At 66.7% G+C, this 55,799-nt stretch carries 57 protein-coding genes (2 of these 57 running past the window's edge); 27 read left to right on the top strand and 30 right to left on the bottom strand.

The features are described 5' to 3' along the window. Positions 1-228: the 5' portion of a malate dehydrogenase gene (locus ABID97_RS08515; protein WP_354398084.1), read on the bottom strand. It extends 759 nt beyond the left edge of the window; the window shows 228 of its 987 coding nt (coding positions 1-228); its start codon is at positions 226-228; its stop codon lies off the left edge, out of view. 184 nt (positions 229-412) lie between these two features. On the opposite strand from ABID97_RS08515, the gene ABID97_RS08510 reads away from it, so the two are divergent. The 19 genes from ABID97_RS08510 (at position 413) to accD (ending at position 20,074) form a co-directional block, all read left to right on the top strand. Continuing rightward, on the top strand, positions 413-1,171 hold the full coding sequence (locus tag ABID97_RS08510) for a GntR family transcriptional regulator (RefSeq protein WP_354398083.1): 759 nt from the start codon (positions 413-415) through the stop codon (positions 1,169-1,171). Between the two features lie 226 nt (positions 1,172-1,397). Beyond that, positions 1,398-1,844, top strand: a complete 447-nt coding sequence (sdhC, locus tag ABID97_RS08505) for a succinate dehydrogenase, cytochrome b556 subunit (RefSeq protein ID WP_354398082.1) — start codon at positions 1,398-1,400, stop codon at positions 1,842-1,844. A 13-nt stretch (positions 1,845-1,857) separates the two neighbouring features. Next, positions 1,858-2,223 (top strand): succinate dehydrogenase, hydrophobic membrane anchor protein, encoded by a 366-nt coding sequence (sdhD, locus tag ABID97_RS08500; protein WP_354398081.1) that lies wholly within the window; start codon positions 1,858-1,860, stop codon positions 2,221-2,223. A 13-nt stretch (positions 2,224-2,236) separates the two neighbouring features. Next, positions 2,237-4,045, top strand: coding sequence for a succinate dehydrogenase flavoprotein subunit (gene sdhA / locus ABID97_RS08495; RefSeq protein WP_354398080.1), 1,809 nt, complete (start codon positions 2,237-2,239; stop codon positions 4,043-4,045). A gap of 27 nt (positions 4,046-4,072) precedes the next feature. Next, positions 4,073-4,774 (top strand): succinate dehydrogenase iron-sulfur subunit, encoded by a 702-nt coding sequence (locus ABID97_RS08490; protein ID WP_012746572.1) that lies wholly within the window; start codon positions 4,073-4,075, stop codon positions 4,772-4,774. Between the two features lie 18 nt (positions 4,775-4,792). Further along, complete coding sequence (locus ABID97_RS08485; protein WP_354398079.1) at positions 4,793-5,116, top strand: FAD assembly factor SdhE; 324 nt, start codon at positions 4,793-4,795, stop codon at positions 5,114-5,116. A gap of 24 nt (positions 5,117-5,140) precedes the next feature. Further along, on the top strand, positions 5,141-6,451 hold the full coding sequence (gltA, locus tag ABID97_RS08480; protein WP_055804278.1) for a citrate synthase: 1,311 nt from the start codon (positions 5,141-5,143) through the stop codon (positions 6,449-6,451). A 146-nt stretch (positions 6,452-6,597) separates the two neighbouring features. After that, positions 6,598-6,738 (top strand): entericidin A/B family lipoprotein, encoded by a 141-nt coding sequence (locus ABID97_RS08475; protein WP_028259016.1) that lies wholly within the window; start codon positions 6,598-6,600, stop codon positions 6,736-6,738. Between the two features lie 269 nt (positions 6,739-7,007). Beyond that, positions 7,008-7,961, top strand: a complete 954-nt coding sequence (locus tag ABID97_RS08470) for a LysR family transcriptional regulator (RefSeq protein ID WP_354398078.1) — start codon at positions 7,008-7,010, stop codon at positions 7,959-7,961. A gap of 43 nt (positions 7,962-8,004) precedes the next feature. Next, complete coding sequence (gene leuC / locus ABID97_RS08465) at positions 8,005-9,426, top strand: 3-isopropylmalate dehydratase large subunit (protein ID WP_354398077.1); 1,422 nt, start codon at positions 8,005-8,007, stop codon at positions 9,424-9,426. Positions 9,427-9,440: 14 nt separating this feature from the next. Further along, on the top strand, positions 9,441-10,091 hold the full coding sequence (gene leuD, locus ABID97_RS08460; protein WP_354398076.1) for a 3-isopropylmalate dehydratase small subunit: 651 nt from the start codon (positions 9,441-9,443) through the stop codon (positions 10,089-10,091). 40 nt (positions 10,092-10,131) lie between these two features. After that, on the top strand, positions 10,132-11,220 hold the full coding sequence (gene leuB / locus ABID97_RS08455) for a 3-isopropylmalate dehydrogenase (protein WP_028259012.1): 1,089 nt from the start codon (positions 10,132-10,134) through the stop codon (positions 11,218-11,220). A gap of 92 nt (positions 11,221-11,312) precedes the next feature. After that, positions 11,313-12,455 (top strand): aspartate-semialdehyde dehydrogenase, encoded by a 1,143-nt coding sequence (asd, locus tag ABID97_RS08450; RefSeq protein ID WP_354398075.1) that lies wholly within the window; start codon positions 11,313-11,315, stop codon positions 12,453-12,455. A 278-nt stretch (positions 12,456-12,733) separates the two neighbouring features. Then, complete coding sequence (locus ABID97_RS08445; RefSeq protein WP_503012760.1) at positions 12,734-15,424, top strand: FimV/HubP family polar landmark protein; 2,691 nt, start codon at positions 12,734-12,736, stop codon at positions 15,422-15,424. Between the two features lie 27 nt (positions 15,425-15,451). Then, complete coding sequence (gene truA, locus ABID97_RS08440) at positions 15,452-16,264, top strand: tRNA pseudouridine(38-40) synthase TruA (RefSeq protein ID WP_354398072.1); 813 nt, start codon at positions 15,452-15,454, stop codon at positions 16,262-16,264. Next, on the top strand, positions 16,261-16,953 hold the full coding sequence (locus tag ABID97_RS08435; RefSeq protein ID WP_354398071.1) for a phosphoribosylanthranilate isomerase: 693 nt from the start codon (positions 16,261-16,263) through the stop codon (positions 16,951-16,953). The genes truA and ABID97_RS08435 overlap by 4 nt, the downstream gene beginning before the upstream one ends. Positions 16,954-17,015: 62 nt before the next feature. After that, positions 17,016-18,290 (top strand): tryptophan synthase subunit beta, encoded by a 1,275-nt coding sequence (gene trpB, locus ABID97_RS08430; RefSeq protein WP_354401705.1) that lies wholly within the window; start codon positions 17,016-17,018, stop codon positions 18,288-18,290. Further along, positions 18,290-19,135 carry a tryptophan synthase subunit alpha gene (trpA, locus tag ABID97_RS08425; RefSeq protein WP_354398070.1) on the top strand — a complete coding sequence of 282 codons (846 nt, stop codon included), beginning with the start codon at positions 18,290-18,292 and terminating at the stop codon, positions 19,133-19,135. Before trpB ends, trpA begins: the two co-directional genes overlap by 1 nt. A gap of 66 nt (positions 19,136-19,201) precedes the next feature. After that, a complete protein-coding gene (gene accD, locus ABID97_RS08420) occupies positions 19,202-20,074 on the top strand; it encodes an acetyl-CoA carboxylase, carboxyltransferase subunit beta (protein WP_354398069.1) in 873 nt (290 codons plus the stop codon). A 22-nt stretch (positions 20,075-20,096) separates the two neighbouring features. Here accD and ABID97_RS08415 read toward each other — a convergent pair whose 3' ends face one another. Then, entirely contained in the window at positions 20,097-20,654 is a 558-nt protein-coding gene (locus ABID97_RS08415) for a YggT family protein (protein WP_354401704.1), read from the bottom strand. A 49-nt stretch (positions 20,655-20,703) separates the two neighbouring features. On the opposite strand from ABID97_RS08415, the gene ABID97_RS08410 reads away from it, so the two are divergent. The 4 genes from ABID97_RS08410 (at position 20,704) to ABID97_RS08395 (ending at position 24,839) form a co-directional block, all read left to right on the top strand. Then, positions 20,704-21,351 carry an LON peptidase substrate-binding domain-containing protein gene (locus ABID97_RS08410; protein WP_354398068.1) on the top strand — a complete coding sequence of 216 codons (648 nt, stop codon included), beginning with the start codon at positions 20,704-20,706 and terminating at the stop codon, positions 21,349-21,351. A gap of 121 nt (positions 21,352-21,472) precedes the next feature. Further along, the gene (gene lysS, locus ABID97_RS08405) at positions 21,473-23,035 is read left to right on the top strand and encodes a lysine--tRNA ligase (RefSeq protein WP_354398067.1); all 1,563 of its coding nucleotides are present in this window, start codon (positions 21,473-21,475) and stop codon (positions 23,033-23,035) included. 2 nt (positions 23,036-23,037) lie between these two features. Then, complete coding sequence (locus tag ABID97_RS08400; protein WP_354398066.1) at positions 23,038-24,300, top strand: Hsp70 family protein; 1,263 nt, start codon at positions 23,038-23,040, stop codon at positions 24,298-24,300. Further along, complete coding sequence (locus tag ABID97_RS08395; protein WP_354398065.1) at positions 24,297-24,839, top strand: YgjP-like metallopeptidase domain-containing protein; 543 nt, start codon at positions 24,297-24,299, stop codon at positions 24,837-24,839. The genes ABID97_RS08400 and ABID97_RS08395 overlap by 4 nt, the downstream gene beginning before the upstream one ends. A gap of 7 nt (positions 24,840-24,846) precedes the next feature. Here ABID97_RS08395 and nagZ read toward each other — a convergent pair whose 3' ends face one another. The 22 genes from nagZ to ABID97_RS08285 all read right to left on the bottom strand — a co-directional run bounded on the left by nagZ (position 24,847) and on the right by ABID97_RS08285 (position 44,305). Then, complete coding sequence (gene nagZ / locus ABID97_RS08390; protein ID WP_354398064.1) at positions 24,847-25,953, bottom strand: beta-N-acetylhexosaminidase; 1,107 nt, start codon at positions 25,951-25,953, stop codon at positions 24,847-24,849. Beyond that, positions 25,950-26,351, bottom strand: a complete 402-nt coding sequence (gene acpS, locus ABID97_RS08385) for a holo-ACP synthase (protein WP_354398063.1) — start codon at positions 26,349-26,351, stop codon at positions 25,950-25,952. Before acpS ends, nagZ begins: the two co-directional genes overlap by 4 nt. A gap of 13 nt (positions 26,352-26,364) precedes the next feature. After that, positions 26,365-27,129, bottom strand: coding sequence for a pyridoxine 5'-phosphate synthase (locus ABID97_RS08380; RefSeq protein ID WP_354398062.1), 765 nt, complete (start codon positions 27,127-27,129; stop codon positions 26,365-26,367). After that, entirely contained in the window at positions 27,126-27,899 is a 774-nt protein-coding gene (gene recO / locus ABID97_RS08375; RefSeq protein WP_354398061.1) for a DNA repair protein RecO, read from the bottom strand. The genes ABID97_RS08380 and recO overlap by 4 nt, the downstream gene beginning before the upstream one ends. A 1-nt stretch (position 27,900) precedes the next feature. Continuing rightward, positions 27,901-28,866, bottom strand: coding sequence for a GTPase Era (gene era, locus ABID97_RS08370; RefSeq protein ID WP_503012759.1), 966 nt, complete (start codon positions 28,864-28,866; stop codon positions 27,901-27,903). 7 nt (positions 28,867-28,873) lie between these two features. Continuing rightward, positions 28,874-29,560, bottom strand: a complete 687-nt coding sequence (gene rnc, locus ABID97_RS08365; protein WP_354398059.1) for a ribonuclease III — start codon at positions 29,558-29,560, stop codon at positions 28,874-28,876. A 17-nt stretch (positions 29,561-29,577) separates the two neighbouring features. Then, positions 29,578-29,946 carry a DUF4845 domain-containing protein gene (locus ABID97_RS08360; RefSeq protein WP_354398058.1) on the bottom strand — a complete coding sequence of 123 codons (369 nt, stop codon included), beginning with the start codon at positions 29,944-29,946 and terminating at the stop codon, positions 29,578-29,580. 31 nt (positions 29,947-29,977) lie between these two features. Next, a complete protein-coding gene (lepB, locus tag ABID97_RS08355) occupies positions 29,978-30,943 on the bottom strand; it encodes a signal peptidase I (protein WP_354398057.1) in 966 nt (321 codons plus the stop codon). An 8-nt stretch (positions 30,944-30,951) separates the two neighbouring features. Next, positions 30,952-32,763: a translation elongation factor 4 gene (gene lepA / locus ABID97_RS08350; RefSeq protein WP_354398056.1), complete on the bottom strand. Its 1,812-nt coding sequence runs from the start codon at positions 32,761-32,763 to the stop codon at positions 30,952-30,954. Between the two features lie 522 nt (positions 32,764-33,285). Next, complete coding sequence (locus ABID97_RS08345) at positions 33,286-34,782, bottom strand: DegQ family serine endoprotease (RefSeq protein WP_354398055.1); 1,497 nt, start codon at positions 34,780-34,782, stop codon at positions 33,286-33,288. Between the two features lie 95 nt (positions 34,783-34,877). Continuing rightward, entirely contained in the window at positions 34,878-35,945 is a 1,068-nt protein-coding gene (locus ABID97_RS08340; RefSeq protein ID WP_354398054.1) for a MucB/RseB C-terminal domain-containing protein, read from the bottom strand. Positions 35,946-35,966: 21 nt separating this feature from the next. Beyond that, the gene (locus ABID97_RS08335) at positions 35,967-36,632 is read right to left on the bottom strand and encodes a sigma-E factor negative regulatory protein (protein ID WP_354398053.1); all 666 of its coding nucleotides are present in this window, start codon (positions 36,630-36,632) and stop codon (positions 35,967-35,969) included. 17 nt (positions 36,633-36,649) lie between these two features. Next, entirely contained in the window at positions 36,650-37,324 is a 675-nt protein-coding gene (gene rpoE / locus ABID97_RS08330; RefSeq protein WP_354398052.1) for an RNA polymerase sigma factor RpoE, read from the bottom strand. Between the two features lie 9 nt (positions 37,325-37,333). Continuing rightward, on the bottom strand, positions 37,334-37,798 hold the full coding sequence (locus tag ABID97_RS08325) for a hypothetical protein (protein ID WP_354398051.1): 465 nt from the start codon (positions 37,796-37,798) through the stop codon (positions 37,334-37,336). A gap of 31 nt (positions 37,799-37,829) precedes the next feature. Then, the gene (gene fabF, locus ABID97_RS08320; protein WP_354398050.1) at positions 37,830-39,074 is read right to left on the bottom strand and encodes a beta-ketoacyl-ACP synthase II; all 1,245 of its coding nucleotides are present in this window, start codon (positions 39,072-39,074) and stop codon (positions 37,830-37,832) included. Between the two features lie 96 nt (positions 39,075-39,170). Continuing rightward, positions 39,171-39,410 carry an acyl carrier protein gene (gene acpP, locus ABID97_RS08315; RefSeq protein WP_007830471.1) on the bottom strand — a complete coding sequence of 80 codons (240 nt, stop codon included), beginning with the start codon at positions 39,408-39,410 and terminating at the stop codon, positions 39,171-39,173. Positions 39,411-39,509: 99 nt separating this feature from the next. Further along, the gene (fabG, locus tag ABID97_RS08310) at positions 39,510-40,256 is read right to left on the bottom strand and encodes a 3-oxoacyl-ACP reductase FabG (RefSeq protein WP_354398048.1); all 747 of its coding nucleotides are present in this window, start codon (positions 40,254-40,256) and stop codon (positions 39,510-39,512) included. Positions 40,257-40,281: 25 nt separating this feature from the next. Beyond that, positions 40,282-41,235, bottom strand: a complete 954-nt coding sequence (fabD, locus tag ABID97_RS08305) for an ACP S-malonyltransferase (protein WP_354398047.1) — start codon at positions 41,233-41,235, stop codon at positions 40,282-40,284. Positions 41,236-41,282: 47 nt separating this feature from the next. Then, positions 41,283-42,260, bottom strand: coding sequence for a beta-ketoacyl-ACP synthase III (locus ABID97_RS08300; RefSeq protein ID WP_354398046.1), 978 nt, complete (start codon positions 42,258-42,260; stop codon positions 41,283-41,285). Beyond that, positions 42,260-43,357: a phosphate acyltransferase PlsX gene (gene plsX, locus ABID97_RS08295; RefSeq protein ID WP_354398045.1), complete on the bottom strand. Its 1,098-nt coding sequence runs from the start codon at positions 43,355-43,357 to the stop codon at positions 42,260-42,262. The genes ABID97_RS08300 and plsX overlap by 1 nt, the downstream gene beginning before the upstream one ends. A 61-nt stretch (positions 43,358-43,418) precedes the next feature. Then, complete coding sequence (gene rpmF, locus ABID97_RS08290) at positions 43,419-43,601, bottom strand: 50S ribosomal protein L32 (protein WP_007830466.1); 183 nt, start codon at positions 43,599-43,601, stop codon at positions 43,419-43,421. Between the two features lie 146 nt (positions 43,602-43,747). Further along, positions 43,748-44,305 (bottom strand): YceD family protein, encoded by a 558-nt coding sequence (locus ABID97_RS08285; RefSeq protein WP_354398044.1) that lies wholly within the window; start codon positions 44,303-44,305, stop codon positions 43,748-43,750. A gap of 82 nt (positions 44,306-44,387) precedes the next feature. Here ABID97_RS08285 and ABID97_RS08280 point away from each other — a divergent pair, with 82 nt between their 5' ends. From ABID97_RS08280 to ABID97_RS08270, 3 genes are read left to right on the top strand one after another with little or no spacing between them, the layout of a single operon-like run. Then, complete coding sequence (locus ABID97_RS08280; RefSeq protein WP_354398043.1) at positions 44,388-44,969, top strand: Maf family protein; 582 nt, start codon at positions 44,388-44,390, stop codon at positions 44,967-44,969. Further along, positions 44,966-45,727: an SAM-dependent methyltransferase gene (locus ABID97_RS08275; RefSeq protein WP_354398042.1), complete on the top strand. Its 762-nt coding sequence runs from the start codon at positions 44,966-44,968 to the stop codon at positions 45,725-45,727. Before ABID97_RS08280 ends, ABID97_RS08275 begins: the two co-directional genes overlap by 4 nt. A 2-nt stretch (positions 45,728-45,729) precedes the next feature. Next, positions 45,730-46,881 (top strand): MFS transporter, encoded by a 1,152-nt coding sequence (locus ABID97_RS08270; protein ID WP_354398041.1) that lies wholly within the window; start codon positions 45,730-45,732, stop codon positions 46,879-46,881. Between the two features lie 9 nt (positions 46,882-46,890). On the opposite strand, the gene ABID97_RS08265 is transcribed toward ABID97_RS08270, so the two are convergent. The 4 genes from ABID97_RS08265 to ABID97_RS08250 are packed head-to-tail and all read right to left on the bottom strand — an operon-like array spanning position 46,891 to position 50,098. Then, complete coding sequence (locus ABID97_RS08265; protein ID WP_354398040.1) at positions 46,891-47,934, bottom strand: S49 family peptidase; 1,044 nt, start codon at positions 47,932-47,934, stop codon at positions 46,891-46,893. A 1-nt stretch (position 47,935) separates the two neighbouring features. Then, positions 47,936-48,307 carry a Rieske (2Fe-2S) protein gene (locus ABID97_RS08260; protein ID WP_354398039.1) on the bottom strand — a complete coding sequence of 124 codons (372 nt, stop codon included), beginning with the start codon at positions 48,305-48,307 and terminating at the stop codon, positions 47,936-47,938. A gap of 14 nt (positions 48,308-48,321) precedes the next feature. Then, positions 48,322-48,993, bottom strand: a complete 672-nt coding sequence (locus tag ABID97_RS08255) for an HAD family hydrolase (protein WP_354398038.1) — start codon at positions 48,991-48,993, stop codon at positions 48,322-48,324. Next, positions 48,986-50,098 carry an RluA family pseudouridine synthase gene (locus ABID97_RS08250; protein ID WP_354398037.1) on the bottom strand — a complete coding sequence of 371 codons (1,113 nt, stop codon included), beginning with the start codon at positions 50,096-50,098 and terminating at the stop codon, positions 48,986-48,988. The genes ABID97_RS08255 and ABID97_RS08250 overlap by 8 nt, the downstream gene beginning before the upstream one ends. Positions 50,099-50,655: 557 nt before the next feature. Between ABID97_RS08250 and ABID97_RS08245 the strand changes: the two genes are divergently transcribed. Then, complete coding sequence (locus ABID97_RS08245) at positions 50,656-53,928, top strand: Rne/Rng family ribonuclease (RefSeq protein WP_354398036.1); 3,273 nt, start codon at positions 50,656-50,658, stop codon at positions 53,926-53,928. 132 nt (positions 53,929-54,060) lie between these two features. Here ABID97_RS08245 and ABID97_RS08240 read toward each other — a convergent pair whose 3' ends face one another. Both ABID97_RS08240 and ABID97_RS08235 read right to left on the bottom strand, forming a co-directional pair. Further along, a complete protein-coding gene (locus tag ABID97_RS08240; protein WP_354398035.1) occupies positions 54,061-55,344 on the bottom strand; it encodes a heme biosynthesis protein HemY in 1,284 nt (427 codons plus the stop codon). Positions 55,345-55,407: 63 nt separating this feature from the next. Continuing rightward, positions 55,408-55,799: the final stretch of a uroporphyrinogen-III C-methyltransferase gene (locus ABID97_RS08235; protein ID WP_354398034.1), read on the bottom strand. 700 nt of this gene lie beyond the right edge of the window; the window shows 392 of its 1,092 coding nt (coding positions 701-1,092); the start codon falls outside the window, past its right edge; it ends in the stop codon at positions 55,408-55,410.

Here is a 55,799-nt window from a genome sequence, read left to right as displayed (position 1 = left end):
GTCGCCATGGGCTTCCATGCCGGCCAGGAGCGGGAACGCGCAGTCGTCGAGTTCCATCATCACGCCCTTGAGGGCCTTCTGGGCTTTTTCGTCGGGGATTTCGAGCAGCTGGAGGATGACCGGCTGGTCCTTGCCGAGCATTTCGCCGGACGCGATACGGAACAACAGGGCGTAACCGATTTGGCCGGCGGCACCGGTGACGGCAACGCGGACGGGTTTTTTGCTCATGGGAAGACTCCAGAAGGTGGTGAAACGGTATCGGCGGGCGCGCGGGGCGCCGATCTTGCTGCGGGGCGGAAATCCTTTCCGCGGCGCAGGCCGGCCCGCATTTTAAGCCGATTCGATGAGCCCCGTCTTATGTCTTATATAAGATATGCTCGGAGGTTCCGCCAAGGCGCACCCCACCGCTGCCATGAATGCCGCCTCCGTCCTCGAAGATTCCGCGACGCCTTCCTTCAGTCCGCTCTACCAGCAGATCAAGACCTTGATCCTGCAGAGCCTGCAGGCCGGCGAGTGGAAGCCGGGCGAGCCGATCCCGAGCGAGATGGACCTGGCGGTGCGCTATCGCGTGAGCCAGGGCACGGTGCGCAAGGCCATCGACGAACTCGCGGCCGAAAACCTCGTGGTGCGGCGCCAGGGCAAGGGCACCTTCGTCGCCACGCATGCCGAGCAGCACGTGCAATACCGCTTTCTCAAGCTGGTGCCCGATGCCGGCACGCCGAGCACCGAAGGCCCCGCCGAGCGGACCATCGTCGACTGCCGCCGCCAGCGCGCCTCGGCCGACGTGGCGCGCGCGCTGGGCCTGCGCACCGGCGATGCCGTGCTGCAGGTGCGGCGCGTGCTCGCTTACGGCGGCGTTCCCACCATCCTCGAGGATCTCTGGCTGCCCGGCGCGCCCTTCAAGGGATTGACCGCCGAGCGGCTGCGCGCCTGGCCGGGCCCGATGTATGCGATGTTCGAGACCGAATTCGGCGTGCGCATGGTGCGCGCCGAGGAAAAGATCCGCGCGGTGCTGCCCGATGCGGAGCAGGCGGCCCTGCTCGACGTGCCGCTGCAGATGCCCCTGCTCAGCGTGGAGCGCCTGGCGCACACCTACCACGACACCCCGATGGAATTGCGCCGCGGCCTCTACCGCACCGACACGCATCACTACCGCAACCAGCTCGGCTGAGACCAGATGGCCCCACCATTCAACGGCAACGAAGCGTCCGCCCACCGCGTGCAATCCGCTGCGAACGCCATAGCATCCGACTTCGGCACTGCGCCGACGCGGGCACCGCCGCCGGGCAATGGTGCATTGCAATAGAATTTTGCGTTGTTTGCATTCCGCAGAAGAAACAAAAGCGTTCGCCCTCAGAACATCAGAACAAGCCACCAAGCCACGAAAGCCTTCCCCCATGTCAGAGCTTGCACCCCCTCCCCGGCCGCCGCGCCGCGAATTCCGGAACATCAACGCCTTCACCGACCTCACGACCTACCGGCTGCCGCCGGCCGGCATCGTGTCGATCCTGCACCGCGTGAGCGGCGTGATCATGTTCCTGCTGCTGCCGTTCATCATCTGGATGTTCGACACCTCGCTCTCGTCCGACTATTCGTTCGCCAGGTTCAAGGCGGCCTTCAACACCGGCCTTGGTTTCGTGCCCGGCTGGTTCTTCAAGCTGGTGGCGCTGGCGCTGATCTGGGCCTACCTGCACCACTTCATCGCCGGCCTGCGCCACCTCTGGATGGACGTGAGCCACGCCGCCGTCACCAAGGAGTTCGGACAGACCTCCGCCGTGGTCACGCTGGCCCTGAGCATCCTGCTCACCGTGGTGCTCGGCGCCAAGCTGTTCGGCCTGTACTGAGAAGGAGCCCACCATGTCTGTGAATTACGGCGCCAAGCGCATCGTCGTCGGCGCACATTACGGTCTGCGCGACTGGCTCAGCCAGCGCATCACGGGCGGCCTGATGGCGCTCTTCACGATCATCCTGCTCGCGCAGCTGATCTTCACCCGCGGCCCCATCGGCTACGACCTCTGGGCCGGCATCTTCGCCGCGCAATGGATGAAGGTCCTGACCTTCTCCGTGATCGTTTCGCTGCTCTACCACGTATGGGTTGGCATGCGTGACGTGTGGATGGACTACGTCCAGCCTGTCGGCATTCGCCTCGCCCTGCAAATTTTCACCATCGTCTGGCTTGTCGGTTGTGCGGGTTGGGCCATTCAAGTGCTTTGGAAGATCTGACCCCGTCCCCACCATGACCTACACAAAAGACCAAATTACCAAGCGCAAGTTCGACGTCGTCATCGTCGGTGCCGGCGGCTCCGGCATGCGCGCATCGCTGCAGCTGGCCCGCGCGGGCCTCAACGTGGCGGTGCTGTCCAAGGTGTTCCCGACCCGTTCGCACACCGTGGCTGCCCAGGGCGGCGTGGGCGCATCGCTCGGCAACATGAGCGAGGACAACTGGCACTACCACTTCTACGACACGATCAAGGGCTCCGACTGGCTCGGCGACCAGGACGCGATCGAGTTCATGTGCCGCGAAGCACCGAAGGTCGTGTACGAGCTCGAGCACTTCGGCATGCCCTTCGACCGCAATCCGGACGGCACCATCTACCAGCGTCCGTTCGGCGGCCACACGGCCAACTACGGCGAGAAGCCCGTGCAGCGCGCCTGCGCCGCGGCCGACCGCACCGGCCACGCGATGCTGCACACGCTCTACCAGAAGAACGTGGAAGCCCGCACCCAGTTCTTCGTCGAATGGATGGCGCTCGACCTGATCCGCGACGCCGAAGGCGACGTGGTCGGCGTCACGGCGCTCGAGATGGAAACCGGCGACCTGCACATCCTGCAGGCCAAGACCGTGCTGCTGGCCACCGGCGGCGCGGGCCGCATCTTCCAGGCCTCGACCAACGCCTTCATCAACACCGGCGACGGCCTGGGCATGGCCGCGCGCTCGGGCATTCCGCTGCAGGACATGGAGTTCTGGCAGTTCCACCCGACCGGCGTGGCCGGCGCCGGCGTGCTGCTGACCGAAGGCTGCCGCGGCGAAGGCGCCATCCTGCTCAACAGCAACGGCGAGCGCTTCATGGAGCGCTATGCGCCCACGCTGAAGGACCTGGCACCGCGCGACTTCGTCTCGCGCTCGATGGACCAGGAAATCAAGGAAGGCCGCGGCTGCGGACCCAACAAGGACTACGTGCTGCTGAAGCTCGACCACCTCGGTGCCGAGACCATCCACAAGCGCCTGCCCTCGGTGTACGAAATCGGCGTGAACTTCGCCAACGTCGACATCACCAAGGAGCCGATTCCCGTCGTGCCGACCATCCACTACCAGATGGGCGGCATTCCGACCAACATCAACGGCCAGGTCGTGATCCAGCAGGGCGAACAGAACAGCGCCGTGGTGAACGGGCTCTACGCCGTGGGCGAATGCTCCTGCGTGAGCGTGCACGGCGCCAACCGCCTGGGCACCAATTCGCTGCTCGACCTGCTGGTGTTCGGCCGCGCGGCCGGCAACCACATCGTCGAGTTCAACGACAAGCTGAAGGAACACAAGCCGCTGCCGGCCGATGCCGCCGACCGCACCCTGGAGCGCCTGAACCGGCTCGAAGCCGCCACCGGCGGCGAGTACGCGCAGGACGTGGCCGGCGAGATCCGCACCGTCATGCAGCAGCACGCCGCCGTGTTCCGCAAGCAGGCCTCGATGGACGAGGGCGTGGTCAAGATCGCCGCCGTGCGCGAGCGCGTCAATGCCATCGGCCTCCAGGACAAGTCCAAGGTGTTCAACACCGCGCGCATCGAAGCGCTCGAGGTCGACAACCTGATCGAAGTGGCGCAGGCCACGATGGTCTCGGCGGCCGCGCGCAAGGAATGCCGCGGCGCGCACACGGTCGAGGACTACGAGCGCCCGGCGGACGACCCGGTCGCGCCGCTCGGCCGCGACGACGCCAACTGGATGAAGCACACGCTCTGGTACAGCCAGGACAACCGCCTCTCCTACAAGCCGGTCAACCTCAAGCCGCTGACGGTGGACTCCGTTCCTCCCAAGGTCCGTACGTTCTAAGCAAGAACAACATCACAAGGTTTCACGATGAAGCGCACATTCCAGATCTACCGCTACGACCCGGACAAGGACGCCAAGCCCTACATGCAGACGGTCGAGATCGAACTCGACGGCCATGAGCGCATGCTGCTGGACGCCCTGATGAAGCTCAAGGCGCAGGACCCCACGCTGTCGTTCCGCCGCTCGTGCCGCGAAGGCGTCTGCGGCTCCGACGCCATGAACATCAACGGCAAGAACGGCCTCGCCTGCCTGACCAACATGCTCACGCTCAAGGGCACGATCGTGTTGAAGCCGCTGCCGGGCCTGCCGGTGATCCGCGACCTGATCGTGGACATGACGCAGTTCTTCAAGCAGTACAACTCGATCAAGCCGTACCTGCAGAACGACAACGTGCCGCCCGAGAAGGAGCGCCTGCAGTCGCCCGAGGAGCGCGACGAGCTCAACGGCCTGTACGAGTGCATCCTGTGCGCGAGCTGCTCCACCAGCTGCCCCAGCTTCTGGTGGAACCCCGACAAGTTCGTGGGCCCGGCCGGCCTGCTGCAGGCCTACCGCTTCATCGCCGACAGCCGCGACGAAGCCACCGCCGAGCGCCTGGACAACCTCGAAGACCCGTACCGCCTGTTCCGCTGCCACACGATCATGAACTGCGTCGACGTGTGTCCGAAGAACCTGAACCCCACCAAGGCGATCGGCAAGATCAAGGAACTGATGGTGCGCCGCGCCATCTGAACCTTTGCCGGAGAAACCATGCAAACCGCCGCCGAACTCGCACAGCCGATCAGCGAACGCGCGCTGAGCAAGCTGAAATGGCGCTGCCGGCGCGGCCTGCTCGAGAACGACCTGTTCATCGCCCGCTTCTTCGAGCGGCACGAATCCAGCATGACCGTCGGCCAGGCGGGAGCGATGGAGACCTTGATGGACCTGTCGGACAACGATCTCCTCGATCTTCTGCTGCAAAGGAAGGAGCCCGAGCCCGCATGGGCCGGGGCCGAGGTGGTCGAACTGCTGCAGTTGATGCGCACCGACGGCGCGCAGCGTCCCGCAACCTCCGTTTTCTCTTCGCCCTCCTGAATACTCCTCTGAAAGAAACCCGAAATGAAAGCTTCCGATATCAAGGCCACGCTGTCGTTCAGCAACGGCGGCGACAGCGTCGAACTGCCGATCTACAAGGGCACCGTCGGCCCCGACGTGATCGACATCCGCAAGCTGTATGCGCAGACCGGCATGTTCACCTACGACCCGGGTTTCATGTCGACGGCCGCTTGCCAGTCGGCCATCACGTACATCGACGGCGACAAGGGCGAACTGCTGTACCGCGGCTACCCCATCGAGCAGCTCGCAACCAACTGCGACTTTCTTGAAACCTGCCACCTGCTGCTGTACGGAGAGCTGCCGGACCAGGCCAAGAAGACCAACTTCACCAAGCTCGTGACCAACCACACGATGGTCAACGAGCAGATGCAGTTCTTCCTGCGCGGCTTCCGCCGCGACGCGCATCCGATGGCCATCATGACCGGCCTGGTGGGCGCCCTGTCGGCCTTCTATCACGACAGCACGGACATCAACAATCCCGAGCACCGCGAGATCGCCGCGATCCGCCTGATCGCGAAGATGCCGACGCTCGTGGCCATGGCCTACAAGTACACCGTGGGCCAGCCCTACATGTACCCGAAGAACGAACTCAGCTATGCGGGCAACTTCCTGCACATGATGTTCGCGACGCCGTGCGAGGAGTACAAGGTGAACCCGGTGCTCGAGCGCGCGCTCGACCGCATCTTCATCCTGCACGCCGACCACGAACAGAACGCCTCCACCTCCACCGTGCGCCTGTGCGGCTCGTCGGGCACCAACCCGTTCGCCGCCATTGCGGCCGGCGTGGCCTGCCTCTGGGGCCCCGCCCACGGCGGCGCCAACGAGGCGGCGCTGAACATGCTCTACGACATCCAGAAGGAAGGCGGCGTCGAGAAGATCGGCGAGTTCATCAAGAAGGTCAAGGACAAGAACTCGAACGTCAAGCTCATGGGCTTTGGCCACCGCGTCTACAAGAACTACGACCCGCGCGCCAAGCTGATGCAGGAAACCTGCAACGAGGTGCTGACCGAGCTGGGCCTGGAACAGGATCCGCTGTTCAAGCTGGCCAAGGAACTCGAGAAGATCGCCCTGGAAGACGAGTACTTCGTCTCGCGCAAGCTCTACCCGAACGTCGACTTCTATTCGGGCATCGTGCAGCGCGCCATCGGCATCCCCGTGCCGCTGTTCACCGCGATCTTCGCGCTGGCACGCACCGTGGGCTGGATTGCCCAGCTGAACGAAATGATCGGCGACCCCGAGTACAAGATCGGCCGCCCGCGCCAGTTGTTCGAAGGCTCGCCCAAGCGCGACGTGAAGCCCATCGGCCAACGCTGAAGGCGCCCCGGCGCTCACCCTGGAAAGCTGCCCTCGGGCAGCTTTTTTGCGTCTTGGCTGACAGGGCGGTGCAAAAGGCATCGGTACGGTTCAACACCGGAGGCTCATTGGGGGCCCACCCTTCAACGCACTTCAGGAGATCCGTCATGAAGAAGATTGCCGCGCTCATTGCCGTCGTTTTCACGTTCGCCGTCCCGCTGTCCGGTTGCAACACCTTCAGGGGTGCGGGCCAAGACATCCAGAAGGGCGGTGAAAAGGTCGAGGACGCTGCCAAGAAGCGCCAGTAGGCACCGCCAGGGTCTTCCGAGACCTCGGCCGGCGCGGGCGGCACAGCCGCTGCACCGCGCTTGCGTCGACAGACGCCCTGCCCCTCGCCATCCCGGCGGGGGCGCAGGGCGTTTTGCCGTGCGCGGGGCCGGAAAGCGCTCCGCCTCAGGGAGAGAGGGACGGTGCTCGTCGCCCCAGGGCAATGAACCCATCGCACATCACGATGGCAAAGCCTTGAAAACCCAGGGAAAATGGCAAACTCATCGCCAGACGCGATGTCCAAAGCCCCATGAGCACTTCCGAACGCAACTTCGCCCGGCGCATCGACCTCACGTCGCTGCAGCTGTTCGTGGCCGTTTGCGAACTCGGCAGCATCGGACGCGCGGCGGAGCGCGAATTCATTGCCGCCTCGGCCATCAGCAAGCGGCTGTCCGACCTGGAAGCCACGCTGGGCACCACGCTGCTGTACCGCCACGCGCGCGGGGTGGATCTTTCGCCCGCGGGCGAAAGCCTGCTGCACCATGCGCGCTCGGTGCTCTACAGCCTGGAGAAGATGCAGGGCGAGCTCAGCGAATACGCCGAGGGCGTGCGCGGCCACGTGCGCGTGCATGCCAACATCTCGGCGATCGTGCAGTTTCTTCCCGAGGACCTGGGCGCCTTCACGCGCGAACACGACGCGATCAAGATCGACCTGGAAGAGCACCTGAGCGCGGAGGTGGTGCGCGCGGTGCAGGAAGGCGCCGCCGACCTCGGCATCTGCCACGTTCCCGACGGCACCCACGAGCTGCAGACGCTGCCCTACCGCCATGACCGGCTGGCGCTGATCGTGCCGGCCGCTCATCCGCTGGCTGCGCAGGGCCCGATCGATTTCAGTGCCTCGCTTGAATTCGACCATGTCGGCCTGCACACCAACAGTTCGATCTACGTGGCCATGCACCAGGCCGCCCTGGAGGCCGGCCGCAGCGTCAAGCTGCGCATCCACGTGACGGGCCTCGACGCCATGTGCCGCATGATCGACAACGGCCTGGGCATCGGCGTGATGCCGCAGCGGGCCTTCGAACTGCTGCAGGCAGGCATCGGCAGCCGCCTGTGCAGCGTCGCGCTGAACGACCCCTGGTCGGCACGCGAGATCCGCCTGGTGGCGCGAGACTTCTCCACCCTGCCGGTGGCGGCGCGCACGCTGGTCAACCACCTGCATACGCCGGCCGCACCCGAGGACGCCGCCGAGCCCCTGGCCGCCTAGAACACAAGACAATCCACCTCCCCACGAAAGACAAGAGACCGACATGGCACGCACGCTCTACGACAAGATCTGGGACGAACACGTCGTCCACACCGAGGAAGACGGCACCGCAATCCTCTACATCGACCGCCACCTGGTGCACGAGGTGACCAGCCCGCAGGCCTTCGAGGGCCTGCGCGTGGCCGGCCGCAAGCTGTGGCGCATCAGCTCGGTGGTGGCCACGGCCGACCACAACACGCCCACCACCGGCTGGGAGCGCGGCTACGAAGGCATTGCCGACCCGACCAGCAAGGAGCAGGTGACCACGCTGGACAAGAACATCGCGGAATTCGGCGCCGCGGCGTTCTTTCCGTTCCTGAGCAAGCGCCAGGGCATCGTGCACGTGATCGGGCCCGAATCGGGCGCCACGCTGCCGGGCATGACGGTGGTCTGCGGCGACTCGCACACCTCCACCCACGGCGCCTTCGGCGCGCTGGCGCACGGCATCGGCACCAGCGAGGTCGAGCACGTGATGGCCACGCAGACGCTGCTCGGCAAGAAGGCGAAGAACATGCTCGTGAAGGTCGAAGGCAAGCTGCCGCTCGGCTGCACGGCCAAGGACATCGTGCTGGCGATCATCGGCAAGATCGGCACCGCCGGCGGCACCGGCTACACGATCGAGTTCGCGGGCTCGGCCATTCGCGACCTCAGCATGGAAGGCCGCATGACGGTCTGCAACATGGCCATCGAGGCCGGCGCGCGCGCAGGGCTGGTGGCGGTCGATGAAAAAACCATCAGCTACGTGAAGGGCCGCCCGCTCGCGCCCACCGGCGTGGAGTGGGAACAGGCCGTGAGCTACTGGCGCACGCTGCAGTCGGACCCGGGTGCGCACTTCGACGCCGTGGTCGAACTCGACGCCACGCAGATCCAGCCGCAGGTGACCTGGGGCACCTCGCCCGAGATGGTGGTCGACATCAACGGCCGCGTGCCCGATCCCGAGAAGGAAAAGGACGCGAGCAAGCGCGGCGCCATCGAACGCGCGCTGGTCTACATGGGCCTGGAGCCCAACAAGGCGATGAACGACATCTTCGTCGACAAGGTGTTCATCGGCTCCTGCACCAACAGCCGCATCGAGGACATGCGCGAAGCGGCCGCCGTGGTGAAGAAGCTCGGCCAGAAGGTCGCGAAGAACGTGAAGCTCGCGCTGGTGGTGCCGGGGTCCGGCGTGGTGAAGGAACAGGCCGAGCGCGAAGGCCTCGACGTGATCTTCAAGGCCGCGGGCTTCGAATGGCGCGAGCCCGGTTGCTCGATGTGCCTGGCGATGAACGCCGACCGCCTGGAGCCCGGCGAGCGCTGCGCATCGACCAGCAACCGCAACTTCGAAGGCCGCCAGGGCGCGGGCGGCCGCACCCACCTGGTGAGCCCGGCCATGGCCGCGGCTGCCGCCGTGCACGGCCACTTCGTCGACGTGCGCACCTTCGCCTGATCTGGAGACATCACATGCAGAAATTCACCGTGCACAAGGGCCTCGTGGCGCCGATGGACCGCGAGAACGTCGACACCGACGCGATCATTCCGAAGCAGTTCCTCAAGTCGATCCGCAAGACCGGCTTCGGCCAGAACCTCTTCGATGAATGGCGCTACCTGGACGCCGGCTTTCCGGGCCAGGACCCGGCCAGCCGCAAGCCCAACCCCGACTTCGTGCTGAACCAGCCGCGCTACGCGGGCGCATCGATTCTCCTGGCGCGCAAGAACTTCGGCTGCGGTTCGTCGCGCGAACATGCACCCTGGGCGCTCGACCAGTACGGCTTTCGCGCGATCATTGCGCCGAGCTATGCCGACATCTTCTTCAACAACAGCTTCAAGAACGGCCTGCTGCCCATCGTGCTGCCCGAGGCGCAGGTGGCGCAGCTGTTCGACGAGACCCTTGCCTTCCCCGGCTACACGCTGACCATCGACCTGGAACGCCAGGTGGTGGTGAAGCCCGATGGCGGCGAGCTGGCATTCGACGTGCAGGCCTTCCGCAAGTACTGCCTGGTCAACGGCCTGGACGACATCGGCCTCACGCTGCGCCACCAGGACAAGATCAAGGCCTTCGAGGCCGAGCGGCTGGCGCAGAAGCCCTGGCTCGCGCACACGATGATCGCCTGACCGGCCTTCGCATTTCCGCATTCAAACTTCAGACGCAATCATGAAAATCGCAGTTCTTCCCGGCGACGGCATCGGCACCGAAATCGTGGCCGAGGCCATCCGCGTGCTCGACGCACTCGACCTCTCGTTCGAAATGGAATCGGCGCTCGTGGGCGGCGCCGCCTACGAGGCGCACGGCCATCCGCTGCCCGAAGCGACGCTCAAGCTCGCGAAGGAAGCCGACGCAGTGCTGTTCGGCGCCGTCGGCGACTGGAAGTACGACAAGCTCGACCGCCCGCTGCGCCCCGAGCAAGCGATTCTTGGCCTGCGCAAGAACCTCGGCCTGTTCGCGAACTTCCGTCCCGCCATCTGCTACGAGCAGCTGGTGGGCGCATCGAGCCTCAAGCCCGAGCTGATTTCGGGCCTGGACATCCTCATCATCCGCGAGCTGACCGGCGACATCTACTTCGGCCAGCCGCGCGGACGCCGCACGGCGGTGGACGGCCACTTTCCGGGCGCCGAAGAAGCCTTCGACACCATGCGCTATTCGCGCCCCGAGGTCGAGCGCATCGCGCGCGTGGCCTTCGAAGCGGCCCGCAAGCGCAACAAGCGCGTGACCAGCGTCGACAAGGCCAACGTGCTCGAGACCTTCCAGTTCTGGAAGGACGTGGTGACCGAGGTGCACAAGGACTATCCGGACATCGAGCTCGACCACATGTACGTCGACAACGCGGCCATGCAGCTCGTGAAGGCGCCCAAGAAGTTCGACGTGATCGTCACCGGCAACATGTTCGGCGACATTCTCTCGGACGAAGCCGCCATGCTCACCGGCTCCATCGGCATGCTGCCCTCGGCCTCGCTCAATTCGAGCAACCAGGGCCTGTATGAGCCCAGCCACGGCAGTGCGCCCGACATTGCGGGCAAAGGGGTTGCCAATCCATTGGCTACAATACTGTCCGCTGCCATGATGCTCCGCTTTTCACTCAACCAAGCCGAAGCTGCCGACCGTATCGAGTCGGCGGTCAAGCATGTGCTCGCCTCGGGGCTGCGCACGGGTGACATCTGGTCAGAAGGTACGAAGCGCGTCGGCACCCGTGAGATGGGCGACGCGGTCGTTGCAGCAATCACCAAAAAGACGATTACCGGCTAACCGCAGCCCGCTTCGTCACGCCCCTCCCCGGCTCGACGAGTCGGGGGCAAGAAAAGACAATTTTTTTCTTTCTTTTAATAGGGCAAACTGAAATGGCGAACGCATCTCAACCTCTGGTCGGCCTCGTGGGCTGGCGCGGCATGGTCGGCTCGGTCCTGATGGATCGCATGCAGGCCGAAGGCGACTTCGGACTCATCGAGCCGCTGTTCTTCTCGACTTCCAATGCCGGCGGCAAGGCCCCGGCCATGGCCAAGAACGAGACCGCGCTCAACGATGCGAACGACCTCGAAGCGCTGAAGAAGTGCGACATCGTCATCACCTGCCAGGGCGGCGACTACACCAGCGAGGTGTTTCCCAAGCTGCGTGCCGCCGGCTGGACCGGCCACTGGATCGATGCGGCCTCCACGCTGCGCATGCAGGACGACGCCGTCATCGTGCTCGACCCGGTGAACCTGCCCGTCATCCAGAACGCGCTGGCCAACGGCGGCAAGAACTGGATCGGCGGCAACTGCACCGTGAGCTGCATGCTCATGGGCGTGGGCGCTCTCTACAAGGCCGGCCTGGTCGAGTGGATGACCAGCATGACCTACCAGGCCGCTTCGGGCGGCGGCGCGCAGCACATGCGCGAACTGCTCACGCAGTTCGGCACGCTCAACGCCGAAGTGCGCTCCCTGCTGGACGACCCCAAGTCGGCCATCCTCGAAATCGATCGCAAGGTGCTGCACCGGCAGCAGAACCTGAGCGCGGCCGAAACGGCCAACTTCGGTGCGCCGCTCGGCGGCTCGCTGATCCCCTGGATCGACAAGGACCTGGGTGACGGCATGTCGAAGGAAGAGTGGAAGGCCGGCGCCGAAACCAACAAGATCCTCGGCCAGGGCGCGGGCTTCGGCAGCGCCGCCGTGCCGGTCGACGGCTTCTGCGTGCGCGTCGGCGCCATGCGCTGCCACAGCCAGGCCCTGACCTTCAAGCTCAGGAAGGACGTGCCGCTGGCCGACATCGAAGCGATGATCGCCGCCGACAACGCCTGGGCGAAGGTGGTGCCGAACACCCGCGAGGCCACCCTCAAGGACCTGACACCGGTCGCCGTGACCGGTACCATGGACATTCCCGTGGGCCGAATCCGCAAGCTGGCCATGGGCCCGGAATACGTCGGCGCGTTCACCATTGGCGACCAGCTGTTGTGGGGCGCGGCGGAACCGCTGCGCCGCATGCTGCGCATCCTGCTCGAGGCCTGATGGGGCGCAACGGCTCAGTTTCCAGACCGAAATGTTGCCATTTGGCAACGTTAAATGTGTGCGTAAGTATGCGCGCACTGGGTAGAACGGGCGCACCGCCTTGTCAGCACCCGGTGATGATGCTAACGTCCTCTTACAATTTCTGGGCCTGAGCCGCCCCTATCAGCATGACAAGACATCTGTTGCCCGCGGCCCGCCCATCGGCCGCCCGCCCTTCCCTACCCTTGAACGGCCTTCGCCTTTCCGTTCTGGGCGCAGCCGTTGCGGTGGTATTGGGCATGGCGAGCACCGACGCCAGCGCCTTTGCGCTGGGCCAGTTGAAGGTGCAATCGGCGCTGGGTGAACCGCTTCGCGCCGAGATCGACGTGACCGAAATGGCCGCCGCCGAAGCGGACAGCCTGAAGATCAACGTTGCCAGTGCCGACGCTTTCAAGAAGGCGGGCGTTCCGTACAACGCGGCCTTGAGCGACGTCCGAGCCACGCTGCAGCGCCGCGCGGGCGGCCAGTACGTCGTGCGGCTCACCGGCAGCCGCCCGCTCAATGACCCCTTCATCGATTTGTTGCTCGAAGCCAACGGATCGTCGGGCCGCATGGTGCGCGACTACACCGTGCTGCTCGATCCGCCAGTGACCCGCCAGGCCGCACCGAGCGCTCCCATTGCGCCGTCGACGCCGCAGGTCAGCACGCCGGTCGAGCGTCCCGCCGCGGCCGCAGCCCGGGCGCGCCGCGAACGTGCACCGGTGGCGCCCGTCACGGCGCCTCCCGCAGCAGCACCGGCCGCATCGGCCGCTCCGCAGGCCCCCAGTGCCGCCACAGCCACGCCGCGTCCCGCCGGCAGCGGCGAGCAGGTCACCGTGCAGCGCGGCGATACCGCCAGCAAGATCGCCGGTGCCTACAAGCCCGCCGACGTCTCGCTCGACCAGATGCTGGTGGCGCTGTTGCTCGCCAACCCCGACGCCTTTGTCGGCGGCAACATCAATCGCATGCGGGCGGGCGCCGTGCTCGACCTGCCCAGTGCCACCGAAGCCGGCGCCATCCTGCCGTCCGAAGCCAGGCGCACCATCACCGCGCAAAGCCGCGACTTCGGCGCCTACCGCCAGCGCCTGGCCGAGAACGCGCCCACCTCGAACGTGGCTGCCGCCAGCCGCAAGGCGACAGGGAAGCTGCAAGCCAATGTCGAAGACCGCAATGCCGCGGCAAGCGCTCCCGACAAGCTGACGATCTCGCAAGGCAGCGCGGCCACCCGTGCTGCCGACGAGAAGGTCGCGCAGGCTCGGCAGGCACAGGACAGCAACAACCGCGTGGCGGAGCTTTCCAAGAACATCAACGAGCTCGCAAAGCTCAAGGCGGCCACTGGCACCGCGGCGCCGGCGACCGGCGCCGCTGCAGCGCCCGCGGCACCTGGAATTTCGGTTCCCAACCCGGGCGTGGCCACTGCCGCGTCGCCGGCAGCGGCTCCTGCGCCGGTTGCCGCCCCGGCTCCGGCCGCCGCTCCCGCCGCGCCGGTGGTACCGGCCGCGACCCCGGCCGCCGCCCCGGCGCCTGCCGCTACCGCACCGGTTGCAGCGCCGGTGGCCGCCGCACCGGCAGCAGCCGCTGCGCCGGCCGTTGCCGCAACCGCCGCCACACCGTCCGAAGCTGCACCGGCCGTTCCTGCCGCTGCAGCGAGTGCCGCAGCCGCCGCAGCTACGCCCAAGCCGGTGGTCAAGGCCGCCCCGCCGCCGGCACCGGCCGAACGCAGCTTCATGGAAGAATTGCTCGACAACCCGCTGATGCTCGCGGGTGCGGCACTGATCGCCTTGCTCGTCGCCTTCCTGCTGTACCGCGTGCTGGGCCGCCGGCGCGAGGAAATGAGCGAAAGCGTGTTCCTCGAAAGCCGGATCCCGAAGGACTCGTTCTTCGGCGCCAGCGGCGGCGAATCGGTGGACACCAAGCACCGCGGTGATTCCAGCGTCTCGTCGCTGTCGTACTCGCCGAGCCAGCTCGACGCAGGCGATGTCGACCCGGTCGCCGAAGCCGACGTGTACCTGGCCTACGGCCGCGACCTGCAGGCCGAGGAAATCCTTCGCGAAGCGCTGCGCGTGAGCCCGGACCGCACGGCCATCCACCTCAAGCTCCTCGAGATCCACGCCAAGCGCCGCGACGTGCGGGCCTTCGAGGGCCTTGCGACCGAAGTGCACAAGCTGACCAACGGCACCGGTTCCGACTGGAACCGCGTCGTGGACATGGGCAAGGACCTCGATCCGGGCAACCCGCTGTACGAATCGGGTGCGTCCCGCGGCGTGAGCGCGGCCGAGAGCGCCGCCTTCGCCGGCGCCCTGGCCTCGGCTGCCAAGCCGCCTGCCCCGGTGGCGCCCGCACCGGTCGCGCCGCCCGTCGCCGTGGCCCCCACGCCGGCGTTCGTGCCTTCGGTGGCCCCGCTGGACTTCGACCTGGACCTGAGCCAGCCCCCGGCTCCCGCGCCCATCCCCGCTCCGGTGAGCGCCAGCCTGCCGAAGACGGCGTATGCGGCGCCGGTCCCGCCAGCCGCTGCGTTGTCCAACGGCCATGCACATGCACCGGCGGCAGCGGTCGACCTGGAAAACGACTTCGACACCGGCCCCGGCGCACTGCCATCGATCACGCGCCCCTCGGCATTGAGCGAAGCCGATGGCAACACCCGTCCCGCAGGACTGCGCGGCGGCAGCCTTCCCGCCGATTCGGGCTTCATCGAATTCGACATGAGCGCGCTCGCCGGCCTTCCTGCCCGTCCGGCAGCCGGTGCGCCGGAGCCGGCACGGCTTGCCGCCACCCTGCCCGAAGACGACGATGGCGACGACAGCCCGCACGCGGTCAAGCTGTCGCTGGCCCGTGAACTGCAGGCCATCGGCGACGTCGAAGGCGCCCGCTCGCTGGTCGAGGAAGTCGAGGCCGAAAGCGCCGGCGACCTGAAGACCCAGGCAAGGCAACTCCTCGCCGAGCTGCGCTGAGCGGCTTTTTCCGGCTTTCCTGAATTCGTGAGGCTGGCGCTCGGCATCCGCTACAACGGCCAGGCGTACGAGGGCTGGCAAAGCCAGCGCTCGGGCCGCACGGTGCAGGACAAGCTGGAAGCCGCGCTGGCCCGGTTCGCCGACCAGCCCATCGGCACGCTGTGCGCCGGCCGCACCGATGCCGGCGTGCACGCACTGATGCAGGTCGTGCATTTCGATACCGGCGTCGAACGCGAACCCTTCTCCTGGATGCGCGGCACCAACCGCTACCTGCCCGACGACATCGCGGTGCAGTGGGCGCACCCGGTGCCTGGCGAGTTTCATTGCCGCGCCAGCGCGTTGGCGCGCCGCTACCTCTATGTTCTCTCGCAGTCGCCCGTGCGTCCCAGCCTCGATTCGGGCCGGGTCGGCTGGTCGATGCATGCGCTCGATGGCGATGCGATGCGCGCGGCCGCGGCCCTGCTGGTCGGCCAGCACGATTTCAGTTCTTTTCGCGCCTCCGCCTGCCAGGCGCGTTCGCCGGTCAAGGACCTGCGGCGCATCGAGATCACACGGGTCGGCGCCGGCGACCGCTGCCGCTGGCATTTCGAGTTCGAGGCCGATGCCTTCCTGCACCACATGATCCGCAACCTGATGGGCTGCCTCGTGCGCATCGGCCGCGGCGACGAACGGCCCGAGTGGATCGCGGAGGTGCTCGAAGCCCGCAGCCGCAAGGTGGCGGCACCCACTTTCTCGGCCAGCGGGCTGTATTTTCTCGGGCCTTTGTACGACGCGAAGTGGGGTCTGCCGGCCGAAGCCACGCTGCAGGCCGGCGGCGCTCCTTATGATGGGCCGCCATGACGCCCTTCCGTACCCGCATCAAGATCTGCGGCCTCACGCGTGAGGCCGACGTCGATGCCGCGGTCCAGGCCGGCGCCGATGCCGTCGGCTTCGTGCTCTACCCCGCGAGCCCCCGCGCCGTGACGGCCGAGCGCGCCGCCGAACTGGCTTCGCGCCTGCCGCCCTTCATCACGCCGGTGCTGCTGTTCGTCAACGAGGAGGCGCCGAACGTCCTGGCGTCGCTTGCCCGCGTGAGAGGCGCCATCGCCCAGTTCCACGGCGAGGAAACCCCCGCACAGTGCGAGCAATCGACCGGTCCTGGCCGCTTTCGCTACATGCGCGCCGCGCGTATTCCGCTGGGGGCTGCCGGAGCCGGCTTCGACCTCGTAAAATACGCTTCCGATTACTCCCACGCCCAGGCCATCCTGCTCGACGCCCATGTCGAAGGTTATGGCGGTGGCGGCAAGGCATTCGATTGGTCACTTCTTCCACCCGCCGTCGACGCTCACCTCGTCTTGAGTGGTGGGCTCACACCTGCAAACGTGAGCGATGGCATTCGCATCCTGCGGACGCGCTGCAAGACGCTGTCCGTTGATGTGAGCTCGGGCGTCGAGATCGACGGACCCGGGAACAAGGGCCTGAAGGACGCCGAGAAAATCCGGCAATTCGTCGCAGCAGTCAAAGCCGCCGACGCGCCCTTCTCCAGTTAGCCGCCGCACCCCGATCGTGATTTCGGGCTGCGGCCCACCGATCGAGAACCATGCAAAGCCATATCCAGGACTACCAGCAACCCGACGCCACCGGCCATTTCGGCAACTACGGCGGCACCTTCGCGAGCGAAACGCTCACCCACGCGATCAACGAACTGCGCGATGCCTATGCCAGGTTCAAGGACGATCCGGCGTTTCTCGCCGAGTTCCACTACGAGCTGAAGCACTTCGTCGGACGGCCCTCGCCGGTCTACCATGCGGCGCGCACCAGCCGCGAAATGGGCGGCGCGCAGATCTACCTGAAGCGCGAAGACCTGAACCACACCGGCGCGCACAAGATCAACAACGTGATCGGCCAGGCGATGCTCGCGCGACGCATGGGCAAGCCCCGTGTAATCGCCGAAACCGGCGCCGGCCAGCATGGCGTGGCCACCGCCACCATCTGCGCGCGCTACGGGCTCGAGTGCGTGGTCTACATGGGCAGCCAGGACGTGAAGCGCCAGAGCCCCAACGTCTATCGCATGAACCTGCTCGGCGCCACCGTGGTGCCGGTCGAGTCGGGCAGCAAGACGCTGAAGGACGCGCTCAACGAGGCCATGCGCGACTGGGTGACGAACGTGGAAAACACCTTCTACATCATCGGCACCGTGGCCGGCCCGCACCCCTACCCGACGATGGTGCGCGATTTCCAGAGCGTGATCGGCACCGAGTGCATCGACCAGATGCCCGCCATGCTCGCGGCGCAAGGTATCACGGGCGAAGCCGAAGGCCGGCAACCCGACGTGGTGGTGGCCTGCGTGGGCGGCGGCAGCAATGCCATGGGCATCTTCCACCCCTACATTCCGTTCGCGGGAACGCGGCTGGTGGGCGTCGAGGCCGCCGGCGAAGGGCTGGACAGCGGCAAGCATTCGGCCTCGATCCTGCGCGGCAGCCCGGGCGTGCTGCATGGCAACCGAACCTACCTGCTGCAAAGCGAAGACGGGCAGATCACCGAGACCCACAGCATCAGCGCGGGGCTCGACTACCCGGGTGTAGGCCCCGAGCACGCCTACCTGGCCGACATCGGCCGTGCCGAGTACGTCGGCATCACCGACACCGAGGCGCTCGAAGCCTTCCACTACCTGTGCCGCACCGAAGGCATCATTCCCGCCCTCGAATCCAGCCACGCCGTGGCCTATGCCATGAAGCTCGCCAAGACCATGCGGCAGGACCAATCGATCCTGGTGAACCTCTCGGGCCGCGGCGACAAGGACATCGGCACCGTGGCCGACCTGTCGGGCGTCGACTTCTACGACCGGCCCTCGATGCGCGGCCTGAGCGTGAAGGGGGGCAAGTGATGAGCCGCATTGCCGCCACCTTCGACGCGCTGAAAAAAGACGGGCGCCGCGCCCTGATTCCTTATGTCACGGCAGGTTTCCCCTACGCCGACATCACGCCCGAGCTGATGCACGGCATGGTCGCCGCGGGCGCCGACGTGATCGAGCTCGGCGTGCCGTTCTCCGATCCCATGGCCGACGGCCCGGTGATCCAGAAGGCCGGCGAGGACGCGCTGGCCATGGGCATCGGCATGAAACAGGTGCTTGCCATGGTGGCGGCGTTCCGCCAGCAGGACACGGCCACGCCGGTGGTGCTGATGGGTTATGCAAACCCGGTCGAGCGCTACGACCTCGTGCATGGCAAGAAGGCCTTCATCCGCGATGCCTCGGCGGCGGGTGTCGACGGCCTGCTGGTGGTCGACTACCCGCCCGAGGAATGCGAAGTCTTCGCCGCCGAGCTCAAGGCCGCCAACATCGACCTGATCTTTCTCCTGGCGCCCACCAGCACCAGCGAGCGCATGGCGCAGGTCGCGCGCATCGCGAGCGGCTATGTCTACTACGTCTCGCTCAAGGGCGTGACCGGTGCCGGCCACCTGGACACCGAGGCGGTCGGCCGGATGATCCCGCGCATCCGCGAGCATGTGAGCATCCCCGTGGGCGTGGGCTTCGGCATCCGCGATGCGCGCACGGCGCAGGCCGTGGGTTCGGCCGCCGACGCGGTCGTGATCGGGACCAAGATCATCCAGCTGATCGACGGGCAGCCGCGCGAGAAGGTGGTGCCCGTGGTGCGCGAATTCCTGGCCGGCATCCGCGAGGCGCTCGATGCGCTGCCCGCCGCTACCCCCAAGAACGCGGCTGGCCGATAATCGCGGGTGCCCTCACCCCAGCCCCTCTTCCGCATGGCGGGAGAGGGGAGCTAAATCCGGAGTCCTATGAGCTGGCTTGAAAAACTGCTACCCGCCAAGATCGCACAAACCGACCCGTCGGAGCGCCGCCAGGTGCCCGAGGGCCTGTGGATCAAATGCCCCGCCTGCGAGACCGTGCTGTACAAGACCGATCTCGAGCACAACCAGAACGTCTGCCCGAGCTGCAACCACCATCACCGCATCGGTGCGCGCGCCCGGCTCGATGCCTTCCTCGACGCCGAAGGCCGCTACGAGGTCGGCCAGGAAGTGCTCCCCGTCGACGCGCTCAAGTTCAAGGACAGCCGCAAGTACCCCGAGCGGCTGAAGGAAGCCCTCGAGAACACCGGCGAAACCGATGCGCTGATCGTCATGGGCGGCTCGGTCCACAGCATCAGCGTGGTCGTGGCCTGCTTCGAGTTCGAGTTCATGGGCGGCAGCATGGGCAGCGTGGTCGGCGAGCGCTTCGTGCGAGGCGTCGAAACCGCCATCGAGCAGAAGGTGCCGTTCATCTGCTTCACCGCCACCGGCGGCGCCCGCATGCAGGAAGGCCTGCTCTCGCTGATGCAAATGGCCAAGACCAACGCCGCGCTCACGCGCCTCGCGAAAAAGGGCCTGCCCTACATCAGCGTGCTGACCGACCCGACCATGGGTGGCGTCTCGGCTGGCTTCGCCTTCGTGGGCGACGTGGTCATTGCCGAGCCCAAGGCGCTGATCGGCTTTGCCGGCCCGCGCGTGATCGAATCCACCGTGCGCGTGACGCTCCCAGAAGGCTTCCAGCGCGCCGAGTTCCTGCAGACCAAGGGCGCGATCGATTTCATCAGCGACCGCCGCGAACTGCGCAAGACCATTGCGAGCACGCTCGCGATGCTGCTGCGCCAGCCCGCCGACGCGGTGAGCTGACGAGCAAGCCGAGGGCCGGGCCTCAGCCCAGCCGGTAGGCCCACACCAGCAGGTTGCCCAGCACGATGGCAATCACCTGCAGCACCACGATGGCGGCCAAGGGCGAGAGGTCCACGCCGCCAATCAGCGGAATGAAGCGCCGGAACGGCCGCACCAGCGGCTCGGCCAGCCGCGAGATCAGGTCCAGCAGCATCGGCGACGCTCCCGGCACCCACGACAGCACCGCATAGACCACCAGCAGGGCCGTCAGGCCCGACACCGCAAGCTGCAGCAGCCCCACGAGGGACACCAGCGGCAGGGCCGCGACCCTTCCCAGGTTGCCGATCAGGAGCCACAGCAACAGGAACTTTGCCAGCACCAGCAGCCATGCGGCAATCAGGCTTGCCAGGTCCCAGCGCTTGACCGACGGCACGATGCGGCGCAGCGGCAGCACGATCCAGTCGGTGATCGCGAACACGAAGCGGCCGAGCGGATTGCCGAACGGCACCCGGTGGTACTGCATGTAGAGGCGCAGCAGGCAGGCGCCGCCGAGCAGGCCGACGATCACGTCGAGAAGGAACGAGGGAATCTGGTAGAGCATGGGGCGTCGTCGTGAGGGGAATGCGATGATAGCCATGCAAGGTTCATCGATGACGACACAGCCCCTTCTTCATTCACTGCCATTGTTCCCGCTCGGCACCGTCCTGTTCCCCGGCGGCGTGCTTCCACTGCGTATTTTCGAGGTACGTTACCTCGACATGGTCGGCAAATGCCGCAAGGCCGATGCGCCCTTCGGCGTCGTCAGCCTCACGAGCGGCAGCGAGGTGCGCAAGCCCGGTGGCGATGCGGAGAGCTTCGCGGCCGTCGGCACCCTGGCGGTCATCCGCGAATTCGAATCGCCGCAAAGCGGACTGCTGCAGATCGAATGCGTCGGCACGCAGCGCTTCCGGGTTCGCAGCACCGAGCTGCAGAAACACGGCCTGTGGGTTGCCGAGGTGGAAGCCGTCCTCGACGATGCGGCGGTCGAGATTCCGGACGACCTCCAGCACACCGCGACGGCGCTGCGCCGCCTGGTCGACACCCTCGAAGCGCGCCGCCGCGCACAGGGTGGCGAGGCCGTGCGGCTGCCCATCGGCCAGCCCTATCTGTTCAACGATTGCGGCTGGGTCGCCAACCGCTGGTGCGAACTGGTGCCGATGCAACTGGAGCTGCGCCAGCGGCTCATGGAACTCGAAAGCCCGCTGATGCGCCTCGAACTGGTGAGCGATCTGCTGGCACGCGCGGGCATCGCTGAATAGCACGCTACTTTTTTGGTAGCGCATCGGGCAGGATCCATGGGCGCCGGAGGCCGTCCCATCCGACCCCTATCGGCTAAAATGGCGGGTTGCGCACGCTCCCGATGCGCCCTTTCGCTTCCCCATGTCCGACCACCTGATCCCTTCCATTCCCACGCCTGCAGCGGCTCCGGCCTCCGCGCCTGCCGTCGACGACAACCAGCTCATCGCGGAACGCCGCGAAAAGCTCAAGCTGATGCGCACCGCACAGGCCCAGGGCAAGGGCGTTGCGTTCCCGAACGACTTCAAGCCGGGCCACCGCGCCGCCGCACTGGTTGCTGCACACGGCGCCACGGAGGCCGAAGCGCTCGAGGCGCAAGCCGTTTCCGTGAGCGTCGGCGGCCGCATGATGCTCAAGCGCGTGATGGGCAAGGCCAGCTTCGCCACCGTGCAGGACGCCACGGGCCGCATCCAGCTCTACGTGACGCGCGACGCCATCGGCGAAGAGGCCTACGCCGAGTTCAAGCGCTGGGACCTGGGCGACATCGTCGGCGCCGAAGGCACGCTGATGAAGACCAAGACCGGCGAGCTCTCGGTCAAGGTCACCCGCCTGCGCCTGCTCACCAAGAGCCTGCGTCCGCTGCCCGACAAGTTCCACGGCATGGCCGACCAGGAGCAGAAGTACCGCCAGCGCTATGTCGACCTCATCACCGATGAGTCGTCGCGCGTGCGCTTCATTGCGCGCAGCAAGGCCGTGAGCGCCCTGCGCGAGTTCATGGTCGCCAACGACTTCCTCGAAGTCGAGACGCCGATGCTGCACCCCATTCCGGGCGGTGCCAATGCCAAGCCCTTCAAGACGCACCACAACGCGCTCGACCAGGAGATGTTCCTGCGCATCGCACCCGAGCTGTACCTCAAGCGGCTGATCGTCGGCGGCTTCGAGCGCGTGTTCGAGATCAACCGGAGCTACCGCAACGAGGGCATCTCGGTGCGGCACAACCCCGAGTTCACGATGATGGAGTTCTACGCGGCCTATTGGAACTACCGCGACCTGATGGACTTCACCGAGACGCTGATCCGCACCATTGCCGACAAGGCCATGGGCACGCAGCAGCTCACCTACCAAGGCAAGCCGGTCGACCTGACGCAGCCCTTCGAGCGCCTGACGATCCGCGAAGCCATCCTCAAGCACACCGAGGCCGGCGCTGGCGTCGACGACAGTGCCTGGCTCATCAACGCCCTGCGCAAGATCGGCCTGGGCGAAGAGAAGGACAAGCTCTCCCAGCGCAGCCTGGCCAGCCTGCAGGTGATGTACTTCGAAGAGACCGTGGAAGAAAAGCTCTGGGAGCCGACCTTCATCATGGAGCACCCGACCGAGATCTCGCCGTTGGCGCGCGCGAACGACGAGCGCCCCGAAGTGACCGAGCGCTTCGAGCTCTACATCACGGGCCGCGAGTTCGGCAATGGCTTCAGTGAGCTCAACGACGCCGAGGACCAGGCTGCGCGCTTCAACGCGCAGGTGGCCGCCAAGGACAGCGGCGACGACGAAGCCATGTTTTACGACCACGACTTTGTGCGTGCGCTCGAATACGGCATGCCGCCCACCGGCGGCTGCGGCATCGGCATCGACCGACTGATGATGCTGCTGACCGATTCGCCAAGCATCCGCGACGTGATCCTGTTCCCGGCGCTGCGCAGGGAATCTTGAGCGTGAAGTCCCCGTCGTCGCTGCCGACGATCGGCATCGACTTCGGCACCTCCAACTCCGCCGTCGCCTGCCGGGTCGATGGCGTGGCCCGGCTGCTGCCGATCGAGGGCACGGCCACCACCCTGCCCACGGCCATCTTCTTCAACGCCGAGGACCGCAGCACGCACTTCGGCCGCGAGGCCGTGGCGCTCTACCTTGCGGGCGTCGAAGGCCGCCTGATGCGCTCGCTGAAGAGCCTGCTCGGCAGCGCGCTGATGCAGGAGAAAACAGCCGTCTACGACGGCCTCGTGAGCTTCGAGGACATCATCGCGCGCTTTCTGCGCGAGCTTGCCGCGCGCGCGGGCCGCGAACTGGGCCGCGTGCCCGAGCGCGTGGTCATCGGCCGGCCGGTCCATTTCGTGGACGACGACTCCAGGCGCGACGAGCGCGCGGAAGAAAGCCTGCGCCATGCGGCCCGCGCCGCGGGTTTCCGCGACATCGCGTTCCAGCTCGAACCGATTGCCGCGGCCTTCGACTACGAACAGCGCATCACGAAAGAGTCGCTGGTGCTGATCGTGGACGTCGGCGGCGGCACCTCCGACTTCACCGTGGTGCGCGTGGGCCCGGACCGCGCCATGCGCGAGGACCGCAGCGACGACGTGCTGGCCACCAGCGGCGTGCACATCGGCGGCACCGACTTCGACCAGCGCCTGAACCTCGACCGCGTCATGCCGGAGTTCGGCTTTCGCCACACCGGACCGCAGGGGCGCGAAGTGCCGAGCAAGGTGTTTTTCGAGCTCTCGTCCTGGCACCTGATCAACTGGCTCTATGCCGCCAAGGCGGTTCGGCAGGCGAAAGACCTGCGCACCAGCTACAGCGACACGCGGCTGCACGACCGGCTGATGGCGGTACTCGAAGAACGCCACGGCCACCGCATCGCGAGCGAAGTCGAGCAGGCCAAGATCGATGCCTCGGTGAACGATGCGCTCACCGCCATCGACCTGTCGTGCGCCGAACCGGGCCTGGCCGCATCGCTCTCGCCCGCCGACATGGCGCAGCAGCTCTCTCCGCTGCTCGACAGCGTGATTGCCTGCGCGCATGCCTGCGTCAAGCGCGCGGGGCTGCGCAGCGGCGATCTCGATGCCATCTACCTGACCGGTGGTTCCTCGGCGCTGCGGCCATTCCAGCAAGCCCTGCGCAGGAGTTTCGCGGGCGTCAACCTCGTCGAGGGCGACTTGTTCGGCGGCGTGGCGACCGGGCTGGCCTGCGTGGGACCGGCGGCATGAAATACCTCGCGGGCTACCCACCCGCGCTGCTGGCGCAGGTCCAGCAACTGGTAGCGACCGTAGGGCTCGCACCCTTGCTGCGCAGCCGCTATCCCGGGCCCATGCACGACGTGCAGACCGATCGGGCGCTGTACGACTACGTGAGCGAGCTCAAGAGCGATTTCATGCGCAAGGCGCCGCCGCTGTCCAAGGTGGCGTTCGACAGCAAGCTGCATGTGATCCGCAACGCGCTCGGCACGCACACCACCGTCTCGCGCGTGCAGGGCAGCAAGCTCAAGGCCAAGCGCGAGATCCGCGTCGCGACCCTGTTCAAGGATGTGCCGCTCGACTGGCTGCGCATGATCGTGGTCCATGAGCTCGCGCACATGAAGGAGCGCGACCATGACAAGAGCTTCTATGCGCTGTGCGAACACATGGAGCCGGGCTACCACCGGCTGGAGTTCGACGTTCGGCTGTACCTGACGCACCTGGATTCGGGCGGCGAGCGGCTGTGGGCGAACCCGCAGCTGCCGACCCCGGCGTCCGGCAACGCCGCGTAGCAACGCCTCAGGCGCTCCTGTACGGTGGCGCGAGCCTGGCCTTTGCCAGCACCTGCCGCGCGCCTTTGTAGGCTTCTGATCCGGCCATCGCGGTCCATTCCGTCGATGGCAGGTCCGGCAGCAGTGCCCGCCGCCGCAGCTCGCTCTTCACGTCGGCTTGCCAGCGCCCTGCCCGTGCCGCAGCGGCGAAGCCATCGAGCAGTTCGTCGAGCGGCCGGCCTTCGCCGATGCTCTGGTTGCACAGCATCGCGAAATCGCAGCCGGCATCGAGCGCCGCCAGCGCGGCATCGGCATAGCTCAGCAGCTCGCCATCGATGTAGCGCCCTGCCTCCATGCTCAGGTCGTCGCTGAAGATGGCGCCATCGAACGCAAGCCGGCTGCGCAGGGTCTCCTGGAGCCAGCGCGGCGAAAAACCCGCGGGCCGCTTGTCGACCTTCGGATAGATCACATGCGCGGGCATCACCGCCGTGAGCGTGCCCGCGAGCCAGTCGTAGGGTTGCGCGTCCTCTGCCAGGATGGCCTTGAGGCTGCGCCGGTCCACCGGGATTTCGACGTGCGAATCGGCGGTCACGAAGCCGTGCCCCGGAAAATGCTTGCCGCAATGGCGCATGCCCATCTGCAGCATGCCGTGCATCAGGCTCTTGGCCAGCAGCGCCACCACGCGCGGGTCGCGGTGGAAACTGCGGTCGCCGATCACGCTGCTGCCGCCGTAGTCCAGGTCGAGCACCGGCGCAAAACTGAAGTCGATGCCGCAGGCGCGCAGCTCGGCGGCAAGCACCTGGCCCGTTGCCGTTGCGGCCTGCGTCGCGTGCATGGCATCGCGCATCCACAGCTCGCCGAGTGCGCGCATGGAGGGCAGCCGCGTGAAGCCATCGGTACGGAAGCGCTGCACGCGGCCCCCTTCGTGGTCCACGCAGATGAGCAGGTCGGGGCGCAGGGCCTTCAGCTCGGCATTGAGCGCCGCCATCTGGGCGCGGTCCCGCCAGTTGCGCGCGAAATGAATGACACCGCCGACCAGGGGGTTGGTGATGCGGCGGCGATCCGCATCGCTGAGTTCCGTGCCCGCCACGTCGATGATGAGGGGCGCGTGGGTGCTTGTCGTTGCCAGGGTCATGCCTCGTTCTTGTATTCGACCACGACGAAACTCGCGGCGTATTCGGTTTCGTCGGTCACGGTGACATGGGCCGTGAGGCCCTTGGCTTCGAACCAGTCCTTCAGTTCGCCGTGCAGCACGATGACGGGCTTGCCGCTGCGCAGGTTCGCAATCTCGCACGACCGCCAGGTCATCGGCATGCGCATGCCCAGGCCAATGGCCTTGCTGAAGGCCTCCTTGGCGGAAAAACGCGTCGCGAGATAGCTCAGCCCGCGCTTGGGCCAACGCTCGCTGCGAGCCTTCCAGACCGCGAACTCGGCGTCGCTGAGCACCCGGCGGGCAAAGCGTTCGCCCTGGCGTTCGAAGGTGGCGGCGATGCGCCGAAGATCGCAGATGTCGGTACCAATGCCGTAGATCATGCCGCTCCCGCGTTCACCCGGCTTCCTCGATGCAGCGCAGGTATTCCCGCGTCGTGGCGGCATAGCCGAGTTCGAGGGCATCGGCGATGAAGGCGTGCCCGATCGACACCTCCTGCACGCCGCGCACCGCGCGCAGGAACGCCGTGAGGTTGTCGCGGCTCAGGTCGTGGCCGGCGTTGATGCCGAGGCCCGCCGCCTGCGCCGCACGGGCCGCTTCGACATAGCGCGCCAGCACGGCCTGTTCACCCGGCGTGCCGCGCGACGCGGCGTAGCCTTCGGTATAGAGCTCGACGCGGTCCGCGCCCACTTCCCTGGCCGCGGCCATCTGGTCCGCAATGGGGTCCATGAACAGGCTCACGCGCACGCCCAGGGCCTTGGCCTCGGCAATGAGCGGGCGCAGGCGCGCGGCATCTTCGGGAAAGCTCCAGCCGTGGTCGCTGGTCGATTGAGTTTCGCTGTCGGGCACGAAGGTGGCCTGGTGCGGCTTCAGCGCGCGCACGAAGTCCATCAGGTTGTGGAACGGGTTGCCTTCGATGTTGAATTCGATCGCCGGCCAGTCCCTGGCCAGCAGCGCGGCCAGGTCGCTCACGTCGTGCGCGCGGATATGGCGCGCATCGGGCCGCGGATGCACGGTGATGCCTTGCGCCCCGGCGGCAAGGCAGGCCTCGGCGGCGACAGGCACGCTCGGAATACCGAGGGCGCGCGTGTTGCGCACCAGGGCGACCTTGTTCAGGTTGACCGACAGCGAGGTGGTAGCGGAATGGCCGGATGTGCTCATAGGGCTTGCAAATCTCTCATCATCTGCCGCGTACGCAGCGTGGACACACCGCAATGGTAGTTGAGCAAGGCGCGCAGCTGGTTCCTGAGGGCGCTGTTGCTGCCGGCGTTCATGGTCGCGACCTCCCGCAGCGTGGCAGTGAAAGGCGCGCGGTCGTCCAGCACGCCCTGCAGCGCCTGCCAGTCCGCGCCCGCCAGCGATGCCTCGCCCTCGGCCGCCAGCCGAAGGCCGGCTTCCGGCACCAGGCTGTAGCGGGACTCGGCCGCCAGCGGCTCGAGCGTGAGGGTCTGCACGTCGAGCGACGGCAAAAGGCCCACTTCGCGCAACAGCAGCAGCTCGAAGGCGCGCAACGCGGCGGCCTGGGTGGCCGCCTGCGCGCCGGCGTGGTCGCCCGCCAGCACCTGCACCACGCCCGCATAGGCGTCGAACAAGGCCTCGTGCGCGTCGTCGCGCGCCAGGAGGCGCAGCAGCAGTTCGTTGACGTAATAGCCCGAAAGCAGCGCCTCGCCGGTCGGCATGACGTGGCCGCCCATCCATTCGGCGCCCTTGAGCGTGCGGATCTCTGCGTCCCCGCCGTAGTTGAGTTGCAACGGCTGCAGCGGCAGCAGCACCGGCCTGAAATTGGAGCTCGGCCGTTTCGCGCCCTTGGCCACCAGCGCGATGCGCCCGTGGTGCCGGGTGAAGACCTCCAGGATCAGGCTCGACTCGCTCCAGTCGTAGCGATGGAGCACATACGCCGGTTCGTGCGAGACGCGGTGGGCAGTGGCCACTTCATTCGTAGCCGAACGAGCGCACGCGGGCCTCGTCGTCGGCCCAGCCGGAGCGCACTTTCACCCAGAGTTCGAGGAACACCTTGGCGTCGGCGAGCTTCTCGAGTTCGACGCGGGTCTCCATGCCGATGCGCTTGATGCGCTCGCCCTTGTCGCCGATCACCATGGCCTTGTGGCCGTCGCGTTCCACCACGATGGTGGCGGCAATGCGCAGCAGGCGCTTCTGGCCTTTTTTCTGGGGCGGCTCTTCCTCGAACTTGTCGATGATGACCGTCGAGGTGTAGGGCAGCTCGTCGCCGGTCAGGCGGAACAGCTTTTCGCGCACCAGCTCGCCGGCCAGGAATTTCTCGCTGCGGTCGGTGAGCTCGTCCTCGGCATAGAACCAGGGCTGCTCGGGCAGGTATTTCTCACAGATGCCGAACAGGCGCTCGACGTCCTTGGCGTTCTTGGCCGACATCGGCACGAACTCGGCAAAGGGGTGCTTCGCCTGCATGGTCTGCAGCCAGGGCGCAATGTCCCCGCGGCGGTGCACGTTGTCGAGCTTGTTGGCCAGGAGCACCGTCGGAATGCCCTTGCCGAGCAGCTTGAGCACCCGCTCGTCGGCCGGCGTGAAGCTGCCCGCCTCGACCACGAAAAGAATCAGGTCCACGTCGCCTACCGCACCCTGCACGGTCTTGTTGAGCGACTTGTTGAGCGCGTTGGCGTGCAGGGTCTGGAAACCCGGCGTGTCGACGAACACGAACTGCGTGGCACCGAGGGTGCGCATGCCCGTGATGCGGTGCCGCGTGGTCTGTGCCTTGCGCGAGGTGATGCTGATCTTCTGGCCCACCAGCGCGTTGAGCAGCGTCGACTTGCCCACGTTCGGCTTGCCGACAATGGCCACCAGGCCGCAGTGCCGGGGTCCTGCCGGGGCCGTATCGCCCGCTGCGTCGTCGGGGGCTGCTGCTGAATTCATAGCGTCGTTCATTCTGGTTTCACGCGGCTCCGCGTGCCTTGAGCCGGATCAACATGGCTGCCGCGGCAGCCTGCTCGCCGGCGCGTCGCGAGCCACCGATGCCGCGTTCGCGCAGGCCCAGCTCGGGCACCTCGCACTCGACATCGAAAGTCTGTTTGTGCGCGGCACCGAGCGTGGCTGCCACGCGGTACACCGGCAACTTCATTTTGTGACCCTGGAGCCATTCCTGCAATTCGGTCTTCGGGTCCTTGGCGACCGCGTCCATGCGCGGATTGATTTCCACCGACTCGTAGAGCCGGCGCACCAGCGCCTCCGCGGCCAAAAAGCCCGCATCGAGGTAGACCGCGCCGATCAGCGCTTCGAGTGCGTCGGCCAGGATCGAAGGCCGGTTGGGCCCGCCCGAGCGGGCCTCGCCCTCGCCGAGCCGCAGCAGGGGCGAGAGTTGCAGCTCCAGCGCCAGGCGATGCAGCGTGTCCTGCTTGACCAGGTTGGCCCGCACGCGCGACAGGTCGCCTTCGGGCAAGGCCGAAAGACGGGTGTAGAGCAGGTGCGAAACCGCGAGATTGAGCACGGAGTCGCCGAGAAACTCGAGCCGCTCGTTGTGGTCGGCCGAAAAACTGCGGTGCGTGAGCGCGAGCTGGAGCAACCGCGGGTCGGAGAACGAATGCTTGAGGCGCTCCTGCAGCGCCGGGAGGCCGCCGTCCACCTTGCGTGTCGCCGCGTTCAGCGGGTCTCGCCTTTGTACTTGAGCACCAGGTAGGCCGGGCCGAACAGGGGAATCTCCCGCTCGTAGGCATACGACACGACGACCTTGTCGCCGACCTTCTTGATGTCCAGGTCCTTGCCGGCGACCGACTTGAAGTCGTCGATGGCTTGGGCCCGGTCGAAGATGGCGCGCACTTCAGGCACGGTGGTGCCTTCCTTGGCCTTGTTGGCGGCCTTGTCGATCGCCTGGTATTCGATCAGCGTCGGGATGACCTGCGCGACGACGACGCCCAGGCAACCCAGCACCACGGCGACAAACACCAGGCCGATGAACGAAATGCCGCGCTGGTGCGCGGCCCCGCTGCGGATGGACCGATTTGCTCTCATGCCCTCATACCCCTCGAACAATGCTGACTGCTTATTGGAACGGACCGATGCGACCCAGGTCGCCGAAATTCATCCAGACGAAGAACGCCCTGCCCACGATGTTCTTGTCGGGCACGAAGCCCCAGAAACGCGAGTCCGCCGAATTATCGCGGTTGTCGCCCATCATGAAGTAGTTGCCGGCCGGCACCTTGCAAACCACGCCTTCGACGGAATAGCGGCAGTTGTCGCGAAACGGGAAATCGCTCGCGCCCTGGACGAAGGCCGGGCCGGCATCGTCGTTGAGCAGCCTGTGCTGCTTGCCGCCGAGGTCTTCGTTGAACTGCTTGAGCAGGCGCATCGAATCGTTGTCGAGGTAGTCGGGCATCGGGGTCTTGGAGACCGGCTGCCCGTTGATGGTGAGCTTCTTGTTCAGATAGGCGACCTCGTCGCCGGGGATGCCGACCACGCGCTTGATGTAGTCCATGCTCGGCTTGGGCGGGTAGCGGAACACCACCACGTCGCCGCGCGCCAGCGGCGTGCCGTCGGTGATCTTGGTGTTGATCACCGGCAGGCGCAGGCCGTAGGTGAACTTGTTGACCAGGATCAGGTCGCCGGTGAGCAGCGTCGGCATCATCGAACCCGAGGGGATCTTGAAAGGCTCGTAGAGGAAGGAGCGCAGCAGGAACACCACCAGGATCACGGGGAACAGCCCGGCCGTCCAGTCGAGCCACCACGGCTGCATCAACAGGCGCTCGCTGGCCTTGGCGTCCACCGTGTCCACCTGCGTGATGCCCTGGCCGGCCAGGCGCGCGTTGCGCTCGCTCAGCGAGGTCTCGAGGGCAGCGGCGGCGCGCTCGCGCCGGGGCATGAAGTAGAAGCGCTCGGCCAGCCAGTAGAGGCCGGTGACCACGGTGGCCAGGAACAGCAGCAGTGCGAAATTGCCTTCGATGGCGCCAAAGTACCAGGCACCGACGTAGCTGGCAAAGGCCGCGAGGACCAAAGTTGTGATGAATGCCATTTTTGAGATCAGTCTTCGACTTGCAGAATCGCGAGGAAGGCCTCTTGCGGGACCTCGACGGAGCCGATCTGCTTCATCCTTTTCTTGCCCGCTTTCTGCTTCTCGAGCAGCTTCTTCTTGCGGGTGATGTCGCCGCCGTAGCACTTGGCAAGAACGTTCTTGCGCAGCGCCTTGATTGTCTCACGCGCAATGATGTTGACCCCGATGGCCGCCTGGATCGCCACGTCGAACATCTGGCGCGAAATGATCTCGCGCATCTTCGACACCACGGCCCGGCCGCGGTATTGCGACTGGCTGCGGTGCACGATGATGGAAAGCGCGTCGACCTTCTCGCCGTTCAGCAGGATGTCGACCTTGACCACGTCGGACGCGCGGTACTCCTTGAACTCGTAGTCCATGGAGGCATAGCCCCGGCTGACGGACTTCAGCTTGTCGAAGAAGTCGAGCACGATCTCGCCGAGCGGCATCTCGTAGGTCAGCATGACCTGGCGACCGTGGTAGGCCATGTTCATCTGCACGCCGCGCTTCTGGTTGGCCAGTGTCATGACGGCGCCGACGTATTCCTGCGGCATGTAGAGATGCACGGTGACGATCGGCTCGCGGATCTCGCTCATCTTGCCGACATCGGGCATCTTTGACGGGTTCTCGACCATGATGACTTCGCCGTCGTTGCGCACCACCTGGTAGACCACGCTCGGCGCGGTCGTGATCAGGTCCTGGTCGAACTCGCGCTCCAGGCGTTCCTGCACGATCTCCATGTGCAGCAGCCCCAGGAAGCCACAGCGGAAGCCGAAGCCCAGCGCCTGGCTCACCTCGGGTTCGTAGCGCAGCGACGAATCGTTGAGCTTCAGTTTCTCGAGCGCGTCGCGCAGCGAGTCGTACTCGCTGGCTTCGGTCGGGTAGAGGCCGGCAAACACCTGCGGCTGGATTTCCTTGAAGCCCGGCAGTGCCTCGGTGGCGGTGGCGGCCGCGCCGCCCGTGCCCGGCTTGATGAGCGTCACGGTGTCGCCGACCTTGGCGGCCTGCAGTTCCTTGATGCCCGCGATGATGTAGCCCACCTCGCCAGCCTCGAGCGAGGCACGCGGTTCGTTGGCGGGCGTGAAGACGCCGACGTTGTCGGCGTTGTACATGGCTCCGGACGCCATCATCTTGATGCGCTCGCCCTTCACCAGCCGGCCGTCGACCACACGCACCAGCATGACGACGCCGACGTAGGGATCGAACCAGCTGTCGACGATCATCGCGCGCAGCGGACCGTCGGGATTGCCGCGCGGCGCGGGCATCTTGTGGACGATGGCTTCGAGGATCTCGTCGATGCCCAGGCCCGTCTTCGCGGAACACGGAATCGCGTCGGTCGCGTCGATGCCGATCACGTCTTCGATCTCGGTGCGCGCGTTGTCGGGATCCGCGTTGGGAAGATCCATCTTGTTGAGCACCGGTATCACTTCGACGCCGAGGTCGAGTGCGGTGTAGCAGTTGGCCACCGTCTGTGCTTCGACACCTTGCGATGCATCGACGACGAGCAACGCACCTTCACATGCTGACAGCGAGCGGCTCACTTCGTACGAGAAGTCGACGTGGCCCGGCGTGTCGATCAGATTGAGGTTGTAGACCTGTCCATCGAGTGCCTTGTAGTGCAGCGCAGCGGTCTGCGCCTTGATGGTTATCCCACGCTCTTTTTCGATGTCCATCGAGTCGAGCACCTGCGCTTCCATCTCGCGTTCCGCGAGGCCGCCGCAACGTTGGATCAAACGGTCTGCGAGCGTCGACTTGCCGTGGTCGATGTGCGCAATGATCGAAAAATTTCTGATGTGATTCATCAACGGGAACGCTTAAGTACTTGAATTGGCTCGGGCGCAGAGTGCGACAGGCAAGAAAAAAGGGCGCGTCTTCTGGAGACGCGCCCTGAACCAACAAGCAATGGCAACTGCAGTAGTTGGAACTTCATTGTAGGCAAAAAGGGAGGCACGTACATCCGGGGACAGGGTCAAAACGGGTCGTTGCAGGTCCACCACATCAAAGATATAAACAACTTATCCACAGGATCGGTGGAGCACTCTATGAACAACTTGTGGGCGATCTGTGGAGCAGCGGTGGACGGGTGTCTGACATCTCGCATGGTGGAGGAAACCGCCCTCCTTATGCATGGACTCACCGCCCAACGATGCCTATTCTACCGAAAACCGTCCTAAGCCCTCCACGAAGTTAGTGACCGCAAACAAATTTGGTGGGCTTTCCGCCCAAAAAATTTTTTTGAAGCGTGGCATCCGGGCGTCGCGAACACCTCAAAAAAAGGCCCCAAACCCGACTGACGGGTGGGGCCACTTGACGCCGGCGCCAGATCAGCGTGCGGGTCGGATCAGGGCATATTGCGCCCACTCCCCGCGGCGGAACAGCACGCTGAGCGGCTTGTTCTTGTCGGCCTTGGCAATCGCGGACTCGAATTCCTTGACGCTCGAGACCTCGATGTTGCCCACCGAGAGGATCACATCGCCTTCGCGCAGGCCGGCCTTGGCCGCGGCATCGGTTGCCGCGTCGATGCGCACGCCGCGAACCTTGAGCTCCTTCTTCTGCGCGTCGGTGAGGTCGCTGACAGCCAGGCCGAGCGACTTGCCCGCTGCCGACGACGGCTTGGGCTGGGGCTCCTCGCGATCCTGCGAGCGCTTGCCGGTGGGCTTGGCTTCGGGATCGCCTTCGGCCACGGTGATCGCGAGTTCGCGCGACGCGCCGTTGCGGAACAAGGTCAGCGTGCTCTTCACGCCGGGCTTGGTGCTGGCCACCGAGCGCGAGAGGTCGCTCGGCGTCTCGATGACCTTGTCGCCGTACTTGGTGATGATGTCGCCTTCGCGCACGCCGGCCTTGTCGGCCGCCGAGCCCGGCACCACGCTGTTCACGAGCGCGCCGCGGGCTTTGCCGAGGCCGATCGATTCGGCCACGTCCTTGGAGACCGTGCCGATGGTGACGCCGATCAGGCCGCGCGAAACCCGGCCGGTGGCGCGCAGCTGGTCGCTGACGCGGATGGCTTCATCGATGGGGATCGAGAACGAGATGCCCATGTAGCCGCCCGAGCGCGAATAGATCTGGCTGTTGATGCCGACCACTTCGCCGCGCAGGTTGATGAGCGGGCCGCCAGAGTTGCCGGGGTTGATGGCAACGTCGGTCTGGATGAGCGGCACCAGGTCGCCGGTGTCGCGCTGCTTGGCGCTCACGATGCCCGCAGTCACGGTGTTCTCGAGGCCGAAGGGCGAACCGATCGCCATCACCCATTCGCCGACGCGCAGCTTGGAGATGTCGCCGATCCGGACCACCGGCAGGCTGGTTGCCTCGATCTTCACGACGGCCACGTCGCTGCGCTTGTCGGCGCCGATGAGCTTGGCCTTGAACTCGCGCTTGTCCGTCAGCGTGACGACGATTTCGGATGCGTCCTCGATCACGTGCGCATTGGTCATGACGTAGCCGTCGGCGCTCAGGATGAATCCCGAACCCACGCCACGCGGACGCTCTTCCTCCTGGGGCTGCTGCGGCCGGTTCGGACGCGGACCGGGGCGCGGATTGCCCGGCAACGGCTGCCCGAAAAAGCGCCGGAAGAATTCCTGCATTTCCTCGTCCATTTCGCCGCCGCTGCCGCCGCCGCGCGCGGCAACCTTCTCGACGGTGCGTATGCCGACCACCGCGGGACCCACCTGCTCCACCAGATCGGCGAAGTCGGGCAATCCGCGAGCCTGGGCCGTCTGCGCCGCGGCGGGTGTTGCGGGCAGGAAACCCGCCGCAGCCGAGCAGGCCACGCCAAATGCGAAGAGATAGGAACGAAGCTTGTGTCCCTCGACTTTGAACATCATCGGTTTTCTTTCAAAAGAACAGAGAGCAGCCAAATGAAGATCTATGAGTCGGCGAAGCGGACTTGGTTCAGCGCCGGCGGCGTGGGCACGACAGATCAGCGCGTGCGAGCGAGACTTTGTGCAAACGCATTGAGGGTCTGCTGCGGGACCTCGCCCACGGCGGTGAGCCACCAATCGTTGGCCGGCTCGGGCAATCGCCGGCGGATGGCGTTGGTTGCACCGATCGTCAACACACCGTCGGCCGGCGCGCGTTTCTCATCGTAGCGCTCGATAAAAAGCGACACCGAGGCAAGGCCATCGGAGAAGGTCCACTGGACGGTTCGATCCTGTCCGGCCTTGTCGCCGGCAGCCGGCCGGCGATAGAAGCTGCGGGGCTTGAAGCCGGCCACGGGCGACTTGAGCACCCAGCCCTCGTCCTGGGCGCTGGTGCGCTCCAGTTCGAGTTTCTCGATGCGATAGCCGCCGGTGTTGGACATCATCTGCGACAGGGCCTGCGCCTTGACGGGCGCATCGAGCTGCAGCTCGGAAAAGGCCGACTGCTCGACGACGCGGGAATCGCTGTCGATGGTCTGGAGCTTCACGACGAGGCCGGAGCGGCGCTCGCTCCAGATCCGGTAGCCGAAGCGCAGCGCGTCGTGCGGCACCAGTTGCACCACATCGGCATCGAAGCCGGCCACGCGGTCCTTGCCGATGGCGCGGACATCGTAGAAGTCGCCGATCGACGAGTCGGGCTTGTCGGGCAGGTTGGGAAAAAGGTCGAGGTTCTCGCGCTTCTCGACCTTCACGACCTTCGCCTCCGGCAGGAAGGTCATCACGTGGTGGTTGCGCCTGAACGTGGAGCGCGGCGGCCCCGACAGGGCCTCGATGCGCTCGATCTGCATGTCGCCGTCGCGCACATGCCAGATGCGGGCGCTCGACAGGTCGCCGCCGGCGGCTGAAACCACGAAGGTACCGACGTAGTTACGCTGCCGCGCTCCAGCGTGCATGCGCTGCAGCCACTCGACCACACCCATGGCCGGAGGCGCGTCGCCAGCCTGCGCCGTGGCCGCGCCGCGGGCACTGGCCTGGCCGGGCCGGGTCTGCGCCGCGGCGATCTGCACCAGACAAAAAGCAGCGAACATCAGCGCGAGCGCGCGTGCAGGAATCGGCATCTGGACGGTCATGGAAACGACGGCACGCGCGCGTCAGCGCGTCGGGCCTTCGAAAGTCGCATTGCGCAGGAAACCTGAGGGCATTTGCGAAGCACCGCCGGCTTGCTGGTGCGCTTCGAGCAACTGGTCGAGCCGCGGATCGCGCAGCATGACCTGCGGGCTTCCGTTGCCGACCACCACGCGGGTCGAAGCCAGCGGCGCGGTGGCGGCCGACGGGTTGCCGGGGGCCGCGGCCGCGAGCACCGCGTTGGCTGCCGGTTGCTGCTGCAGCGCCAACTGGGCACCCGGAGACGGAACGGCCGCGCCGTTGCCGACCAGGGTCCAGCTGATGGCCGCAACCGCCACCAGCGATGCGGCGCCAGCCACGAGCTTCCAGCGAAACACCGGCTCGTTGGCTGCATCGGCCTTGTGCCGTACCGCGACGGCCACAGGCGCCGCAACGGGCGCAGCGAGCGGCGCCACCGCCACGGGTTCGGCGGCCAGGCGCTGCTGGAACCGGGCGAGGAACGCATTGCCGTCCTGGCATGGCGAATGCGCACCTGAACGCAGCACGTCGCCCACCAGGTGGTAGGCGCTCCAGGCCCGGTGGGCCTCGTCGTCGGTGCAGACGGCCTCGATGGCCCGCGCGAAATCAGCGCCCTGCAAATGACCATCCGCCAGTGCGGACACCTGCTCACGAACCGTCATTGTCTGATTCATTTCATTCACCTGCTTACCTACCAACGCTTGCCGGACTGGTTGTCCAGCAGCGGTTTGACCCTGGCCGAAATGGCCTCGCGCGCCCGGAAAATACGCGAGCGCACGGTGCCGATCGGGCAATCCATGACCTCGGCAATCTCTTCGTAACTCATGCCCTCGATCTCGCGCAGGGTGACCGCCTGGCGCAGCTCGGAGGGGAGCGCTTCCATGGCGGCCTCGACCACGCGGGCAATTTCATTGGCCGCGAGGATCGATTCGGGGGTTTCGTCGCTGATTGGTTCGTTTCCGGGCCGGTAAGTTTCATCGTCCTCGTCAGAAGACGGCCGCATGGCGCTTTCGGAAATGGTCGGGTCGCGCTTCATGTCGACCAGGGCCTTCTTGGCGGTATTCACCGCGATGCGGTAGAGCCAGGTGTAGAACTGGGCGTCGCCGCGGAACTGATGCAGCGCGCGGTAGGCACGGATGAAGGTCTCCTGCGCGATGTCCTCGACCAGGTCGACGTCGCGCACCATGCGCCCGATCAGCCGCTCGATGCGTCGCTGGTACTTGATGACCAGCAGCTCGAACGCCTTCTGGTCACCCGCGACCGTGCGCTGGACCAGCTGCAGGTCGACCTCGCCGGGACGCGGCGCCTCTACGGACGCATCGGGCAAGCCGGAGTCCGGTGGCACTGGCGGCGGAGAAGTGGTCATCGGGGAGGTTCAGGGCGCATCGGCGGGAGCGGCTGCTCGCCAAGGCTCGCCGGCCGGCAAAGCGGACGGGGCGCGCGAATATACCGCACGGCGCAGGTCCCGCCAGCGTTCCGGCATGGCGCGCTGCTCGATCCAGACCCACCGGCTCGCACGGCCCGGCTCGGCCAGCCGGACCAGCAGAAGCGACTGGAGATCGAGCGCCACGGCGGCCCGCGCCGAATGAACCGCCCGGCCAGGATGGGCGCCTTTCAGCGCCCAGCCCAGTCCGTCGAAGTGCAGTTCACCGGCCCCGTCGCTTCGCAGCCCGAGCCCGGCCGCGAGGCCCGACAGCAGGACGCTCAGGACCAGCAGCAGCTGGCGCCAGCCGGCACCATCGATGAGATAGCACGACAGGCCCGCGCAGCCTGCACCCAGGGCCCACGTCGCAATCAGTGTCCGGGTTGCGCCGCGCGAGCGCCCCACCGGGTATGTCACCGACGGCGCGCTGTGCATGAAAGAGCAAGGCTCAAGCGCGCTTGAACACCAGCGTGCCGTTGGTGCCGCCGAAGCCGAAGTTGTTCTTGACCGCGACATCGATCTTGAGATCGCGCGCCTCGTTGGCGCAGTAGTCGAGGTCGCACTCCGGATCTTGATTGAAGATGTTGATGGTCGGCGGGCTCTTCTGGTGATGCAGTGCGAGCACCGTGAACACCGACTCGATGCCGCCGGCGCCGCCGAGCAGGTGGCCGGTCATCGACTTGGTCGAATTGACGACCAGCTTCTTCGCGTGGTTGCCGAACGCCAGCTTGACCGCATTGGTCTCATTGAGGTCACCGATCTGCGTGGAAGTGCCGTGTGCATTGAGGTACTGCACCTCGTCGGCATTGACGCCCGCATTGGCCAGCGCCATGGCCATCGAGCGGCGGGGGCCGTCGACGTCGGGCGCGGTCATGTGGTAGGCGTCGCCGGTCAGGCCGAAGCCTGCGACTTCCGCATAGATCTTGGCTCCGCGCGCCTTGGCATGCTCGTACTCTTCGAGCACCAGCACGCCCGCGCCCTCGCCCAGCACGAAGCCGTCGCGGTCCTTGTCCCAAGGGCGCGAGGCCGTCGCGGGATCGTCGTTGCGCGTGCTGAGTGCACGCGGCGCGGTGAAGCCGCCGATGCCGAGCGGGGAAATCGTCGACTCGGCGCCGCCCGCGATCATCACGTCGGCGTCGCCGTACTCGATCATGCGCGCCGACGTGCCGATGGCGTGCAGGCCGGTGGTGCACGCGGTAACGACCGCGATGTTCGGGCCCTTGAAGCCGTACTTGATCGAGACGTGGCCCGAGATCATGTTGATGATCGAGGCCGGCACGAAGAACGGCGAGATGCGGCGCGGGCCGCGGCTCGCGTATTCGCCGTGCGTCTCCTCGATCATCGGCAGGCCGCCGATGCCCGAGCCGATGTTGCAGCCGATGCGCACTGCCTTTTCATAGGGCAGCGCTTCACCGGTCGGCAATCCGCTGTCTTGCACTGCCTGGACGGCAGCGGCAAGCCCGAGATGAATGAAGCGGTCCATGTGGCGCGCTTCCTTCTCGGAAATGTATTGGGTGATGTCGAAACCCTTCACCTCGCCCGCGAACTTGCAGGCGAAGGCGCTTGCATCGAAGGCTGTGATGTTCGCAATGCCCGAATTCCCGGCCAACAGGTTGGCCCAGGATTCGGTCACCGAGTTTCCGACAGGAGCGATGCAACCGAGTCCGGTCACGACGACGCGGCGTTTGGTCATGCCGGCAAACCTTTCTGGAAGCGCTGGATACCTGCGGGCGGCGCGTACGGGCTCGATGAAAAGCGCCGCCGGCCGTGGCAGTTCCAGCTGGCCCGATCAGGCCTTTTGATTCTTGGTGGCGTAGTCGACGGCGTTTTGCACCGTGGTGATCTTCTCGGCGTCTTCATCGGGAATTTCGATGCCGAATTCGTCTTCGAGTGCCATCACCAGTTCGACCGTGTCGAGCGAGTCCGCACCGAGGTCGGCCACGAAAGCCTTCTCGTTGGTTACTTGGGACTCTTCCACGCCGAGTTGCTCGGCGATGATTTTCTTGACACGTGCTTCGATATCGCTCATTTGGTTCCCTCTGAGGGTTGTAGGTAATGGGTGGATTTTAGCCGGGCGCATTGTGGCATTTGCCGTGCACCCGGTGCGGGGAAAGATTGCGCCTTGCGGCTACTGCATGTACATGCCGCCGTTGACGTGCAGTTCCTGGCCCGTCACATAGGAAGCCTGCGGCGACGCGAGATAGGCGACCGCATGCGCGATGTCGGCCGGCTTGCCCAGGTGGCCCAGCGGAATCTGTTGGAGGAGCGCCTGTTGCTGGGCTTCGGGCAGGCTGGCCGTCATGTCGGTCTCGATGAAGCCCGGCGCGACGCAGTTGACCGTGATGTTGCGGCTGCCGAGTTCGCGGGCGAGCGCGCGGGTCATGCCCGCGACGCCGGCCTTGGCAGCCGCGTAGTTGGCCTGGCCGGCATTGCCGGAGGCGCCGACCACGCTCGTGATGCTGATGATGCGGCCGTAGCGCTGCTTCATCATCGGACGGATGACCGCGCGCGACAGGCGGAACACGGCCTTGAGATTGGTGTCGAGCACGGCATCCCAGTCGTCGTCCTTCATGCGCATGGCGAGCGTGTCGCGCGTGATGCCGGCGTTGTTGACCAGGACGTGGATGGCACCATAAGCCTGCACGATTTCGTCGATCAGCGCTTCGACGGCCGCAGCGTCGTTCACGTTGAGCGCGCGGCCACGGCCGTCGAAGGCGCTCAGGGCGCCGGTGATCTTCGCGGCGCTGTCCTCGGTGGTGCCGGTACCCACCACCTTGAGGCCGCGCTGTGCCAGTTCGAGCGCAATGGACGCGCCGATGCCGCGCGACGCGCCGGTGACCAGGGCGACTTGCCCTTCGAATTTGGGAATGCTCATAAAAGTGTCGAGGGCCTTGCGCCGTTCAGCCGGCGAGCAGTTGTCGGGTGTCCGCGAGGGTTGCCGGGTCGTACACGGACGCGGCTTCGAGATCGGGGGCGATGCGCTTGACCATGCCGGCCAGCACCTTGCCCGGCCCGCACTCGATGATGGAGGCTATGCCGCGCAGTTTCAAGGCCTGCATGCTTTCGACCCATCGAACCGGGCCGGCCGCCTGCCGCACCAGGGCGTCGCGGATGCGTTCCGGGTCGGTCTCGACGGCCACGTCGATGTTGTTCAGCACCGGGATCTGCGGGGCGGCGAAGCTGACGGTGGTGAGCTTTTCGCGCAGCGCTTCCGCGGCGGGCTTCATCAGGCTCGAATGGAAGGGTGCCGAGACGGGCAGCAGCAGCGCGCGCTTGGCGCCATGGGCCTTGAGCAGTTCGCAAGCCTTGTCGACGGCCGCCTTGCTGCCGGCGATCACGGTTTGCATCGGGTCGTTGAAATTCACCGCCTCGACGATCTCGGCGCTTCCCGCGCCAAACGATGCGGTCGCTTCCGCGCAGCCGGCCACCACCTTGGCAGAGTCCATGCCGAGGACGGCCGCCATGGCGCCCACGCCAACCGGCACGGCCTGCTGCATGGCGCGTGCCCGGAACCGCACCAGCGGCGCGGCTTGCGCCAATGTGAGGACACCGGAGGCCACCAGCGCCGAATATTCGCCGAGCGAATGTCCTGCGACGACGGAAGGGGCTGCGCCACCCTCGGCCAGCCAGGCGCGCCAGGCGGCAACACCGGCCACCAGCATCACCGGTTGGGTGTTGGTGGTGAGGGCCAGCTCTTCCTTGGGGCCGTTCTTGATCAGCGCCGCAACGTCTTCACCCAGTGCCTCGGAGGCTTCGCGCAGGGTTTCGGCCACGGCCGGGTGGTCGCCCCACGCGTCGAGCATGCCGACCGCCTGCGAGCCCTGGCCCGGAAAGACAAAAGCAAAGGATTTCATGGTTTCTAGCGTCATGTCGCACCGCGGCCCTGCGGGCCATGCAGTGGCTACAGGTTCAAAAGCACCGCGCCCCAGGTGAAGCCGCCGCCCACGCCTTCGAGCATGAGGGTTTCGCCCTTCTTCACCTTGCCGGACCGCACGGCCTCGTCGAGCGCCAGGGGTATCGAGGCGGCCGAGGTATTGCCGTGCTCGTTGACCGTGACGACGAGCTTCTCGCGCGGCAACTTCAGCTTCTTGGCCGTGCCTTCCATGATGCGGATGTTGGCCTGGTGCGGAATCAGCCAGTCGATGTCGGCTTCGGTCTTGCCCGCCTTGGCCAGCGTGGCGCGTGCAGCGTCTTCGAGCACGCGCACTGCCAGCTTGAACACGGCCTGGCCGTCCATGTGCAGCAGCGGCGTGCCCAGCACATTGCCGCCCGACACATGGCCGGGCACGCAAAGAATGCCGACGTGCTTGCCGTCCGCATGCAGGTCGCTTGCCAGGATACCGGGCTCGTCGCTGGCCTCGAGCACCACGGCGCCCGCGCCGTCGCCGAACAGCACGCAGGTGGTGCGGTCGTTGAAATCGAGGATGCGCGAGAACACTTCGGCGCCCACCACCAGCGCGCAGCGCGCGGAGCCGGTGCGGATCATCGCGTCGGCCACGGTCAGTGCATACACGAAGCCGCTGCAGACCGCCTGGACGTCGAAGGCGGGGCAGCCGGCAATGCCGAGCTTGTTCTGGAGAATGGCGGCCGACGAGGGAAACACCATGTCCGGCGTGGAGGTGGCGACGATGATCAGGTCGACCTCTTCCGCCTTGCGGCCCGCGGCCTCCAGGGCGTGCCGGGCGGCCTCGAGCCCGAGGTCGCTGCTCGTGACTTCAGGCGCTGCGAAGTGCCGCGCGTGAATGCCGGTGCGCTCGACGATCCACTGGTTCGAGGTCTCGATGCCGCGCGATGCCAATTCCTTGGCAAGGTCGTCGTTGGTCACCCGGCGCGGAGGCAAGAAGCTGCCTGTGCCGGTGATGCGTGAATAGGGGCTCATCAAACGTGGAGTGCCGCCGCATCGGCAGGCACCGCGGGCTCCTGCCGCGCGAGCAATGGCGCGGCGTGAGCAATGCGGGCCCGCACGCGGTCGAGCAGGTTGTTGCGAGCGGCATCATAAGCGCGATCCAGCGCATGTCCGAAAGCCACTTCGTCAGCCGAGCCATGGCTCTTGAACACGAGGCCGCGCAGGCCCAAAAGTGCAGCCCCGTTGTATCGGCGATGGTCCAGGCGATTTTTAAACGCTTTTAGAACCGGATAGGCAACGATAGCGGCCGCCTTCGTGAAAATGCTCCGCGAAAATTCCACCCGAATGAAGTCGCCGATCATCGAAGCCACGCCTTCGCTGGCCTTGAGAGCCACGTTGCCGACGAAGCCGTCGCAGACCACGATATCGGTCGTTCCCTTGAAGATGTCGTTGCCCTCCACGTTGCCGTAGAAGTTGAGATCCTTGGAGTTGGCAGCCGTACGAAGCAGCTGACTCGCTTTCTTGATCGTTTCGCTGCCCTTGATGGCTTCCTCGCCAATGTTGAGCAGGCCGACCGAGGGCGTCTCGTTGCCGGTGAGGGCTGAAACCAGCGCAGAGCCCAGCACGGCGAACTGGAGCAGGTCCTCGGCGTCGCAATCGACATTGGCGCCGAGGTCCAGCACCGTGGTGGCGCCACCCTTCGCATTGGGGAGCTGCGGCGCGATGGCGGGGCGATCGATACCGTCGAGCGTCTTGAGCAGGTAGCGCGCAATGGCCATCAGTGCGCCGGTGTTGCCGGCCGAGATGGCGGCTTGGGCGGAACCGTCCTTGACCTGCTGGATCGCGACGCGCATCGAAGAATCCTTCTTCTTGCGCAAGGCGATTTCCACCGGGTCGTCCATGCCCACCACTTCGCTCGCGGCAACGATGCGGGCGCGCGGATGCGCGGCGAACCCGGCCAGCGCGGCCGGCGCACCGACCAGCAGCAGCGAGGCTTCCCTGTGCCGCTCGAGAAATGCGCGGCAGGCCGCGAGCGTGACACGCGGCCCATGGTCGCCTCCCATGCAATCGACGGCGAGCGTGATTGCGGAAGGCGCAGCAGCAGTTTCGGGGGATGAAGGCGTAGCCATCAAAACAAAGGCCCGACGCTACGGAAAAAGTAGCTTCGGGCCTTGGCCTTGGGATCCGAGATCAGGCTTCGGACTTGTTCTTGAGCACCTGGCGGCCACGGTAGAAACCGTTGGGGCTGATGTGGTGGCGCAGGTGCGTTTCGCCGGTGGTCGGTTCCACGGCGATGCCGGGCACGACCAGCGCATTGTGGGAACGGTGCATGCCGCGCTTGGAAGGCGACTTCTTGTTTTGCTGGACGGCCATGATGGCTCCTGGACTGTTAGGTGAGTGATTGGATGCGCTCTCTGGCGGTGGCAATACAGAAGCATGCATGGAATGCCTTGGCCTGTCTTGCTGCTCACGGCGGCGCGCGCGAAGCCCATGATTATAGCCCAGCCTGAGGGAAAGGGCTACTTGCCCTCTTCCGGCTTGCCCGAACGCAACGCGCCGAGCACCGCGAAGGGGTTCGGCTTGGCCTCTTCGGCCGCGTTGAAGTCCTCGTCGCTGGACGACAGCTGAAGGGGCGCAGGGCAGACCTCGTGGACCGGCATGACCGGGATTTCCATCAGGAGTTCGTCCTCGACCAGGGCATGGAGGTCGAAATCGCGGCTCACGACGAGCAGGTCTTCTCCCGACTCGTCGTCCTGGGCGTCGGCCGTGGCTTCGTCGGCCACGAAACGGAACCAGCGGTCCGATGCAACAAGCGTATCCACCGGTGCGAGGCAGCGCTGGCAGACCAGCGGCACCGTCGCCTCGGCCACCAGGTGCATCCAGGGCTCGGCCTTGCCCAGTGCGCCGGTGCGCTGCTCGCCCACGGCCTTCCAGTGAACCACGGCGCCGGGCGTCGGCAACGCGAGCTCCTGCACCAGGCGGGGATAGTTGGGCACCGGATCGTCGGCTGAAAGCGACGCAGCCTCGGCGGCAAAGGCGACCACGTCGAGCCTTTCGGGGGCAAATACTCTCTTCATCCGCACCAGTCTATCGCGCCGGCCGGGGGAATTGGCAGCGCCCCGCCAAAGGCTTCCTGGCAGCTCACGCACAATCGTCGCCATGCAACGCCCCTTGATACTTGCCTCCACCTCGCGCTACCGCCGCGAGTTGCTGATGCGCCTGCGCCTGCCCTTCGACGTGCAGCCCCCGGAAGTCGACGAAACCGCCCGGAGCGGAGAAACGCCGCGCGAACTGGCAGAGCGGCTGGCGCTTGAAAAAGCCCAGGCCGTCGCCGCCCGGTTTCCAGAAGCCGTGGTGATCGGCTCCGACCAGGTGGCCGATCTCGCGGGCGAAGCGCTCGGCAAGCCCGGCGACCACGCCCGCGCCACGGCCCAACTGCGCCGGATGCGCGGCCAGGCGCTGGTGTTCCAGACCGCCGTGGCGGTCGTCTGCCAGGCCACGGGCTTCGTCCAGCGCGACCTGGCGCCGGTCCGGGTGGTGTTCCGCGAACTCAGCGATGCCGCCATCGAGCAGTACCTGCAGGCCGAGCAGCCCTACGACTGCGCAGGCAGCGCCAAGAGCGAGGGCCTGGGCATCGCGTTGCTGAGCGCTATCGACAGCGACGACCCCACGGCCCTGGTCGGCCTGCCATTGATCCGCACCTGCCGCATGTTGCGTTCCGCCGGGATCGAGCTGCTGTGAACCCCGGCAAGCTCTACCTGGTGCCCGCGCCGCTCGATTTCGGCTGCGACACGCAAGCGCCGCTGCAGGACGCCCTGCCCCTCGGGACGCTGCAGGCGGCGGCCGGCATCACCCACTGGATCTGCGAGAACGCCAAGTCGGCACGCGCCTACCTGAAGCGCATCGATGCCGTCGTTCCGCTGGCCGCGTCCCTGCAGGCGCAGGACATCCGGGAGCTGCCGCGCGAGGTGCACAAGAAAGGCGACCACGCCGGCCAGTTCGACGCGAAGCCCTTGCTGGCCGCCGCACTCGAAGGCCACGACGTCGGCCTGCTGAGCGAAGCCGGCATGCCGGCCGTGGCCGACCCCGGCTCCTCGGTGGCGCGCGCGGCGCACGACCTGGGCATCGTGGTGGTGCCGCTCACCGGCCCGGTCTCGCTGCTGCTCGCGTTGGCCGCCAGCGGCCTCAACGGACAGAACTTCGCGTTCGTCGGCTATCTTCCGCAGGATTCGGGCGAGCGCCAGGTCCGGATCCGGGAGCTCGAGGCGCTCGCCCTCAAGACCGGCCAGACCCAGTTGTTCATCGAAACGCCGTACCGCAACGCCGCGATGCTCCAGGCGCTGGTCCAGACGCTGCAGCACAACACCCGGCTGGCCGTGGCCCGCGGCCTGACGCTCGCCACCGCCCAGGTGCGCAGCGAAACGGTGAAGGGCTGGCGCTCCAAGGCACAGGGCCTGGCGGACGAGCGCCTGCCCGCCGTGTTCGCGATCGGGCGCTGACGATGGCGGCGACCGCCAGCACCCGCTGGGCCGCGCGCGCGCAGTTCTTTGCTTCCGGCTTCATCTTCGCGACCTGGGGCGTGCACGTTCCGACCGTCAAGGCGCACTACGGCATCGACGAAGCCCAATTGGGCCTGGCCATGCTGGCGGCCGGCGCGGGCGCGATGCTGGGACTGACCAGCGCCGGCCGGTGGATCGGCCGCCATGGTGCCAGGCGCATGGCCGCGCTCTGCGGCTGCATCTACGCGCTGCTGCTCGCAGGATTGATCGCGATGCCCGGCTACCTTTTCCTCCTGGCCCTGCTCGCGGTGTTCGGCCTCGTGACCAGCGTGTTCGACGTGGCCATCAATGCCGAAGCGGCGCAGCTCGAGCTTCTTGGCGGCCAGCCGCTGATGAGCGGCATGCATGGCATGTTCAGCCTGGGCGGCATGGCTGGCGCCGCAAGCGGCAGCGCGGCACTGGCTGCCGGGCTCGGCCCGCAGGCACACCTGCTGTGGGTCGCAGCTGCCATGGTGCTGATGGTGGCCGTCTCTTCGTGGCACATGCTTCCCCAGCCGCCCGCTGCCAGCGACGCGTCCGCAGCCGACCATTCATTCCGCCTGCCTCGCGGCGTGCTCGCGGTATTGGGCGTGCTCGCTGCGCTGGGGCTCATCGCCGAAGGCGCCATCTACGACTGGAGCGTGCTCTACATGCAGCAGGAGCTCGGCAGCCCGCAGAACCAGGCCGCCCTGGCCTATGCGAGCTTTTCAGCGGCCATGGCGGCTGCGCGTTTCGGGGGCGATGCGATGCGGGCCCGCTTCTCGCCGGCCGCACTGCTCCTCGGCAGCGGCGTGCTGGCGGCCGCGGCCATGACGCTGGTTCTGCTGACCGACCTGCCCTGGCTCGCGCTGGTCGGCTTTGCCGGCGTGGGGGTGGGCTTCGCAAACGTGGTGCCGATCCTGTTCGGCGCCTCGGCGCGGGTGCCGGGCGTCGAGCCCGCGACAGGCATTGCGGCCGTTTCGGCCGTGGCCTACCTGGGTTTCATGGCGGGCCCGGCGGTGATCGGCCTGCTGGCGCGGGCCGCTTCCCTCACGGCCGCGCTCTATGTCGTGGTGGTATTCGCCGTCGCGCTGGCGGCGTCGGCCCGCTACACGGACACCGGCGCACGCCCCTGAGCCAAAGCCTCAGCGCAGCGCGGGCGTGGCGGTCTGCAGCGAACGCACCGTGGCGTCGCCCATGGCAGCGCCGAACTTCTTGGCGAGCTTCTCGGCCACGTTGTCGCGCCGCGTGTAGTCAGTCACCGTTTCGGCCTTGATCACTTCGCGCGCCACGTAGTCCACGTTGCCCAGCTGGTCGGCCAGGCCGAACTGGACGGCTTGCTCGCCGCTCCAGAACAGGCCGCTGAAGAGCCCCGGCGTGTCGAGCTTGAGCCGGTCGCCGCGGCCTGCCTTCACCACGTTGATGAACTGCGTGTGGATCTGGTTCAGCATGGCCTGGGCATGGGCGCGCTGAGCGTCGCTCATCGGGCTGAACGGGTCGAGGAAGCCCTTGTTCTCGCCGGCCGTGAGCAAGCGCCGCTCCACGCCCACCTTCTCCATCACCCCGGTGAAGCCGAAGCCGTCCATCAGCACGCCGATGCTGCCGACAATGCTGGCCTTGTCGACAAAGATCTTGTCGGTGGCGGCGGCAATGTAATAGGCGGCCGAGGCGCAGGTTTCTTCGACCACCGCGTAGACCGGCTTCTTGTACTTGGCCTTCATGCGCTTGATCTCGTCGCTGATGATGCCGGCCTGCACGGGGCTGCCGCCGGGCGAGTTGATCAGCAGGACGATGCCCTTCGCACCCTCGTCCTCGAAAGCGGTCTTCATGGCCGCGACCACGAACTCGGCACTCGCGTCGCCGCCGTTGGCGATTTCTCCCTTGATCTCGACGACCGCGGTGTGGGCCGTCGTCTTCGCGGCGCTCGGCGCGTTGCGCGACATCGCGAGCCAGACCAGGAAGATGAAGAACGCGAGCCACGAAAGGCGTGTGAAGGTCTTCCAGCGGCGCGCGGCCTTCTGCTCGTTCAGGGAGGCGAAGGCGAGCTTCTCGAGCGTCGCACGCTCCCACCCGGGGCGTTGCGTCGGGTCCTTCGCCATGCTGCGTGGCGCGCCCTGCGAGGACGCAATGGGAGTGGCCGGCTCAAAAGGATCAAAACCTTCGGGTTCCGTGCGGTTCGGGTCGGTCATTTCAGAAAGTCAGGGGATGGAGGTTCCAGGCAGTATGCCAGTGCACCACGCCGTCACGTTCGCTGAGGGCGATCTTCACGAGGCCGCCGCGGCACGGACCGCCCGCGCATTCGCCGGTATCGGGCTTGTAGACCGCGCCATGGGTGGCGCAGAGCAGCCACTGGCCGCTGTCGTCGAAAAAGCGGTCGGGCTGGAAATCGAGCTCCATCGCCACGTGGCTGCACCGGTTCAGGTAGGCATGCGGCTGCCCTTCGAAGCGCACCGCAAAGGCGCGGCAGGTTTCGCCGCCGTAGACCACGTCGAACGGGACCGCCCGTCCGCCTTCGACCAGGTCGGAGGCGTTGCACAGGGGAATCGGCGCTTCTTCGCTCATCGCAGGATCTTCGCTCAGGCGTTGTCCAGCAGCCATGCCTCGAGGCTGGCCACCGAATGCGCGACGAACAACGGCTTCAGCTCGTCGAAGCTCTCGGGCTCGTGCGCGCCGTAGCTCACGCCCACGCTGGCACAGCCTGCGTTGAGCGCCAGCTGCAGGTCGTGGGTGGTGTCGCCGATCATCAACGTGCGCTCGGCCGGGACGTCGAGCTCTTCCATCAGTTCCAGCAGCATGCAGGGGTGCGGCTTGCCGAAGGTCTCGTCGGCCGTGCGCGACGCATCGAAACGGTCGCGAAGCGCCATCGATTTCAGCGCCTCGTTCAGGCCGCGGCGCGATTTGCCCGTGGCCACCGCGAGCTTGTGGCCGCGTGCGCGCAAGGCATCGAGCATCTGCAGCACGCCGTCGAACAGCACGAGGTCGTCCTGGTGCTGCAGGTAGTGATAGCGGTAGCGGGCGCCGAGCTCGGCGTATTTTTCCTTCGGTACGTCGGGGGCCGCACGCGCCAGGGCCTCGGCCAGGCCCAGGCCGATGACCCAGGCGGCGTCGTCCTCGCTCGGCTTGGCGCCGCCCACATCGACCACGGCCGCCTGGATGCAGCGCACGATGAGGCGCGTGGAGTCGTACAGCGTGCCGTCCCAGTCGAAGGCGATCAGGTCGAAGCGAAGGGGTCTGGAGGAATCAGTCATTGGCCGTGGGAGTGGGATGTTGGGCAAGCGCCTCGAGCGCCTGGGGCGGCATCAATGCGTGCAGTTCGGGCGGCAGGCCGGTTTGCAGCGCCACGCGCTCGCCGCTCGCGGGATGGTTGAACTGCAAGCGCCAGGCATGCAGGAACATGCGCTTGAGGCCGAGCCTGTGCAGCACGCGCTGGCGCTCGAAGTCGCCGTATTTGTCGTCGCCCGCAATCGCATGCCCGGCCGACGCAAGGTGCACGCGGATCTGGTGCGTGCGGCCGGTCTTGATGGTGACGGCCAGCAGCGACAGCGGCGCGGCATCGCCCGGCAGCGTGAGCCGCGCGAGCACGCGCACCAGCGTCACGGCACGCATGGCGTCGGGGTGGTCCTTGGCCACCACGCGCACGCGGCGCTCCCCGGCGCCGGCGCCATCGCCCGGCAACAGGTATTTGGCGAGCGGCGCGTCGAGCACCTTCTTGTTCGCGGGCCAGGCACCTTCGACCAGCGCAAGATAGGTCTTGCCCGTCTCCCGCTCCCGGAACTGGTCCTGCAGCGCCACCAGCGCGCTGCGCTTCTTGGCCACCAGCAGGATGCCCGAGGTCTCGCGGTCGAGCCGGTGCACCAGCTCCAGGAACTTCGCGCCGGGCCGCGCGGTACGCAGCTGCTCGATCACGCCAAAGCTCACCCCGCTGCCACCATGCACCGCCACGCCGGCGGGCTTGTCGATGGCAATCAGCGCGTCATCTTCCAGCAGCACCGGGAATTCGCGCGCCGGCGCAGGTGCCACGGCGCCCTCTTCGGCGCGCGGCGAAATCCGCACCGGCGGCAGCCGCAGCACGTCGCCGGTTTCGATCCGGGAGTCGGCTTGCGCGCGCCCCTTGTTGATGCGCACTTCGCCCGACCGGATGATCCGGTAGACGTGGGTCTTGGGCACGCCCTTCAAGTGGCGGAACAGGAAGTTGTCCAGCCGCTGCCCGGCGGATTCGGCATCGACCGTGATGAATTTGATCGATGCGTGCGGCGCCCCGCCCTCGGCCGTGGTCTTGGGGACCGCGGGATCTGGAACTGCGGGATTTGGAGCGGCCGAAGGGCTTTGCTTCGCACCTATAATGTTTTTCACCAGCGCGGTCGTGTAAGTGCTTGATTAGACAGAAGTTTAGATCACTGCCGTCAAACACCCACGACAACGCTGCGAGGTCGATGCCGCTTTGGCGCCGAGACTGCAAACCCCGCGCAATGGCGCAAAGTGGCAGCCCCTGCACCCAAGTCAAGCCGACACCCACGAAACACCGATACGGAATACCCAGCCTGCAGCTTCCAAGCTGCCGGCGGATCGAAGCGAGTCCCTTGTGTTGATGCTGCTGATTCAAATGTGCCTGCGCTGGCCCACCTGGCTTCTGCCAGCGGCCTCAGGCATTGAGTCATCCGCACCGCGCGCCACCATTGCGCAACCAGCTATCAATAAGATAGCTGCTCAACACCGAACCTGGCTCGCGCCCATCCACGCGCCCCCACCCCGGCTGTCTTCTTGAGCTGACGCTCGAGAGGCCTGCCCGCGCTTGCCGCGGCAGTGACAGCATCCGGGGCCAAGCGGCAATTCCCTGGTTTCGCGGGCGTCGTCCGTGCATCGTTGGCCCGTCATGGGCCGCAGAACGATACATATAAGGACAACGCATCATGAAGCGGATGCTGATCAATGCCACGCAGGCCGAAGAACGCCGCCTGGCCATCGTCGACGGGCAAAAGCTCCTCGACTACGAAATCGAGATCGAAGGGCGCGAACAGCGCAAGGGCAACATCTACAAGGCCGTCGTGACGCGCGTCGAGCCTTCGCTCGAAGCCTGTTTCGTCGACTACGGTGAAGACCGCCACGGCTTCCTGCCGTTCAAGGAAATCTCGAAGCAATACTTCGCCGAAGGCGTTTCCGCCAACCAGGCACGCATCCAGGACGTCATCCGGGAAGGCCAGGAACTGGTCGTCCAGGTCGAGAAGGAAGAACGCGGCAACAAGGGCGCAGCCCTCACCACGTTCATCTCGCTGGCCGGCCGCTATGTCGTGCTGATGCCCAACAATCCGCGCGGCGGCGGCGTGAGCCGGCGCATCGAGGGCGACGACCGCGCCGAACTCAAGGAGGCGATGGACCAGCTCGAGTACCCGAAGGGCATGAGCATCATCGCGCGCACCGCCGGCATCGGCCGCTCGGCGCCCGAACTCCAGTGGGACCTGAACTACCTGCTCAAGCTCTGGGGCGCCATCGACGGCGCCGCCAAGGGCGGCAAGGGCGCGTTCCTGATCTACCAGGAATCGTCGCTCGTCATCCGCGCCATCCGTGACTATTTCAATCACGACATCGGCGACATCCTGATCGACACCGACGACATCTACGACCAGGCGCAGCAGTTCATGGCGCACGTCATGCCCGAGCATGCCGCCCGCGTGAAGCGCTACCGCGACGATGCCGCGCTGTTCAGCCGCTTCCAGATCGAGCACCAGATCGAGTCGGCCTATGCGCGCACCGTGCAGCTGCCCTCGGGCGGCGCCATCGTGATCGACCACACCGAGGCACTGGTGTCGGTCGACGTGAACTCGGCCCGCGCCATCAAGGGCGGCGACATCGAAGAGACCGCCACCCGCACCAACCTCGAAGCCGCCGACGAAGTGGCCCGCCAGATGCGCCTGCGCGACCTGGGCGGCCTGATCGTCATCGACTTCATCGACATGGACGAGTCGAAGAACCGCCGCGAAGTCGAGAGCCGCCTGCGCGACGCGCTGCGGCAAGACCGCGCCCGCGTGCAGTTCGGCTCGATCAGCAAGTTCGGCCTGATGGAAATGAGCCGCCAGCGCCTGAAGCCGGCGCTCTCGGAAGGTTCGTCGATCCCCTGCCCCCGCTGCGGCGGCTCGGGCCACATCCGCGACACCGAATCGAGCGCGCTGCAGATCCTGCGCATCATCCAGGAGGAGTGCCTGAAGGACAACACGGCCGCCGTGCACGTCCAGGTGCCGGTCGAAGTTGCCTCGTTCCTGCTGAACGAAAAGCGCCCCGAGATCGCCAAGATCGAGCTCAAGCAGCGCGTCACCGTGCTGATGGTGCCCAACAAGACGCTCGAGACGCCGAACTACAAGCTCGAGCGCCTGAAGCACGACGATCCGCGCCTGGACCACATCGAAGCCAGCTACAAGATGGCCGACGAGATCGAAGACCCGACCGCCGTCACCCGCCGCTCGCAGGAACCCACCAACAAGCAGACTCCGGTCATCAAGGGCGTGCTGCCCGACGCGCCGGCGCCCGTGGTGCCGCCCAGGCCGGAAGCCGTGCGCGCACCCGTTGCTGCGGCTCCCGCACCGGTCGCACCGCCGGTGGCGATCGCACCGGCGCCGGCCGAAATGGGCTTCTTCGCCCGCCTCAAGAGCTGGTTCGGCGGCACGCCGGCACCAGCGCCCGCACCGGCGGTGAGTCCCGTCGAGGCACCGAAGCCTGCGCGCCGCGATGGCGGCCGCACCGGCCGTGACGGTGAAGCGCGCGGCGCCCGCGACGGCGAGCAGCGCCGCGGTGGACGCGGCGGCGAAGGCCGCAGCGAGAACGGTGGCCGTTCCGGTGGCCGCGACGGCGAACGCCGCGGCGGACGCGGTGGCGAACGCCGTGGCGAAGGGCGCGGTGGTGAAGGGCGTGCTGGTGAAGGGCGCAACGGCGAACTCCGCAACGAGGCCGGCCTGCCGCGCGAACAGCGCGAACCGCGTGAACAACGCGAGCAGCGCGAACCGCGCGAAGCCCGCGCTCCGCGTGAAGGCGAACAACGCCGCGGCGGCCGTGGCGAACGCCGCGAAGGCGAAGGCCGCGAGGCACGTCCTGTGTCTGCAGAACCGATCGACGGCAACCTCGAAGCGCAGCAACTGGCGCCCAATGCGGCGGCCGGCGACGAAGGCAATGCACCGTCGGAGCGCGCACCGCGCGCCCGCGGCGAACGCCGGGAACGTGGCGAGCGCGGTGACCGTGCCGAGCGTGGCGAACGCGCAGAGCGCGGCGACCAGCGCAACGCCGGCGAGGCACCGCGCGAAGCGTCGGCTGGCGACAACGCCCCCGCGCAGGACGACGTGCAAGCCGAACGCGCACCGCGCACCGGCCGCGAAGAGCGCGGCCCGCGTGGCGAACGCAGCGACGGCCGCCGCGAACGCCGCAGTGAAGGCCAGCCACGTTTCGCCAACGGCGAAGCACCGGCATCTGCCGACGACGCAAGTCAGCGTGCCGCCGAGCCGGCTGACATCGCCGCGCGCGGCGACGGCGAGGCCGGTGCCAACGAGCAGCAAGCGCCGCAGCGTGAGGGCGAAGAGCGCCGTGGTCGTTCGCGCGACCGCTATGGCCGCGACCGCCGCGAACGCGGCCCGCGCGATGAGAGCGAAGCCCAACCGGCAGGCGCATCCGCATCGGCCGAGGCGAACGAAGCGCCCGTGCAACAGCAGCCGGCCTACGCCGAAGCGCGCGCCTCGGTGCCCGATGAAGCACAGGCACCGGCACCGCGCAGCTACTTCGACCGCCCTGCTACGGCGCCGGCACCGGTGGCAGCACCGGCACCAGCACCGGTTGCTGCGGTCGCGGCAACGCCCATTGCGGTTCCGGCTACCGCACCCATCGTGGTCGCAAGCAGCAGCAACAAGCCGGCCGCCAACGGCCGGGCACTGCCAAAGGTGCAGCCCTTCGAGCTTCCGCTGAACGAACTCGCGCAGATCGCCGAAAGCTCGGGCCTGCAGTGGGTGAACTCGGATGCCGACCGCATTGCGCAGGCCCGTGCGGCCATGGCAGCCGAGCCGAAGCCGGTGCACGTGCCGCGCGAACGCCCGCCGGCCGTGGTGCTCGACGACGGTCCGCTGGTGCTGGTCGAAACCCGCCGCGAACTCGGTTCGATGACGCTGCCCTTCGAGAAGGCACCGTCCGACGCACAGGGCGTGAACTGAAGAAGCTTCGGCCCCTCGGGGCCTGGCAAGAATAAAAAACGGCGCCTTCCTGGCGCCGTTTTTTTTGGGACATGCATCCGTGGAATCGCCCGCGAGCGATGCCCGGTGCGCCGCACGCTGGGACGGTGGTCTTTAGACCTTCTCGGCCTGCGCCGCGCGCTTCCAGGCCTCGGCCGCGTGCTCGGCATCGCCGCGCGCTTCGGCCAGTTCGGCGAGCGCCAGCCATGCACGGCGATACAGGTCCGTGTCCTGCAGGCCCAGGCCGGCCTGGGTGAGCAGCTGCTGCGCCTTGCCCCAGAGCTGGCGCTTCATGCAGGCCATGCCCGCGAGGTATTGCAGGTTGGGATCGCGCGGGTTGTTCTTCTGCGCCGCTTCGATGCGCGCCAGCCACTCGGCATCCACCGAATCGAGGCCCGCCTCGAGCGCACGCGCCATCTTGACGCGCAGCATGTCGCCCAGGCCACGAGGCTGCGACACCATGCGCTCCCAGGCCGGCAGCAGCCATTCACGCGCGAGCGCCAGGTCGCCGCGCAGGGCGACCATGCGCTGGGCGGCATGAATCGCCACCTCGGGCATCTCGCGTTCGGCCATGTCGAGTTCGGTCCAGGCGCGAAGCAATTGCGCCGGGTCGTGTGCGCCGGACAACAGTTCGGTCGCCAGGCCGCGCACGATGCTCTGCGCCGCGGCGTCTGAAAACGCGCGGTGCTTGGCAAGCAGGCGCGCGGTTTCCAGTGCCTCGAGCGTGCGCCGGTCCTGGCGCGCCGCCTTCAGCCGGATACGCAGCGCAAGGGTTCGCCGCTGCACGCCTTGGGGAAGTTCCTGCAGCCGGGCCAGCGCCCCGGCCGGGTCGTGGTCTTCGAGCGCCCAGCGCGCCGCGCGCAGTTGCACGCCTTCGCGCGTCTCGGGGCTCGCCAACATGATGCGATCGGCGCTTTCATTCAGGGCTTGCTGCAGGTGGGCATCGCGCGCCGGGCGGTCTTGCAGCGCCTGCGCACTCTCGGCCGCCAGCAGGTGCGACAGCACCCGCACCTGCTGCGCCTGCGGCAGGCTGGCATCGAGGGCCGCGAGCGTTTTCTCCTGCACCAGCGCCGCCTGCGCGGCCTTGCGCGCGCGCGAGAAACGCCCCGACAGCAGCTGCACCATCGAATCGAGCAAAGCCGAATGCAGAGCGCGTTCCTTCTGCTGCAGGCGCCATTGGCGGGCCTGCGTCGGTAGCGAGAACAGCGCCGCGAGGCCGCGCAGTGCCAGGTGCAGCAGCACGAAGGCGCCAAGCAGGATCACCAGCACCAGGTTCAGCGAAAGATCGACCCGCCACGGCGGCCAGAACACCGTGATCGTGCCCTGGTTGTTGCCAGCGAACAGCGCGACTGCCGCCGCGATGGCGAACAGCGCCAGGAGCCAGAGTGCCGCTCGCATCAGGCCTCCCGCCCGCTCGCGCTTGGCAGCGAATACACGATCTGACGAGCGCGCGGGCCCATGTCAGCGCCCCGCAGCCGCGGTTGCCAGGGCAGCCAGCGTGTCGTCGATGCGCGGAGCTTCGGAGGTCTTCACTTGGGCCTGGAGTTGCTGCAGCAGCGTTGCAGCGGCCTGGGTGCGCCGCGATGCCGGATCGAAATAACGGTTCAGCGTTGCGGAAACCGTCGCGAGTTCGCTGCGCGCGACATCCACCTGCCGCGACAACAGCGAGAGGCGTGCATTGAGCAGCTTGAGCTTGAGGTTCTCGCGCAGGAAGAAGGTCTGGTCGGGCGCCAGCAGCACGGCCTCGGGGCGATCGATGCGTCCGACGCGCACCAGCGACCGCGCCTCGGCGCGCACCGTGAGAAGCGCGCGCTCCCACCAGGGTGCATCGGCCGGAATGGGTTCGGGCTGCC

It is taken from the genome of Variovorax sp. OAS795, assembly GCF_040546685.1.
Classification (GTDB): Bacteria; Pseudomonadota; Gammaproteobacteria; order Burkholderiales; family Burkholderiaceae_C; genus Variovorax.
Note: the sequence above shows the minus strand (reverse complement) of the source record. Positions and strands in the feature narration are given on the sequence as shown.

What these genes read in the sequence shown, in the direction of transcription:
- ABID97_RS08510 (WP_354398083.1), top strand. Translation starts at nt 413, where the DNA reads ATGAATGCCGCCTCCGTCCTCGAAGATTCCGCGACGCCTTCCTTCAGT.
- sdhC (WP_354398082.1), top strand. Translation starts at nt 1,398, where the DNA reads ATGTCAGAGCTTGCACCCCCTCCCCGGCCGCCGCGCCGCGAATTCCGG.
- sdhD (WP_354398081.1), top strand. Translation starts at nt 1,858, where the DNA reads ATGTCTGTGAATTACGGCGCCAAGCGCATCGTCGTCGGCGCACATTAC.
- sdhA (WP_354398080.1), top strand. Translation starts at nt 2,237, where the DNA reads ATGACCTACACAAAAGACCAAATTACCAAGCGCAAGTTCGACGTCGTC.
- ABID97_RS08490 (WP_012746572.1), top strand. Translation starts at nt 4,073, where the DNA reads ATGAAGCGCACATTCCAGATCTACCGCTACGACCCGGACAAGGACGCC.
- ABID97_RS08485 (WP_354398079.1), top strand. Translation starts at nt 4,793, where the DNA reads ATGCAAACCGCCGCCGAACTCGCACAGCCGATCAGCGAACGCGCGCTG.
- gltA (WP_055804278.1), top strand. Translation starts at nt 5,141, where the DNA reads ATGAAAGCTTCCGATATCAAGGCCACGCTGTCGTTCAGCAACGGCGGC.
- ABID97_RS08475 (WP_028259016.1), top strand. Translation starts at nt 6,598, where the DNA reads ATGAAGAAGATTGCCGCGCTCATTGCCGTCGTTTTCACGTTCGCCGTC.
- ABID97_RS08470 (WP_354398078.1), top strand. Translation starts at nt 7,008, where the DNA reads ATGAGCACTTCCGAACGCAACTTCGCCCGGCGCATCGACCTCACGTCG.
- leuC (WP_354398077.1), top strand. Translation starts at nt 8,005, where the DNA reads ATGGCACGCACGCTCTACGACAAGATCTGGGACGAACACGTCGTCCAC.
- leuD (WP_354398076.1), top strand. Translation starts at nt 9,441, where the DNA reads ATGCAGAAATTCACCGTGCACAAGGGCCTCGTGGCGCCGATGGACCGC.
- leuB (WP_028259012.1), top strand. Translation starts at nt 10,132, where the DNA reads ATGAAAATCGCAGTTCTTCCCGGCGACGGCATCGGCACCGAAATCGTG.
- asd (WP_354398075.1), top strand. Translation starts at nt 11,313, where the DNA reads ATGGCGAACGCATCTCAACCTCTGGTCGGCCTCGTGGGCTGGCGCGGC.
- ABID97_RS08445 (WP_503012760.1), top strand. Translation starts at nt 12,734, where the DNA reads ATGGCGAGCACCGACGCCAGCGCCTTTGCGCTGGGCCAGTTGAAGGTG.
- ABID97_RS08435 (WP_354398071.1), top strand. Translation starts at nt 16,261, where the DNA reads ATGACGCCCTTCCGTACCCGCATCAAGATCTGCGGCCTCACGCGTGAG.
- trpA (WP_354398070.1), top strand. Translation starts at nt 18,290, where the DNA reads ATGAGCCGCATTGCCGCCACCTTCGACGCGCTGAAAAAAGACGGGCGC.
- accD (WP_354398069.1), top strand. Translation starts at nt 19,202, where the DNA reads ATGAGCTGGCTTGAAAAACTGCTACCCGCCAAGATCGCACAAACCGAC.
- ABID97_RS08415 (WP_354401704.1), bottom strand. Translation starts at nt 20,654, where the DNA reads ATGCTCTACCAGATTCCCTCGTTCCTTCTCGACGTGATCGTCGGCCTG.
- ABID97_RS08410 (WP_354398068.1), top strand. Translation starts at nt 20,704, where the DNA reads ATGACGACACAGCCCCTTCTTCATTCACTGCCATTGTTCCCGCTCGGC.
- lysS (WP_354398067.1), top strand. Translation starts at nt 21,473, where the DNA reads ATGTCCGACCACCTGATCCCTTCCATTCCCACGCCTGCAGCGGCTCCG.
- ABID97_RS08395 (WP_354398065.1), top strand. Translation starts at nt 24,297, where the DNA reads ATGAAATACCTCGCGGGCTACCCACCCGCGCTGCTGGCGCAGGTCCAG.
- nagZ (WP_354398064.1), bottom strand. Translation starts at nt 25,953, where the DNA reads ATGACCCTGGCAACGACAAGCACCCACGCGCCCCTCATCATCGACGTG.
- acpS (WP_354398063.1), bottom strand. Translation starts at nt 26,351, where the DNA reads ATGATCTACGGCATTGGTACCGACATCTGCGATCTTCGGCGCATCGCC.
- ABID97_RS08380 (WP_354398062.1), bottom strand. Translation starts at nt 27,129, where the DNA reads ATGAGCACATCCGGCCATTCCGCTACCACCTCGCTGTCGGTCAACCTG.
- era (WP_503012759.1), bottom strand. Translation starts at nt 28,866, where the DNA reads ATGAACGACGCTATGAATTCAGCAGCAGCCCCCGACGACGCAGCGGGC.
- ABID97_RS08360 (WP_354398058.1), bottom strand. Translation starts at nt 29,946, where the DNA reads ATGAGAGCAAATCGGTCCATCCGCAGCGGGGCCGCGCACCAGCGCGGC.
- lepB (WP_354398057.1), bottom strand. Translation starts at nt 30,943, where the DNA reads ATGGCATTCATCACAACTTTGGTCCTCGCGGCCTTTGCCAGCTACGTC.
- lepA (WP_354398056.1), bottom strand. Translation starts at nt 32,763, where the DNA reads ATGAATCACATCAGAAATTTTTCGATCATTGCGCACATCGACCACGGC.
- ABID97_RS08345 (WP_354398055.1), bottom strand. Translation starts at nt 34,782, where the DNA reads ATGATGTTCAAAGTCGAGGGACACAAGCTTCGTTCCTATCTCTTCGCA.
- ABID97_RS08340 (WP_354398054.1), bottom strand. Translation starts at nt 35,945, where the DNA reads ATGACCGTCCAGATGCCGATTCCTGCACGCGCGCTCGCGCTGATGTTC.
- ABID97_RS08335 (WP_354398053.1), bottom strand. Translation starts at nt 36,632, where the DNA reads ATGAATCAGACAATGACGGTTCGTGAGCAGGTGTCCGCACTGGCGGAT.
- rpoE (WP_354398052.1), bottom strand. Translation starts at nt 37,324, where the DNA reads ATGACCACTTCTCCGCCGCCAGTGCCACCGGACTCCGGCTTGCCCGAT.
- fabF (WP_354398050.1), bottom strand. Translation starts at nt 39,074, where the DNA reads ATGACCAAACGCCGCGTCGTCGTGACCGGACTCGGTTGCATCGCTCCT.
- acpP (WP_007830471.1), bottom strand. Translation starts at nt 39,410, where the DNA reads ATGAGCGATATCGAAGCACGTGTCAAGAAAATCATCGCCGAGCAACTC.
- fabG (WP_354398048.1), bottom strand. Translation starts at nt 40,256, where the DNA reads ATGAGCATTCCCAAATTCGAAGGGCAAGTCGCCCTGGTCACCGGCGCG.
- fabD (WP_354398047.1), bottom strand. Translation starts at nt 41,235, where the DNA reads ATGAAATCCTTTGCTTTTGTCTTTCCGGGCCAGGGCTCGCAGGCGGTC.
- ABID97_RS08300 (WP_354398046.1), bottom strand. Translation starts at nt 42,260, where the DNA reads ATGAGCCCCTATTCACGCATCACCGGCACAGGCAGCTTCTTGCCTCCG.
- plsX (WP_354398045.1), bottom strand. Translation starts at nt 43,357, where the DNA reads ATGGCTACGCCTTCATCCCCCGAAACTGCTGCTGCGCCTTCCGCAATC.
- rpmF (WP_007830466.1), bottom strand. Translation starts at nt 43,601, where the DNA reads ATGGCCGTCCAGCAAAACAAGAAGTCGCCTTCCAAGCGCGGCATGCAC.
- ABID97_RS08285 (WP_354398044.1), bottom strand. Translation starts at nt 44,305, where the DNA reads ATGAAGAGAGTATTTGCCCCCGAAAGGCTCGACGTGGTCGCCTTTGCC.
- ABID97_RS08280 (WP_354398043.1), top strand. Translation starts at nt 44,388, where the DNA reads ATGCAACGCCCCTTGATACTTGCCTCCACCTCGCGCTACCGCCGCGAG.
- ABID97_RS08270 (WP_354398041.1), top strand. Translation starts at nt 45,730, where the DNA reads ATGGCGGCGACCGCCAGCACCCGCTGGGCCGCGCGCGCGCAGTTCTTT.
- ABID97_RS08265 (WP_354398040.1), bottom strand. Translation starts at nt 47,934, where the DNA reads ATGACCGACCCGAACCGCACGGAACCCGAAGGTTTTGATCCTTTTGAG.
- ABID97_RS08260 (WP_354398039.1), bottom strand. Translation starts at nt 48,307, where the DNA reads ATGAGCGAAGAAGCGCCGATTCCCCTGTGCAACGCCTCCGACCTGGTC.
- ABID97_RS08255 (WP_354398038.1), bottom strand. Translation starts at nt 48,993, where the DNA reads ATGACTGATTCCTCCAGACCCCTTCGCTTCGACCTGATCGCCTTCGAC.
- ABID97_RS08245 (WP_354398036.1), top strand. Translation starts at nt 50,656, where the DNA reads ATGAAGCGGATGCTGATCAATGCCACGCAGGCCGAAGAACGCCGCCTG.
- ABID97_RS08240 (WP_354398035.1), bottom strand. Translation starts at nt 55,344, where the DNA reads ATGCGAGCGGCACTCTGGCTCCTGGCGCTGTTCGCCATCGCGGCGGCA.